Source organism: Lentzea cavernae, assembly GCF_014653695.1.
In the GTDB taxonomy this organism is placed as follows: Bacteria; Actinomycetota; Actinomycetes; order Mycobacteriales; family Pseudonocardiaceae; genus Lentzea; species Lentzea cavernae.
In genome coordinates this window covers 171,527-228,572 of the sequence record NZ_BNAR01000007.1, presented here as the reverse complement: position 1 = coordinate 228,572, position 57,046 = coordinate 171,527, and the positions used below count along the sequence as shown (strand labels likewise).

Annotated in this window: 53 protein-coding genes (2 of these 53 cut by a window edge); 30 read left to right on the top strand and 23 right to left on the bottom strand. The window is 69.1% G+C overall.

Annotated elements, in window-relative coordinates:
- The 4 genes from IE307_RS24005 to IE307_RS23990 form a co-directional block, all read left to right on the top strand.
- A protein-coding gene (locus tag IE307_RS24005; protein ID WP_191301292.1) for a sodium:solute symporter family protein crosses the window boundary here: on the top strand, window positions 1–1,386 show its 3' portion. Its footprint begins 306 nt before the window's first position; the window shows 1,386 of its 1,692 coding nt (coding positions 307–1,692); its start codon lies off the left edge, out of view; the stop codon is at window positions 1,384–1,386.
- Between the two features lie 11 nt (window positions 1,387–1,397).
- On the top strand, window positions 1,398–1,634 hold the full coding sequence (locus tag IE307_RS24000; protein ID WP_191301290.1) for a hypothetical protein: 237 nt from the start codon (window positions 1,398–1,400) through the stop codon (window positions 1,632–1,634).
- Between the two features lie 228 nt (window positions 1,635–1,862).
- Complete coding sequence (locus tag IE307_RS23995; protein ID WP_191301288.1) at window positions 1,863–2,876, top strand: DUF3558 domain-containing protein; 1,014 nt, start codon at window positions 1,863–1,865, stop codon at window positions 2,874–2,876.
- An 85-nt stretch (window positions 2,877–2,961) separates the two neighbouring features.
- Window positions 2,962–4,467, top strand: coding sequence for an aldehyde dehydrogenase family protein (locus tag IE307_RS23990; RefSeq protein WP_191301286.1), 1,506 nt, complete (start codon window positions 2,962–2,964; stop codon window positions 4,465–4,467).
- Window positions 4,468–4,489: 22 nt separating this feature from the next.
- Here IE307_RS23990 and IE307_RS23985 read toward each other — a convergent pair whose 3' ends face one another.
- On the bottom strand, window positions 4,490–5,482 hold the full coding sequence (locus IE307_RS23985) for an ABC transporter substrate-binding protein (protein ID WP_191301284.1): 993 nt from the start codon (window positions 5,480–5,482) through the stop codon (window positions 4,490–4,492).
- Between the two features lie 144 nt (window positions 5,483–5,626).
- Between IE307_RS23985 and dhaK the strand changes: the two genes are divergently transcribed.
- From dhaK to IE307_RS23960, 5 genes are all read left to right on the top strand, one after another.
- Window positions 5,627–6,619 carry a dihydroxyacetone kinase subunit DhaK gene (gene dhaK, locus IE307_RS23980; RefSeq protein WP_191301282.1) on the top strand — a complete coding sequence of 331 codons (993 nt, stop codon included), beginning with the start codon at window positions 5,627–5,629 and terminating at the stop codon, window positions 6,617–6,619.
- Window position 6,620: 1 nt separating this feature from the next.
- Entirely contained in the window at window positions 6,621–7,247 is a 627-nt protein-coding gene (dhaL, locus tag IE307_RS23975) for a dihydroxyacetone kinase subunit DhaL (RefSeq protein ID WP_191301280.1), read from the top strand.
- Complete coding sequence (gene dhaM, locus IE307_RS23970) at window positions 7,244–7,954, top strand: dihydroxyacetone kinase phosphoryl donor subunit DhaM (RefSeq protein WP_191301278.1); 711 nt, start codon at window positions 7,244–7,246, stop codon at window positions 7,952–7,954. The genes dhaL and dhaM overlap by 4 nt, the downstream gene beginning before the upstream one ends.
- A 1,099-nt stretch (window positions 7,955–9,053) precedes the next feature.
- Window positions 9,054–10,829 carry a 3-hydroxyacyl-CoA dehydrogenase family protein gene (locus IE307_RS23965; RefSeq protein ID WP_191301276.1) on the top strand — a complete coding sequence of 592 codons (1,776 nt, stop codon included), beginning with the start codon at window positions 9,054–9,056 and terminating at the stop codon, window positions 10,827–10,829.
- A gap of 43 nt (window positions 10,830–10,872) precedes the next feature.
- A complete protein-coding gene (locus IE307_RS23960) occupies window positions 10,873–11,487 on the top strand; it encodes a DUF3558 family protein (protein WP_191301274.1) in 615 nt (204 codons plus the stop codon).
- Here the strand turns inward: IE307_RS23960 and IE307_RS23955 are convergent.
- The gene (locus tag IE307_RS23955; RefSeq protein ID WP_191301272.1) at window positions 11,484–11,690 is read right to left on the bottom strand and encodes an FmdB family zinc ribbon protein; all 207 of its coding nucleotides are present in this window, start codon (window positions 11,688–11,690) and stop codon (window positions 11,484–11,486) included. The two genes, IE307_RS23960 and IE307_RS23955, sit on opposite strands and share 4 nt — an antisense overlap.
- Window positions 11,691–11,723: 33 nt before the next feature.
- On the opposite strand from IE307_RS23955, the gene IE307_RS23950 reads away from it, so the two are divergent.
- The gene (locus tag IE307_RS23950) at window positions 11,724–12,017 is read left to right on the top strand and encodes an Rv1322 family protein (RefSeq protein ID WP_191301270.1); all 294 of its coding nucleotides are present in this window, start codon (window positions 11,724–11,726) and stop codon (window positions 12,015–12,017) included.
- Here the strand turns inward: IE307_RS23950 and IE307_RS23945 are convergent.
- Complete coding sequence (locus IE307_RS23945) at window positions 12,014–12,706, bottom strand: alpha/beta fold hydrolase (RefSeq protein ID WP_191301268.1); 693 nt, start codon at window positions 12,704–12,706, stop codon at window positions 12,014–12,016. The genes IE307_RS23950 and IE307_RS23945 overlap by 4 nt on opposite strands.
- Window positions 12,706–13,248 (bottom strand): GNAT family N-acetyltransferase, encoded by a 543-nt coding sequence (locus IE307_RS23940; RefSeq protein ID WP_191301266.1) that lies wholly within the window; start codon window positions 13,246–13,248, stop codon window positions 12,706–12,708. Before IE307_RS23940 ends, IE307_RS23945 begins: the two co-directional genes overlap by 1 nt.
- A 22-nt stretch (window positions 13,249–13,270) precedes the next feature.
- On the opposite strand from IE307_RS23940, the gene IE307_RS23935 reads away from it, so the two are divergent.
- Both IE307_RS23935 and IE307_RS47670 read left to right on the top strand, forming a co-directional pair.
- Window positions 13,271–13,804, top strand: coding sequence for a histidine phosphatase family protein (locus IE307_RS23935; protein WP_191301264.1), 534 nt, complete (start codon window positions 13,271–13,273; stop codon window positions 13,802–13,804).
- 659 nt (window positions 13,805–14,463) lie between these two features.
- Window positions 14,464–15,204, top strand: coding sequence for a pentapeptide repeat-containing protein (locus IE307_RS47670; RefSeq protein WP_373306038.1), 741 nt, complete (start codon window positions 14,464–14,466; stop codon window positions 15,202–15,204).
- 492 nt (window positions 15,205–15,696) lie between these two features.
- On the opposite strand, the gene ccrA is transcribed toward IE307_RS47670, so the two are convergent.
- Window positions 15,697–17,010, bottom strand: a complete 1,314-nt coding sequence (gene ccrA, locus IE307_RS23925) for a crotonyl-CoA carboxylase/reductase (protein ID WP_191301262.1) — start codon at window positions 17,008–17,010, stop codon at window positions 15,697–15,699.
- 122 nt (window positions 17,011–17,132) lie between these two features.
- On the bottom strand, window positions 17,133–17,573 hold the full coding sequence (gene mce / locus IE307_RS23920) for a methylmalonyl-CoA epimerase (protein WP_191301260.1): 441 nt from the start codon (window positions 17,571–17,573) through the stop codon (window positions 17,133–17,135).
- Between the two features lie 125 nt (window positions 17,574–17,698).
- Here mce and IE307_RS23915 point away from each other — a divergent pair, with 125 nt between their 5' ends.
- The 5 genes from IE307_RS23915 (at window position 17,699) to IE307_RS23895 (ending at window position 22,774) form a co-directional block, all read left to right on the top strand.
- A complete protein-coding gene (locus IE307_RS23915; protein ID WP_191301258.1) occupies window positions 17,699–18,889 on the top strand; it encodes an acetyl-CoA C-acetyltransferase in 1,191 nt (396 codons plus the stop codon).
- A gap of 10 nt (window positions 18,890–18,899) precedes the next feature.
- On the top strand, window positions 18,900–19,850 hold the full coding sequence (meaB, locus tag IE307_RS23910) for a methylmalonyl Co-A mutase-associated GTPase MeaB (protein WP_191301255.1): 951 nt from the start codon (window positions 18,900–18,902) through the stop codon (window positions 19,848–19,850).
- Window positions 19,847–20,455 carry a hypothetical protein gene (locus IE307_RS23905; RefSeq protein ID WP_191301253.1) on the top strand — a complete coding sequence of 203 codons (609 nt, stop codon included), beginning with the start codon at window positions 19,847–19,849 and terminating at the stop codon, window positions 20,453–20,455. The genes meaB and IE307_RS23905 overlap by 4 nt, the downstream gene beginning before the upstream one ends.
- 163 nt (window positions 20,456–20,618) lie before the next feature.
- Complete coding sequence (locus IE307_RS23900) at window positions 20,619–22,130, top strand: sensor histidine kinase (protein WP_191301251.1); 1,512 nt, start codon at window positions 20,619–20,621, stop codon at window positions 22,128–22,130.
- Entirely contained in the window at window positions 22,121–22,774 is a 654-nt protein-coding gene (locus tag IE307_RS23895) for a response regulator (RefSeq protein ID WP_191301249.1), read from the top strand. The genes IE307_RS23900 and IE307_RS23895 overlap by 10 nt, the downstream gene beginning before the upstream one ends.
- 4 nt (window positions 22,775–22,778) lie before the next feature.
- On the opposite strand, the gene IE307_RS23890 is transcribed toward IE307_RS23895, so the two are convergent.
- The 8 genes from IE307_RS23890 to IE307_RS23855 all read right to left on the bottom strand — a co-directional run bounded on the left by IE307_RS23890 (window position 22,779) and on the right by IE307_RS23855 (window position 32,309).
- Entirely contained in the window at window positions 22,779–24,275 is a 1,497-nt protein-coding gene (locus IE307_RS23890) for an alpha/beta hydrolase (RefSeq protein WP_229905015.1), read from the bottom strand.
- Window positions 24,272–25,786: an alpha/beta hydrolase gene (locus IE307_RS23885; protein ID WP_191301247.1), complete on the bottom strand. Its 1,515-nt coding sequence runs from the start codon at window positions 25,784–25,786 to the stop codon at window positions 24,272–24,274. The genes IE307_RS23890 and IE307_RS23885 overlap by 4 nt, the downstream gene beginning before the upstream one ends.
- A gap of 13 nt (window positions 25,787–25,799) precedes the next feature.
- Window positions 25,800–27,329, bottom strand: coding sequence for an alpha/beta hydrolase (locus tag IE307_RS23880; protein WP_191301245.1), 1,530 nt, complete (start codon window positions 27,327–27,329; stop codon window positions 25,800–25,802).
- A gap of 179 nt (window positions 27,330–27,508) precedes the next feature.
- Window positions 27,509–28,483, bottom strand: a complete 975-nt coding sequence (locus IE307_RS23875) for an ABC transporter substrate-binding protein (protein ID WP_191301243.1) — start codon at window positions 28,481–28,483, stop codon at window positions 27,509–27,511.
- Window positions 28,484–28,499: 16 nt separating this feature from the next.
- Window positions 28,500–29,537: an ABC transporter permease gene (locus tag IE307_RS23870; protein ID WP_191301241.1), complete on the bottom strand. Its 1,038-nt coding sequence runs from the start codon at window positions 29,535–29,537 to the stop codon at window positions 28,500–28,502.
- Window positions 29,537–30,301: an ATP-binding cassette domain-containing protein gene (locus IE307_RS23865; RefSeq protein WP_191301238.1), complete on the bottom strand. Its 765-nt coding sequence runs from the start codon at window positions 30,299–30,301 to the stop codon at window positions 29,537–29,539. Before IE307_RS23865 ends, IE307_RS23870 begins: the two co-directional genes overlap by 1 nt.
- A 2-nt stretch (window positions 30,302–30,303) precedes the next feature.
- Complete coding sequence (locus tag IE307_RS23860) at window positions 30,304–31,296, bottom strand: class I mannose-6-phosphate isomerase (RefSeq protein ID WP_229905014.1); 993 nt, start codon at window positions 31,294–31,296, stop codon at window positions 30,304–30,306.
- A gap of 29 nt (window positions 31,297–31,325) precedes the next feature.
- Window positions 31,326–32,309 (bottom strand): LacI family DNA-binding transcriptional regulator, encoded by a 984-nt coding sequence (locus tag IE307_RS23855; protein ID WP_191301234.1) that lies wholly within the window; start codon window positions 32,307–32,309, stop codon window positions 31,326–31,328.
- A gap of 668 nt (window positions 32,310–32,977) precedes the next feature.
- On the opposite strand from IE307_RS23855, the gene IE307_RS23850 reads away from it, so the two are divergent.
- The 6 genes from IE307_RS23850 to IE307_RS23825 all read left to right on the top strand — a co-directional run bounded on the left by IE307_RS23850 (window position 32,978) and on the right by IE307_RS23825 (window position 40,765).
- Complete coding sequence (locus tag IE307_RS23850; protein WP_191301232.1) at window positions 32,978–35,185, top strand: GH92 family glycosyl hydrolase; 2,208 nt, start codon at window positions 32,978–32,980, stop codon at window positions 35,183–35,185.
- 28 nt (window positions 35,186–35,213) lie between these two features.
- Complete coding sequence (locus tag IE307_RS23845; RefSeq protein WP_191301230.1) at window positions 35,214–37,460, top strand: LuxR C-terminal-related transcriptional regulator; 2,247 nt, start codon at window positions 35,214–35,216, stop codon at window positions 37,458–37,460.
- A 37-nt stretch (window positions 37,461–37,497) separates the two neighbouring features.
- Entirely contained in the window at window positions 37,498–38,352 is an 855-nt protein-coding gene (locus IE307_RS23840) for a 3-methyl-L-tyrosine peroxygenase-related protein (RefSeq protein WP_191301227.1), read from the top strand.
- Window positions 38,353–38,429: 77 nt separating this feature from the next.
- Window positions 38,430–39,341, top strand: a complete 912-nt coding sequence (locus tag IE307_RS23835; protein WP_191301225.1) for an ABC transporter ATP-binding protein — start codon at window positions 38,430–38,432, stop codon at window positions 39,339–39,341.
- Complete coding sequence (locus tag IE307_RS23830; RefSeq protein ID WP_191301223.1) at window positions 39,338–40,381, top strand: ABC transporter permease; 1,044 nt, start codon at window positions 39,338–39,340, stop codon at window positions 40,379–40,381. Before IE307_RS23835 ends, IE307_RS23830 begins: the two co-directional genes overlap by 4 nt.
- A 60-nt stretch (window positions 40,382–40,441) precedes the next feature.
- Window positions 40,442–40,765, top strand: coding sequence for a DUF3817 domain-containing protein (locus IE307_RS23825; protein WP_191301220.1), 324 nt, complete (start codon window positions 40,442–40,444; stop codon window positions 40,763–40,765).
- Here IE307_RS23825 and IE307_RS23820 read toward each other — a convergent pair.
- From IE307_RS23820 to IE307_RS23805, 4 genes are read right to left on the bottom strand one after another with little or no spacing between them, the layout of a single operon-like run.
- Complete coding sequence (locus IE307_RS23820) at window positions 40,737–41,780, bottom strand: phosphotransferase (RefSeq protein WP_191301218.1); 1,044 nt, start codon at window positions 41,778–41,780, stop codon at window positions 40,737–40,739. The genes IE307_RS23825 and IE307_RS23820 overlap by 29 nt on opposite strands.
- Entirely contained in the window at window positions 41,777–42,823 is a 1,047-nt protein-coding gene (locus tag IE307_RS23815; protein WP_191301216.1) for a phosphotransferase family protein, read from the bottom strand. Before IE307_RS23815 ends, IE307_RS23820 begins: the two co-directional genes overlap by 4 nt.
- Entirely contained in the window at window positions 42,820–43,875 is a 1,056-nt protein-coding gene (locus IE307_RS23810) for a phosphotransferase (protein WP_191301214.1), read from the bottom strand. Before IE307_RS23810 ends, IE307_RS23815 begins: the two co-directional genes overlap by 4 nt.
- A 41-nt stretch (window positions 43,876–43,916) precedes the next feature.
- Complete coding sequence (locus IE307_RS23805; RefSeq protein WP_191301212.1) at window positions 43,917–44,414, bottom strand: MarR family winged helix-turn-helix transcriptional regulator; 498 nt, start codon at window positions 44,412–44,414, stop codon at window positions 43,917–43,919.
- A 50-nt stretch (window positions 44,415–44,464) separates the two neighbouring features.
- Here IE307_RS23805 and IE307_RS23800 point away from each other — a divergent pair, with 50 nt between their 5' ends.
- The 3 genes from IE307_RS23800 (at window position 44,465) to IE307_RS23790 (ending at window position 46,653) form a co-directional block, all read left to right on the top strand.
- Window positions 44,465–44,770: an MTH1187 family thiamine-binding protein gene (locus IE307_RS23800; protein WP_191301210.1), complete on the top strand. Its 306-nt coding sequence runs from the start codon at window positions 44,465–44,467 to the stop codon at window positions 44,768–44,770.
- An 84-nt stretch (window positions 44,771–44,854) separates the two neighbouring features.
- Window positions 44,855–45,679: an SCO6745 family protein gene (locus IE307_RS23795; RefSeq protein WP_191301208.1), complete on the top strand. Its 825-nt coding sequence runs from the start codon at window positions 44,855–44,857 to the stop codon at window positions 45,677–45,679.
- Window positions 45,676–46,653 (top strand): tetratricopeptide repeat protein, encoded by a 978-nt coding sequence (locus IE307_RS23790; protein ID WP_191301206.1) that lies wholly within the window; start codon window positions 45,676–45,678, stop codon window positions 46,651–46,653. Before IE307_RS23795 ends, IE307_RS23790 begins: the two co-directional genes overlap by 4 nt.
- Window positions 46,654–47,102: 449 nt before the next feature.
- Here the strand turns inward: IE307_RS23790 and IE307_RS23785 are convergent, their stop codons facing one another.
- Together IE307_RS23785 and IE307_RS23780 are read right to left on the bottom strand one after the other, a co-directional pair.
- Window positions 47,103–47,900, bottom strand: coding sequence for a helix-turn-helix domain-containing GNAT family N-acetyltransferase (locus IE307_RS23785; RefSeq protein WP_229905013.1), 798 nt, complete (start codon window positions 47,898–47,900; stop codon window positions 47,103–47,105).
- Between the two features lie 33 nt (window positions 47,901–47,933).
- Window positions 47,934–49,376 carry a neutral zinc metallopeptidase gene (locus IE307_RS23780; protein ID WP_191301204.1) on the bottom strand — a complete coding sequence of 481 codons (1,443 nt, stop codon included), beginning with the start codon at window positions 49,374–49,376 and terminating at the stop codon, window positions 47,934–47,936.
- A gap of 216 nt (window positions 49,377–49,592) precedes the next feature.
- On the opposite strand from IE307_RS23780, the gene IE307_RS23775 reads away from it, so the two are divergent.
- The 3 genes from IE307_RS23775 to IE307_RS23765 are packed head-to-tail and all read left to right on the top strand — an operon-like array spanning window position 49,593 to window position 51,303.
- A complete protein-coding gene (locus tag IE307_RS23775) occupies window positions 49,593–50,150 on the top strand; it encodes a DUF6230 family protein (RefSeq protein WP_191301202.1) in 558 nt (185 codons plus the stop codon).
- A complete protein-coding gene (locus IE307_RS23770; RefSeq protein WP_191301200.1) occupies window positions 50,141–50,584 on the top strand; it encodes a DUF6114 domain-containing protein in 444 nt (147 codons plus the stop codon). The genes IE307_RS23775 and IE307_RS23770 overlap by 10 nt, the downstream gene beginning before the upstream one ends.
- Window positions 50,581–51,303: a hypothetical protein gene (locus tag IE307_RS23765; RefSeq protein WP_191301198.1), complete on the top strand. Its 723-nt coding sequence runs from the start codon at window positions 50,581–50,583 to the stop codon at window positions 51,301–51,303. Before IE307_RS23770 ends, IE307_RS23765 begins: the two co-directional genes overlap by 4 nt.
- A gap of 51 nt (window positions 51,304–51,354) precedes the next feature.
- Here the strand turns inward: IE307_RS23765 and IE307_RS23760 are convergent, their stop codons facing one another.
- The 3 genes from IE307_RS23760 to IE307_RS23750 all read right to left on the bottom strand — a co-directional run bounded on the left by IE307_RS23760 (window position 51,355) and on the right by IE307_RS23750 (window position 56,337).
- Window positions 51,355–52,725 carry a neutral zinc metallopeptidase gene (locus IE307_RS23760; protein WP_191301197.1) on the bottom strand — a complete coding sequence of 457 codons (1,371 nt, stop codon included), beginning with the start codon at window positions 52,723–52,725 and terminating at the stop codon, window positions 51,355–51,357.
- A gap of 123 nt (window positions 52,726–52,848) precedes the next feature.
- Window positions 52,849–55,023 (bottom strand): 1,4-alpha-glucan branching protein GlgB, encoded by a 2,175-nt coding sequence (gene glgB / locus IE307_RS23755; RefSeq protein WP_191301195.1) that lies wholly within the window; start codon window positions 55,021–55,023, stop codon window positions 52,849–52,851.
- 3 nt (window positions 55,024–55,026) lie between these two features.
- Complete coding sequence (locus IE307_RS23750; protein ID WP_191301193.1) at window positions 55,027–56,337, bottom strand: maltokinase N-terminal cap-like domain-containing protein; 1,311 nt, start codon at window positions 56,335–56,337, stop codon at window positions 55,027–55,029.
- A 92-nt stretch (window positions 56,338–56,429) separates the two neighbouring features.
- On the opposite strand from IE307_RS23750, the gene IE307_RS23745 reads away from it, so the two are divergent.
- Window positions 56,430–57,046 carry the 5' end (the start) of an RNA-guided endonuclease InsQ/TnpB family protein gene (locus IE307_RS23745; protein ID WP_229905012.1) on the top strand. 652 nt of this gene lie beyond the right edge of the window, so the window shows 617 of its 1,269 coding nt (coding positions 1–617); the start codon lies at window positions 56,430–56,432; its stop codon lies off the right edge, out of view.

Here is a 57,046-nt window from a genome sequence, read left to right as displayed (position 1 = left end):
GTGATGATGCCGTTCTACTACGGCTCGAAAGTGCGCAGTGTTCCCGAGTTCATGCGCCGCCGGTTCGGCAAGCCGGCTCACCTGGTCAACGCCATCAGCTTCGCCGTCGCGCAGATCCTGATCGCGGGCATCAACCTGTTCGCGCTCGCGGTGATCATCGACGCGCTGCTCGGGTGGCCGCTGCCGGTGTCCATCTGCGTGGCCGCGCTCGTGGTGCTCGCGTACACGACGCTCGGTGGTCTCAGTGCCGCCATCTACAACGAGGTGCTGCAGTTCTTCGTCATCGTGGCCGCGCTGGCGCCGCTGACGATCATCGGTCTGATCAAGGTCGGCGGCTGGCAGGGCCTGGTCGAGAAGGTCACCGACAAGGAGAACCTGAGCGCCTGGCCCGCGACGGAACTCACCGGCATCGACCACCCCGTGTGGAGTGTCATCGGTCTGGTGTTCGGTCTCGGCTTCGTGCTGTCGTTCGGTTACTGGACGACGAACTTCGCCGAGGTGCAGCGCGCGATGAGCGCCAAGTCGATGTCGGCGGCCAAGCGCACGCCGATCATCGGCGCGTACCCGAAGGCGTTGATCCCGGCGATCATCATCATCCCCGGCATCATCGCCGCGGTGATCGTGCCGGAGATGGCGCAGCTCAAGGCCGGCGACACGAGCAGTGGCGTGGTCTACAACAACGTGCTGCCGTTGCTGATGCGCGACCTGCTGCCCAACGGCATCCTCGGCATCGCGATCACGGGTCTGCTGGCGAGCTTCATGGCCGGTGTGGCGGCGAACGTCAGCTCGTTCAACACCGTCTTCACGTACGACCTGTGGCAGGACTACGTCAAGAAGGACCGGCCGGACGAGTACTACCTGCGGATCGGGCGTCTCGCCACGGTCGGCGCGTGCGTCCTCGCGATCGGCACGGCGTTCATCGCGGCGGCGCTCGGCGGGTCCAACATCATGGACTACATCCAGGCGCTGTTCTCGTTCTTCAACGCGCCGCTGTTCGCGACGTTCATCCTCGGCATGTTCTGGAAGCGGATGACGCCGACCGCAGGTTGGGTCGGTCTGCTCGCCGGTACGTTCACGGCGATCTTCATCTACGTGATCTCGGAGCCGTCGTTCGGCATCGAGTTGCTGGAGCTGCCGGGTCAGGGCGCGAGCTTCCTCGGCGCGGGTCTCGCGTTCGTGGTCGACATCGTCGTGAGCTTCGGCGTCAGCCTCGTCACGCGGCCGAAGCCGGACAGCGAGCTCGGCGGGCTCGTGTACAGCCTGACGCCCAAGGAAGACAGGGCGCACTCCACCACCGGTGAGGACGCGGGCTGGTACCGCTCGCCCGCCCTGCTCGGCGGCGGAGTGCTGGCCCTGACGACCGTTCTCTACTTCATCTTCGGCTGAGGGAGGCTGTCATGAGGTTGTTCGACCTGCGACTGATCATCGCTTTCCTCTTCGGCCTGTACGGCGTTGTACTGGTCGTCATCGGGTTCGGTTTCACGACCGAGGAGGACCTGAAGAAGGCCGAAGGGGTCAACATCAACCTGTGGGCCGGTGTCGCCATGGTGGTGCTGGCGGTCGTGTTCGCCGCCTGGGCGACGCTGCGGCCCCAGTTCGCGGACACCGACAAGGAGCCGCTCAAGGAACTATGACTGGGGACGACCAGGGTAAACAGGGTTGAAGGCCTCGATCGTCCACGCGTCGAGCCAGTTGAATGCGCGGCGGATTCGGTTTCGCACGTCTCTCCTTCATCTCGGGGTCTTCACCTTGTACATCGCGTCGATCTTCTGAATCGTTCCCGTAGCTCTGGGTGACATGTGCCACGGAGGAACTCGGGGTACCGCCCACGGACGCACGGAAAGGTCGCTACCGTGCACGTCGTGCCTCGTTTTCGTGCCACCGCCGTGGTCGCCGCCGCTGCGATGCTGATGGCCGGCTGCGCCACCGGGCCGGGTCTGGCCAAGACCAACTCGCCGCGCCGCACCGTGCAGGCGGGTGCGGAGGCGACGACCTCGACCGAACCGTCGACCAAGCAGTCGGCGCAGGCGGGCAAGCCGGTCGACCCGTCGTTCGCGGCGGAGCGGCTGCGGCTGATCAACCCGTGCGCGTTGATCGACAAGGACGTGCTGCAGACGGTCGGCACGCCCTCGAAGTACACGAGCAGCTCGTACACGCGCTGCTCCAACTACATGAAGGACAAGGGCGGCAAGACGCTCAACATCACGCTCGACATCGGCTACTCGCTGACGTCCACCGAGGTGAAGAACGCGACGAAGCAGATCGCGGGCCTCAAGAGCGGTGAGCAGAAGCTGAGCAACACGTCGTGCTTCATCTCGGCCGTGACGCAGGAGAGCCCCGCACAGGCCGTGCGGGTCCAGGTGAGCACCGGTACCGGCGGAGCCGAGGCGTGCGAGCCGGGGCGCACGGTGCTGGAGGGCGCGGTGCGCAAGCTCCGGGGCAACCCGCAGAAGTACAGCCCGCCGAAGGGGTCACCGGTCGAGGTCGATCCGTGCACGATCGTCGACAAGGCCACTCTCGCGCCCGTGCTCGGCGCCTCGCCGCGCGCGCTGCCGTTCGGCCTGCACCAGTGCTCGTGGACGGGGCAGAGCGCGCAGATGCAGATCGAGTTCAAGACGGCGCGCATCCCGAAGGACGGCAAGTTCGACACCAGGTCCGTCGAGGCAGACCTCGGCGGCGGGGTGAAGGGCTACCAGGCGTTCAAGGACGGCTCGTTCCCCACCTGCGAGCTCGTGGTGGTCCGGACGAAGGACCAGGCCGACGCGGGTGAGATCGTGGAGTTCATCGTCGCGGCCTCGAAGGAGAAGGACCTGGACCGCTGCCAGGCGGCGCAAACGTTCGCCAAGGCGGTTCTGCCTGCTCTGCCCCAAGCCTGACGGGCCCTCCGGGGCCAGCCGGGGGCTGAAAGTTCTTCGAGTACGCGTTAGGGTCGAGGTTACTGGCGAGTACCGAAGGAGCACCATGACGCAGACCGCTTCGGACAGCGCGCTGTCGGCCGATGGCGAGCAGCGGCGGTTCGCATCATTGGACCCGCGCACCGGCGAGGTCGTCGCGCACCACCCGATCCACACGGCCGCCGAGGTCGAGGACGCGGTGTCGTCCGCTCGCGAGGCCGCCGCGTGGTGGGCGGGTCTCGGGTTCGAGGGCCGCAGGACCAAGCTCGACGCGTGGCGCAAGATCCTCTCGCAGCGCACGGACGAGTTCATCGCGTTGATCAGCTCGGAGACGGGCAAGCCCGCGGACGACTCCCGCGTCGAGGTCGCGCTGGTGATGGACCACCTGCACTGGGCCTCTCGCCACGCCAGCCGTGTGCTGGGCAAGCGCCGGGTGTCGTCGGGCATGCTGATGTTCAACCACGGCGCGACGCTGGAGTACCGGCCGTTGGGCGTCATCGGCGTCATCGGGCCGTGGAACTACCCCGCGCACACGCCGATGGGTTCGATCTCGTACGCGCTCTCCGCGGGCAACGCCGTGGTGTTCAAGCCGTCGGAGTTCACGCCGGGCGTCGGCACGTTCCTGTCGTCGACGTTCACCGAGGCCGTGCCGGAGTACCCGGTGTTCCAGGTGGTCACGGGCTTCGGCGAGACGGGTGCGGCGCTCGTCGCGTCCGGCGTCGACAAGATCGCGTTCACGGGCTCCACCCGGACCGGCAAGAAGGTCATGGCCGCCGCCGCGACGTCGCTGACACCGGTGCTGGTCGAGTGCGGCGGCAAGGACGCCCTGATCGTCGACTCGGACGCCGACCTGACCGCCGCCGCCGAGGCCGCGATCTGGGGCGCGGTGTCGAACGCCGGCCAGACGTGCGCGGGCGTGGAGCGGATCTACGTGGCCGAGGAAGTCGCCGACGAGTTCACCGAGATCGTCGTGAAGCGCGCCCGCAAGCTCAAGCCGGGCGGGGAGCCGAACGCGAACCTCGGGCCGATCACGATGCCCTCGCAGGTGGAGATCATCCGCGAGCATGTGCAGGACGCGCTGGACCGCGGCGGCAAGGCGCTCGTGGGCGGACCGGACTCGATCAGGCCACCGTACGTCGAGCCGGTCGTGCTGACGGACGTGCCGGAGGACTCGCTGGCGGTCACGGAGGAGACCTTCGGGCCGACCGTGGTGATCAAGAGGGTGCCGAACGCGCTGGAGGGCGTGCGGCTCGCGAACCAGTCGAAGTACGGGCTGGGCGCCGCCGTGTTCTCGAAGTCGCGCGGCGAGGAGCTCGCGGCCGAGCTGCGGGTCGGGATGGTGTCGATCAACTCCGTGCTGACCTACGCGGCGATCCCCGGGCTGCCGTTCGGCGGCGTGGGCGACTCCGGGTTCGGGCGCATCCACGGCGAGGACGGGCTGCGCGAGTTCGCCTACGCCAAGGCCGTGACGAAGCTGAAGTTCAAGTCGCTGATCGACATGGCGACGTTCGACAGGTCTTCCATGGCGGGCAAGCAGATGCTGCGCCTCGCGCGGGTGCTCTTCGGTCGCTGAGGAGCACCCGCTCCTCGAGGTCTTACGCGCCGAGCTGCGTCTTCATGTCGTCGAGGACCACGTTCGCGGCGAGCACGCCGAGGCCGAGGAAGTAGGTCTCGTCGAGGACCGGCTTGGCCTTGCCGGCCTTGACGGCGTTCAGGCCGGTCCACAACGGACCGCCCAGCACCGACGCCTGCGCGGTCTTGGCCGGGTCGCCGTAGGTGGAGTAGAGGATGAAGTCGCCGTCGGCCTTGCTGATCTGCTCCGTGCTGACCTCGGCGGCCAGGTCGTCCACCTGGGACGGGGTCGGCTGCCCGATCTTGGCGTCGATGAGGATCGTGCCGATGAACGACTTCTTGGCGTAGAGGCGGATGCGGCCCGGCATGAAGCGCAGCGCCGTCACCGTCGGGCGCACGCCGAGCTTCTTCTCGATGGCGTTGCCGGTCTCGGTGGCCTTGTTCGTGTAGTCCTCGAGCATCTTCGCGGCGTCGGCCTGGCGGTCGAGCGCGGCGGCGTTGAGCAGGAAGTTCTCCTTCCACACGTAGCCGGGGCGCACGCTGAACACCGTCGGGGCGATCGCGGCGAGCTTCGGGTAGAGGGCCTCCGCGCGCAGCTGCGAGCCCAGGATCAGGTCCGGGTTCAGCTTGGTGATCGCCTCGAGGTTGAGGTTGTTGGTCGTGCCGACGTTCTCCGGCGTGCCGCCCTTGTCGCCGATGTAGGACGGCATGGTCGGGGAGCCGTCGGTGTAGGCGATGCCGACGGGCTTGATGCCGAGGGCCACGACGTTGTCGAGCTCGCCCGTGTCGAGCACGATCACCCGTTCGGGTTTCTTCTCGAGCTTGGTCTCACCCATCGCGTGCTTGATCGTGCGGGGGAACTCGCCGGGCTTCTGCGTCGTGCCGAAACCGCCGCTCAGTTCGTACGCCTTGCCGAAGTCCTCGCCGCCCTGGGCGACGGTCGGCTTGTCCGGCGTGCTGGAACAGGCGGTCAGGGTCAGGGCGACTGCGACGAGCAGCGCTGCTCTCTTCGACACGACGTTGTTCCTCCACTACGGAACGTGATGTTGACCTGCATTTCTTAGGGCAGGCTAACGGTAGCGGGGACCTTTGCCAGTTCCGAGTGTCAGACCCCCGGAGTAAGAAGGAACACGGTCACCGCCGATCGGGAGGGCTGTTCGATGAAGAAGATCATCAATGATCCGGAAACCGTGGTGCAGGACGCGCTGCGGGGGATGCAGGCCGCCCATCCCGATCTGCTGGCCGTGCACCACGACCCAGCGGTCGTCGTGCGCGCCGGCGGGCCCGCACAGGGCAAGGTCGCGGTCATCTCGGGAGGGGGCTCGGGCCACGAACCGCTGCACGGAGGGTTCGTCGGGCGCGGCATGCTGTCCGCCGCCTGTCCGGGCCCGGTGTTCACGTCACCGACGTCGGACCAGGTGGTCGACGCGATCGCGCGCACCGACGGTGGCGCGGGGGCGTTGCTGATCGTGAAGAACTACACGGGCGACGTGCTGAACTTCGAGATGGCCGCGGAACTCGCGGAGTCGGAGGTCAGATCGGTCGTGATCGACGACGACGTGGCGGTGAAGGACTCGCTGTACACGGCCGGGCGCCGTGGCGTCGGTGGCACGGTGCTGCTGGAGAAGATCGTGGGCGCGGCCGCCGAGCGAGGTGACGACCTGGCGGCGTGCGAGGCGTTGGCGTTGCGCGTGATCGCGTCCGTGCGGTCGATGGGTCTGGCGCTGACCTCGTGCGTGGTGCCGCACGTGGGCTCGCCGTCGTTCGACCTGGCGGACGACGAGATGGAGATCGGCATCGGCATCCACGGCGAGCCCGGCCGGAAGAAGGTGAAGGCGGGGACGGCGTCCGAGATGGTGTCGGCGTTGCTGGAACCGATCCTGGAGGACCTGCCGTTCGCCTCGGGCGACCGGGTGCTGCTGTTCACGAACTCGATGGGCGGAACCCCGCTCGTCGAGCTGTACTTGGCGCACGGCATCGCGGAACAGCTGCTGGCCGATCGGGGGATCGTCGTGGAACGCAGACTGGTCGGCCCGTACATCACGAGCCTGGAGATGCAGGGCATGAGCCTCACGCTGCTCCGCCTCGACGACGAGATGGTCGAACTGTGGGACGCACCGGTTCACACGCCCGCACTGCGGTGGGGAGTCTGAGGTGGGCTGCACGGCAGCAGACGTGGTGGCGGCCCTGCGCGCCGCCGCCACCGTCGTCCAGGAACACCGCGACGAACTGGTGCGCCTCGACCAGGCCATCGGCGACGCCGACCACGGCGAGAACCTGAAGCGCGGCTTCACCGCCGTGCTGTCCCGTTTGGACGCCGACCCGCCCGACACCCCGGCCAAGGTGCTCAAGCTCGTGGCGACCACCCTCATCTCCACGGTGGGCGGCGCGGCAGGCCCCCTGTACGGCACCGCCTTCCTGCGCGCCTCGGCAGCAGTGGGCGACGCGACGGAACTGGACTGCCCAGCGGTCGCCCGCGCCCTGCAAGCAGCACTCGACGGCGTGGTCGCGAGAGGCAAGGCCGTGGTGGGCGACAAAACGATGGTCGACGCCCTGACCCCGGCCGTCACCGCGGCCGCCTGCGCAGACGGCTCAGTGGCAGCAGCACTCTCCGCAGCCGCCGACGCGGCAGCGGAGGGCGCTTCCTCAACCGTCCCCATGGTCGCCCGTAAGGGCCGAGCCTCCTACCTGGGCGAGCGCAGCGCAGGCCACATGGACCCGGGCGCCCGCTCGACAGCACTCCTGCTGCGCGCCTTCGCAGACGCGGCGGCCGAGGCATGACGGCCGCCGCCGACACGAGCCGCGTGGGCCTGGTAGTCGTCTCCCACAGCGACATGCTGGCCAACGGAGTAGCAGAACTGGCAGCCCAAATGGCCCCGGACGTCTCAGTGCAACCGGTGGGCGGCACCGAGGAAGGCGGCCTCGGCACCGACTACGGCGCAGTGGTCGAAGCCCTGGCAGACGCCGACTCAGGCGCAGGCGTAGTAGTGCTCTACGACCTCGGCAGCGCCAAGATGACAGCCGAGATGGCCGTCGAATCGGCAGACGACCCATCCCGCTACGCAGTGGTGGACGCACCTCTCGTGGAAGGCGCGGTAGCCGCAGCCGTAGCAGCCCAGGGAGGCGCCTCCCTGGCCGACGTGGCAGCCACAGCCGAAGGCGCCGCTGGCGAAACCACCCCGGCAACCACCCCCAACCGCCCATCCCTGCACCTCGTGCAGGGCGCGGTGTCAGCAGAAGTCCTCTTGACCAACGAGGTCGGCCTCCACGCCCGCCCAGCAGCCCTGCTGGCAAGAACAGTGGCCGAACTCGACGCCGACGTGGTCGTCCGCTACGGCGCCGAGGAGGCCAACGCGGCCAGCGTCCTGGCCCTCATGGGCCTGAGCGCCCCCGGCGGCAAGTCGATCACCGTCGTGGCCACGGGCAAGGACGCCGAGGAGGCGGTCCGCCGCATCGAGGAGCTGGCCGCACGGGGGTTCGACGACTAGCCGCGGCTGTTGGTTCGAGTTGTCCACAGGTGGCGGGTATCTTGACCTGCTGTTTTGGTTCGGCCCGCTAGCCTGTGGATAGTCGGGAACCTATGAGGCGTTTCACTCGTTGCGTGACAAGGAAGCGCGCGGGGGCAGCGGCGGCCCAGGCTTGGGGCCCTCCTATTTGACGGGGCCCGTGCTGGCCGCTCCGCTACTCCGAATCTGCACTCGCCCGCAGGAGTTTGTCGTTGCGGCGCGATACCGGCCACCACAGCCAAGGCTGTCCCACTGACTGTTGCTCGCGGGCCGAGCCTGCCGTTCAGGAGGCCTGCCGCCTGAGTGGTCCGCCGGCTTGGGGACTGAGCCTGCCCGTGCGGCTTGCCTGCCTGATCGCTTAGCTGTCTGCCTGTCCGCCGCGGCGTGGCTACCTGCCGCGTGCCCGCCTGGCCATTACTCCGCCGGGTGCGTATCCGCATGCCGCGTGGCCATCTGTTTTGCTCCCGACCGGCTCGCTTGCCTGGTCGCGCCCTGCCTGCCGACCCGCTTGCTTGCTGGCCGCGCCCTGCCCGCCAACCCACCCCGCCGACCCGCCGACCCACCCGCCTGCTGACCCGCCGACTCTCACCCGCCTGCCTGGACGCGCGCCCTGTCTGGCGGCATGTCCGCCGGCTGCATGCCACGTGCCGAATGACGCGCCTGCCTGACCGTTTGCCGTGTGCCCGCCTGGCCGAGCGCTCCCACACTTGCCGCCAGCTGCCTGTCCGCGTGCAGCCTGGCCCTGCCCGCCTGGCTTGCTCCTTACCCACTCGCCGCTGGCCCTGCCCGCCGCGTAGCCCGTCCAGCCTCCCCGCCAAGCCCTCCCGTCGACCTGGCAGCACACCCCGCCACCCGCCCGACCATCACGCCCACGACCAACCCGCCCCACCTCAGATGGCCGAACCCCGCATTCCCCCACACGGGTTCAACAGGCAAAAGCCCACATCACACCACCCGCTAGACCGATCACTGTTTCGATCCCGATGGCGAAGCTCACGACCCCCGCCATCCCCAGCAGTGGCATAGTCGCCCGCAAGTTACTCCTTGGTAGCCCACGCTTTACCCCGTAGGGAGGTCTGCAGTGGCGCGCGAAATCAACACGGTCGGAGTCGTCGGCTTCGGAACCATGGGCGCGGGCATCGTGGAGGTACTCGCGCGCACCGGGCTCGTGGTCAAGGTGGTGGAGGTCGACGCGGCCGGTCTCGAGCGGGGGCTCGGGCACCTCGAGCACTCGACCACACGGGCCGTGCAGCGGGAGAAGTTGACCGCGGAGGAGAGTGCGGCGCTCCGCGGCAGGGTCAGCACCAGTCTCGACCTGGGCACCCTGGCGGACTGCGATCTCGTCATCGAGGCGGTGCCGGAGAACGTCGGGCTCAAGGCCGGGATCTTCCAGCAGCTGGACGAGGTCCTGAAGCCCGAGGCGATCATCGCGTCCAACACGTCGTCGTTGTCGATCACCGAGATCGGCGTGCACACCAAGAGGCCGGGCAAGGTCGTCGGGCTGCACTTCTTCAACCCGACGCAGGTCCTGAAGCTGGTCGAGGTCGTGCGCACGGTCGTGACGGAGCCGGACGTGATCACGGACGTGGTCGCGTTCACCGAGCGGCTGGGCAAGTCGCCCGTGGTGATCGGGGACAGGGCCGGGTTCATCGCGAACGCGCTGTTGTTCCCGTATCTCAACCACGCGGTGAAGATGCTGGAGTCCAAGTACGCGACGCGTGAGGACCTCGACGCGGCCATGCGGTACGGCTGCGGTTATCCGATGGGGCCGTTGGCGCTGTTGGACCTCATCGGGCTGGACACGGCGTACGAGATCCTCGACACGATGTACCACCAGTCGCGCAACCGGTTGCACTCGCCGGCGCCGCTGCTCAAGCAGATGATCACGGCCGGGCTGCTGGGCAGGAAGAGCGGGCGCGGGTTCTACACCTACGACGGGCCCGACTCGCCTGTTGTCGTCGAGGACGTGCACACGCCGTCCGAAGTGGACACTTCGGTGCAGACCCGTGAGGTCCAGCGGGTCGGGGTCATCGGCACGGGCACGATGGCTACAGGCATCGCCGAGGTGTTCGCCAAGCGCGGGTACGACGTGGTGTTGCGGGCGCGCGGTCTCGACAAGGCCGAGAAGGCGATCGGCGCTGTGCGCAAGTCGCTGGAGCGGGCGGTCAGCAAGGGGAAGCTGTCCGAACAAGATCGGGACGCGGCCCTGGGGAGGATCTCGCCCGCGGTGGAGTTCGTGGACCTGGCGGACTGCGACCTGGTCGTCGAGGCGGTGGCCGAGGAGATCGGGATCAAGAAGGAGGTCTTCGCGGCGCTCGACGAGGTGTGCAAGCCCGGCGCCGTGCTCGCGACGACCACGTCGTCGTTGCCGGTCATCGAGGTCGCGGCGGCCACGAGCAGGCCCGAGGACGTCGTGGGCCTGCACTTCTTCAACCCCGCGCAGGTCATGAAGCTGGTCGAGGTCGTGGAGACCATCTCCACGCGAGCCGACGTCGTCGCGACGGCCCGCAAGATCTGCCTCGACCTCGGCAAGCACCCCGTGCACTGCGGTGACGTGGCCGGGTTCATCGTGAACGCGCTGCTCTTCCCGTACCTCAACGACGCGGTGAAGATGCTCGAGGCCCACTACGCCGAGGCCGACGACATCGACAACGCCATGAAGGTCGGCTGCGGCCTGCCGATGGGGCCGTTCTCGCTGCTCGACGTCGTGGGGCTGGACGTGTCGCTGGCGATCCAGCGGACGCTCTACAACGAGTTCCGCGAGCCCGGGTTCGCTCCGGCGCCGCTGCTGGAACACCTGGTCACGGCCGGTCGCCTCGGCCGCAAGACGGGCAAGGGGTTCCGCGACTACTCGTGAGCCGCTCACAGGGGCACCATGTCGTGTCTGGCATGGTGGTGCCATGCGTCGACTGGTGCTCCTGTTGGCTGTCCTCGTGCTCGCGTCCGGCTGTGCGCGGGCGACCGTTGAGGGCAGTCCTGTCGCGCAGAAGCCACTCGACGTCACCTCGCCGTTCGACCAGGAGGGCCAGGACGGCTCCACCGACCCGAGCACGGATCCCAGCACGGACCCGAGCGCGTCGGAGGACCCGGAGACCTCGCCGGTCGACGGCGAGATCACGCCCGTCTGCGCCAAGCTGAAGTGGACCGACCTGCCCTACCCCGGCGGCAAGGCCGAGACGCCGCCCACGCAGATCAACTACGACTCGACGTTCGAAGAGTCCTGCCGGTGGACGACGAAGGTCGACGACGTCGAGGTCGGTGTCTCGCTGCGGTACCGCGAGGCCAAGCAGATCACCATCGAGCGCACCACCGGCGAGTGGGACGTGAAGGAGCACAAGGTCGCGTACCTGGACCGCTCCGACGAGCCGGACGTCGAACCGTCGTGCGTGCTGACGCTGCCCTACTCCGGGGGCGGGCTCGGGATCATCATCATCGACTCGAGCGGCAAGTTCGGCAGCGTCTGCGACCAGGGTCGCAAGATCGCCGAAGTGATGATCGACCGCGAGACGGCCTAACCGCAGCAGCCGCCACCGCAGCACCCACCGCCGCCACCACCGGGCGCGGCCTGCTGCGTGCCGCCGATCCCGGCCATGGACAGCAGCTTCACCGTGTCCGGATGGCCCGCGGGACAAGAGGCGGGCGAGGACGACTCGCTCATCGGACGCTGCACGTCGAAGGTGTCTTCGCAGGTTCGGCAGCGGAACTCGTAGGTCGGCACGGACTGATTCTACGAGCGCATTACCGTGTGGCCGTGCCACGTCGTAACAGCCCCAAGCCAGAAGACCACCGACCTCTCGGCGGTGGCGTCGGCTGGGCACGCGCGGAGTCAGGCCCGGACGGAGACTGGCTGGTCCGCGCCATCTCCGGCTCGCAGGCGCAGAAGACCTACCGCTGCCCCGGCTGCGACCACGAGATCCGCCCCGGCGTCGCGCACGTCGTCGCGTGGCCCGCGGAGGAGTCGGGTTCGGTCGAGGAACGCCGGCACTGGCACCAGGCGTGCTGGGACTCGCGCGGCCGGCGAGGGCCGACCGCGCGCCGCCGCTAGAGCCCCACCTGCACGCGCCACCGTTCGAGGCGGGCGCGGAACTCGTCCGGCTGCTCGACGGGCGGCAGGTGCCCGACGTTCTCGATGCGTTCGCTGGTGGAGCGGCGGAGCGTCACCGCGAGCTTCGCGGCCACGTCGGGCGGCGTGAGCTTGTCGTGTTCGCCCACGAGCACCAGCGACGGGACGTCCAGCGACTCCAGCACGTCCGTCGAGTCCGGCCGCTTCGCCATCGCGCGCTGCCACCACGCCACGTCCTCGGCGCGCTGCTCGAGGATCATGGTGCGCACCAACGCCCGTGCCGTGTCCGAGGCGTCCGGTGCGAGCAGGTTCGGCAGCATCGCGTCCGCCAGCCACTCGCCGACGCCCTCGCGTTCGACGCGGTCGGCCATGGCGTGCCGGGTCTCGACCGCTTCCGGAGCGTCCGCGGTGTGCTTGGTGTCGACGAAGACCAGGCCCTTGACGCGTTCCGGCGCGCGCCGGAGCAGTGCCATCGCCACGTAACCGCCCATCGAGCAGCCGCCGAGCACGACGGTGCCGAGCCCGCGTTCGTCCAGCACGGCTAGGACCTGTGCCGCGGCGGTGTCGAGGTCGGGTTCGCCGTGGCCGCGCAACGACGGCGTCAGCGCGCCCGGCACGTCCCACATCCGCGCGTCGAGCGGAAAGGCGTGCAGCAGCACCAGGTCGTCCATCAGCTCTCCCACTCCGGCGCCAGCACCGACCACACCTCGAGGTCCTGGCGAACCCCGCGGTGCAGGAAGTACGAGCGCAGCACCCCGTCCCTGCTCATCCCGAGCCGCCGCGCGACCGCGATGCTGGGCGCGTTCTCCGACGACACCTGCCACTCAACCCGATGCACGCCGCGCTCGCGAATCGCCCAGTCGATCAACACCTTCGACGCCCGCGTGATCAACCCCCTGCCGGTCGCGGCGGGCTCCAGCCAGCACCCGACCTCCGCCCGCCCCTGCGGGACGTCCATCACGCGGAACAGCACCCCGCCGACGAGCTCGCCGTCGAGCCAGATGCCGAAGATCCGCCCGGTGTCGCTCGCGGCCTTGTCCGCGTAGCCCTGCAGGAGTTCGCGCGCGCTTTCCAGGTCTTTCGCCCTGTCCGCGAACCCGATGTGCTGCCCGATGAACTCACGTCCGCGCTCCATGTGCGCGAAGAACTCCTCGGCCTGCCACGGTTCCAACGGCCTGAGCTCGGCGTCGGCGCCGAGCGGTTTCACGAACATCCTGTTCCCCCAAGATGGTGTGGTGACCACACGAATCGTATTGGTGCGCCACGCGCAATCCGTTCCGCCGCGCTTCGGTGTGCTCGACGATGATGATCGCCCGCTGACTGCTGCGGGCCTGGAGGCGGCGGAGGGGTTGGTTTCTCGACTTGTGGCGTATGCGCCGGTGGCGGTGCTGTCGAGCCCGCAGCTGCGGGCGGTGCAGACGGTCAGGCCGGCCGCTGAGGCGCTGGGGCTTGCGGTGACGACGTGGCCTGAGCTGCGGGAGTGGGAGTCGGGGCTGCTGCCGAGTGCGGACTGGGAGATGTCCTATGCCCGCAGTTGGGCTCGGCCGGGGTTGGTGCACGGGGTGGGGGAGAGTCTCGACGCGGTGACGGTTCGGGCTGGGAAAGCGTTGGCGCGCATGGCTGTGGAGTATCCGGACGCGACTGTGGTGGTGGGGTCGCACGGGACGTTCCTGTCGCGTGCGTTGATTGCGGTGGGGCTGGAGGCGGATTGGGAGTCGTGCCGGGCGATGCCGATGCCGATGCCGGCGGTCTACGAGGTTTTGCGCTGACTCGCCCGGATGTGTGCGGAACCGCGGGGTCGTGCGCTGATCTGCTGGGTCGTGCGCCGATCCGCGAGACCTGCGCCGATCCGCGAGACCTGCGCCGATCCGCGAGACCTGCGCTGACCCGCGAGACCTACGAGGACCCGCGAGACCTGCGTCGAACTGCGCGCTTTGACCCGTAGACGTGTGCTGACCTGCGAGGACACGAAATTGTCGGTGTCAGCTGGGATAATTAAATTCAGGGGTCCCCCTGGGCGGGGGACCCCTGCGTCAGCCTGGCGGGCGTTGCGGTATCAGGACTTCTTGGCCGGCTGCGGGCGCGCGAGCTTGGCCGTGGGGCCGTCGATCTGCGGCGACTGGGCCTGCTTCGCGGGGGCCTGCGGTGCCGGGTTCTGACCCGATTGCGCCTGACCCGACTGGGTCTGCGGCGCCGGGGACTGGGGTGCCTGCGCGGGCTTGTTCGGTGCTGCGGCAGCCTGCGGCGACGCAGCAGCCTGTGCGGGAGCCTGCGGCTGTGCCTGAGGTGCGACGGCAGGCTGTGACTGAGGAGCCGGTGCCTGCGGCGCGGACTGGGCACCCGCGGACTGGGAGGCAGCGGGCTGAGCAGGAACGGGCTTGGCCTGGGCCGGAGCCTGCGCCGGAGCGCCGCCCTGTGACGAAGAGCCCTGCACCGGACCGCCCTGCACAGGAGCACCCTGCGCGGGAGCGGAACCACCCTGCGCGGGAGCGGAACCACCCTGCGCGGGAGCGGAACCACCCTGCGCGGGAGCGGAACCACCCTGCGCGGAACCACCCTGCGCGGAACCACCCTGCGCGGGAGCACCCTGAGCCGGACCGCCCTGCGAGGGTGCGGCCGGAGGCTTCTCCTCCTCCACCGGGTCGAGCAGCGGCACGACCTCCTGCAGCGCCGTCCGCACGTTGTGGAGCTGGTGCGAGAGGCGGTTGCGGAGGTTGCGGAGCTGTTCGACGCGCTGGGTGGCGGCGGTGGTGCGGCGGTTGGCCTCCTCGGTGGCCTCGCGCACGCGGCGGTTCGACTCGTCGGTCGCCTCCTGGATGCGGGCGGTGGCCTCGGTGACGGAGTCGTGGCGGCGGCGGTTGGCCTCTTCGGTGGCCTCGCGGACGCGGCGTTCGGCGTCGGCCTTGGAGGCGGCCTGTTCTGCCGCGATGGCGGCGCGGACCCGGGCGGCTTCCTCGGCGGCCTCGCGCATGCGGCGGTCCGCCTCGCCCTTGGAGGTGGCCTCCTGGGTGGCGAGGGTGGCCATGGCCTCGGAGCGGCGGGCGGCCATTGCGATCTCGAAGTCCTCTTCGACGGTCACGCGGCGCTGCTCGGACTCGTCGGCGATCTTGCGGGCGGCGGACTCCGCCTCGGAGACGATCTTCTCCGCCTCGTTGCGCGCGGTCTCTAGCACGCTCTTGTGCTCGGTCTCCATGGTGGCGCGGCGCTCGTCGAGCTCGGCGATGAGCTTCTCGTAGCGCTGGCGCAGCACACCCGCGTCGGCTTCTGCCTTGGCGCGGATGTGCCCGCCCTCGGCTTCGGCACGGGCCTTGATCTCGTTGGCCTCGTCCTGGGCCAGCCGCAGCATGCGCTGGAGGCGCTCGGAGAGCCCCTCCAGCGTCGTCGGCGGCAGTGACAGGCGCTCGACCTGGTTGCGCATCTCGGTGATCTCCGAGCGTGCGGCTTCCAGCTGGCGCGCCAGATCGGACGTCTGGGACACGGCGGCATCGCGGTCGGCGGCGAGCAGTCGCAGGTCCGAGTCGAGGCGTTCGAGATGATCCTCGACCTGGTTGCGGTCATACCCGCGCTTGACGATGTCGAAGCCGGATCCCAGTGGGACGAGGTCACGGTCGTCGGCGAGGCCCATGCCCCTCACGCTACCCGTTCGGGTAACCCCGGAAGGTCACACACCCCGGAATCGGTTGATGGCCGTGAGGTGTTGCGCGCGCAGTTCGTGATCAAGCACACCAAGACCTTCTTCCGGCGCAAGGCAGAGCACGCCGACCTTGCCCTGGTGCGCGTTGCGGTGGACGTCGTGCGCTGCCTGGCCCGTTTCGTCCATTGAGTACACCTTGGACACCGTCGGGTGGATCTTTCCCTTGGCGATCAAGCGGTTCGCCTCCCACGCCTCGCGGTAGTTCGCGAAGTGCGAGGAGATGATCGACTTCAGGTTCATCCAGAGGTAGCGGTTGTCGTACTGGTGCATGTACCCGGAGGTCGACGCGCACGTCACGATCTTGCCGCCCTTGCGCGCCACAAACACCGACGCGCCGAACGTCTCACGGCCGGGGTGCTCGAACACGATGTCCGGGTCCTCGCCGCCGGTCAGCTCGCGGATGCGGGCGCCGAACCGCTTCCACTCGCGCGGGTCCTGCTCGTGCTCGTCCTTCCAGAACTTGTAGCCCTCGGCGGAACGGTCGATGATCAGTTCGGCGCCCATCGAACGGACGATCTCCGCCTTCTCCGGCGAGGAGACGACGCAGATCGGCGTCGCGCCGCCGTTCAACGCGAACTGCGTGGCGTAAGAACCGAGTCCGCCGGACGCGCCCCAGATCAGCACGGTGTCGCCCTGCTTCATGTTCGCGCCGTTGGTCGACACCAGCTGGCGGTACGCCGTGGAGTTCACCAGGCCCGGCGACGCCGCCTCCTCCCAAGTGAGGTGCTTCGGCATCGGCATCAGCTGGTTCGACTTCACCAGCGCGAGGTCCGCGAGGCCGCCGAAGTTCGTCTCGAAGCCCCAGATCCGCTGCTGGGGGTCGAGCATCGTGTCGTTGTGCCCGTCCGGCGCCTCCAGCGGCACGTCCAGGCAGTGCGCCACGACGCGGTCGCCCGGCTTCCACGCGGTGACGCCGGGGCCGGTGCGCACGACGACGCCGGCCAGGTCCGATCCCACGACGTGATACGGCAGGTCGTGGCGGCCGCCCAGCTTGCGCAGGAAGCCGAACGTGGACACCGGCTCGAAGATCGAGGTCCACACGGTGTTGTAGTTGATCGCGGACGCCATGACGGCGACCAGGGCCTCGCCCGGACCGAGCTCCGGCGTCGCGACCTCGTCGACGTGCAGCGACTTGCGCGGGTCTTTGTCCCGCGTCTCGAGGCCCGAGAACATGTCGGCCTCGTCCGCGTGCACGGTCACGCCCCGATAGCTCTCCGGAACGTCCAAGGAACCGATCGCGTCCAGCTCGTCGGCCAGGATCGCGTCAAGGATCTTCTGCACGGCGGCATTCCTTCCCTAGTGAGGGATAGTCGCAGGTTGCCGGAGGTTACTCAGCAGTAACCGATTCAGAATCCCGCTTGTGAGGGATGCCACGCGCATTCACCGGACCGGGCTCGTCGCGGTCAGTGCTTCGCGGGCTCGACCAGCTCGATGAGCACGCCGCCCGCGTCCTTGGGGTGCACGAAGTTGACCCGGCTGTCCGACGTGCCGCGCTTGGCCGCGTCGTAGAGCAGGCGCAGGCCCTTCGCCCGCAGCGCGTCCGCCGCGACGTCCACATCGGACACCCGGTAGGCGAGCTGCTGCAGGCCGGGGCCGGAGCGGCCGATGAACTTGGCGATCGTCGAGTCCTCGTTCAGCGGCGCCAGCAGCTGGATCGCGGTGCCGCCGTGGTCGCCGGGCGCGTGCAGCATCGCCTCGCGCACGCCCTGCTCCTCGTTCACCTCTTCGTGGGCCACTTCGAGGCCGAAGTTGTCGCGGTAGAACGCGATGGCCACGTCGAGGTCGGGCACCGCGATGCCCACGTGGTCGATCGCGGTCACGAATCGAGCGAGTTCTGCGTTCATGGTGGGGAAGGGTATCCACGTGATCGGTGCAGGTGCTCCTGTGCGGGGTCTCACACGATTACCGCCCGGTAGCCGCCGGTATGGTGCCTAGTTAACGACCGTTCGCTCTTCCAATGGAGGCAGTTGTGTCCGGTTCCGTGATCGTCGCCGGGGCGCGTACCCCGATGGGCCGACTGCTGGGATCGCTCAAGGACTTCTCGGGCGCCCAGCTGGGTGGCGTCGCGATCAAGGCGGCACTGGAACGCGCGGGCGTCGCCCCCGAGCAGGTGCAGTACGTGATCATGGGTCAGGTCCTCACCGCCGGTGCGGGCCAGATCCCCGCCCGCCAGGCCGCCGTGGCCGCGGGCATCCCGATGAGCGTGCCCGCGCTGACCATCAACAAGGTGTGCCTGTCCGGCATCGACGCGATCGCGCTGGCCGACCAGCTGATCCGCGCCGGCGAGTTCGACGTCGTGGTGGCCGGTGGCCAGGAGTCGATGACGCAGGCGCCGCACCTGCTGCCGAAGTCGCGCGGCGGGTTCAAGTACGGCGACGTGACGCTGCAGGACCACATGGCGCACGACGGCCTGTTCTGCGCGTTCGACCAGGTCGCCATGGGCGTCTCGACGGAGAAGTACAACGAGCGCTACGGCGTCACGCGCGAGGAGCAGGACGCGTTCTCCGCGCGGTCGCACCAGCTCGCCGCGAAGGCCGCCGGCAACGGTGTCTTCGACGCGGAGATCGCGCCGGTGTCGATCCCGCAGCGCAAGGGCGACCCGGTCCTGTTCGCCACGGACGAGGGCGTGCGCGCGGACACGACCGCCGACTCGCTCGGCAAGCTGCGCCCGGCGTTCGCCGCGGACGGCACCATCACCGCGGGCTCGGCGTCGCAGATCTCCGACGGCGCGGCCGCCGTGGTCGTGATGAGCAAGGCGAAGGCCGAGGAACTGGGCCTGGAGTGGATCGCGGAGATCGGCGCCCACGGCGTCGTCGCGGGTCCGGACGCCTCGCTGCACGAGCAGCCGTCCAACGCCATCAAGGCCGCCTGCGCCAAGGAGGGCATCGAGCCCGCCGACCTCGACCTGATCGAGATCAACGAGGCGTTCGCGGCGGTCGGCATCGTCTCCTCCCGTCAGCTCGGAATCTCCGAGGACAAGGTCAACGTCAACGGCGGCGCCATCGCGCTGGGCCACCCGATCGGCATGTCCGGCGCCCGCATCGCCCTGCACCTCGCTCTCGAGCTGCAGCGGCGCGGCGGCGGCGTGGGTGCCGCGGCGCTGTGCGGTGGTGGTGGTCAGGGCGACGCTCTGATCATCCGCGTGCCCGCCAAGGCCTAGTGTTCCGGCTGTGGCCGCAGCTGTTGACGTTCCAGGACTGGTCGACCGCGCGCGAGACGGCGAACCGCGCGCGGTCGCCAGGCTGATCTCCCTGGTGGAACAGGCGAGTGCCGCGCTGCCCGAGGTGGCGGCGGCCCTCGCCCCCCACACGGGCAGGGCCCAGGTCATCGGCCTGACCGGAGCCCCCGGAGTCGGCAAGTCGACCTCCACCAACGCCCTCGTGCGCGCCTTCCGCGCCGAGGGCAAGCGCGTCGCGGTCATCGCCGTCGACCCGTCCAGCCCGTTCTCCGGCGGCGCCCTGCTGGGAGACCGCGTGCGCATGGGCGACCACGCCACCGACCCCGGCGTCTTCATCCGCTCGATGGCCACCCGCGGCCACCTGGGCGGCCTCTCGTGGGCCACCCCGCAGGCGCTGCGCGTGCTCGACGCGGCCGGTTTCGACGTGATTCTCGTCGAAACGGTCGGTGTGGGTCAGTCCGAGGTGGAGGTCGTGGCCCTCGCCGACACGACCATCGTCCTGCTGGCACCGGGCATGGGCGACGGCATCCAGGCCGCCAAGGCCGGCATCCTCGAGATCGCCGACGTCTTCGTCGTCAACAAGGCGGACCGCGACGGCGCCGACCAGACCGCGCGAGACCTCAAGTACATGCTCTCCCTGGGCCGCCGCGACCGCTCCGGGCCAGCCTGGCGCCCACCGGTCGTGAAAACCGTGGCCGCCCGCATGGAAGGCCTGGACCGCGTCGTAGAGGCCATCGCCGAACACCACACCTGGATGTCCGACCACGGCGAACTCTCCGAACGGCGCCTGCGCCGCGCGGGCGCCGAGATCGAGGCGATCGCCGTGGAACGCGTCCGCACCCGCCTCGGCCCGTCCGACGACCTGGCGAAGCGCGTGGTGTCCGGCGAGCTCGACCCCTTCGCCGCCGCGGAGCTGTTGATCAGCGGTAATCTGCGGTCATGACCGCTTGGGGAGCGCCTCCGCCAGTAGTCCTGGACCTCGGCAAGAGCGACACCCGCAAAGTCCTCGTCGGCGGCTCGGTAGCCGGTCTCCTCGGCATCCTCGCCCTGGTCGGCGCCGTCACCGCCTTCCTCGACGGCGAACCGGTGGGCGGCAGCATCGCGGCCGTCATCGGCATCGCGTTCACCGGCATCGGCGCCATGGCCGTGGTGAAGTGGAAGACGATCTCCCGCCCCCGCAAGCTGGTCATCGAACAGCAGGGCATCCGCCTGGACGACCCGCAGGGCATGCCGTGGGCAGCGGCGTGGCAGGAGCTCGGCGCCATCTCGATCTCCCGAACCAGGGAACGCGCCGTCCAGCTCGCCGACGCCCTGGTGCCCCGCACTCTGGTGCGCGTCGACCTGCACCCGCGCGACCCGCACCGCTTCCGGCCCGCGCACCCGACGATGGAGCCCCTGTGGGAGTTCCACCGGGTGCAGAACGGGTACCGGCTGCCGCTCGGGGACTCGGCGAAGTTCATCGAGCCGATCGACCACGGCCTGCGGACGTTCGCCCCGCAGATCTACCGCGGGGTCATCGACGAGGGGTTCACCGTCGGCCTGCACTGAGCAGCAGCGACGATGGCGAGCCCGAGACGAAACGAGACACGTCTCTACTCTGAGTAGTCCCGAATTTCACTGTTTGCAGTGATGGTCTCCCCCTTGACTACTCACGGGAGTTACCCTCAGTCGTTCGTGCGGTGTCACTTCCAACCCCCAAAGGGGTGAAGCCGTGGGCGGCAACGTGAGCACAGAACAGCGAGTGCTGGACGTGGTGCTGTCCTTCGCCGAAGACGACACCCTCCCCGAACTCCTCCGCCACGTCGTCGAATCCGCCTGCCAGCTGATCGAAGCCCCCTACGGCGCACTGGCCGTGATCAACGGCCACAAGGAGCTGGCGGAGTTCACCGCCCTGCACGACGGCCAGGTCCAGATCACCTCCGGCGACCCGCGCTCCATCGGCCCGGCGGACTTCCTGGGCGCCCCGATCAAGGTGCGGGACGAGACGTTCGGCAACCTCTTCCTCAGCGGCAAGGCCGAGTTCACCAGCCAGGACCGCGACATCCTCACCGCACTGGCCACGGCCGCGGGCAGCGCCGTGGACCACCTCGACCGCTACGAGCAGACGCGCAAGCGTGAGGTGTGGCTGCGTGCCGCCGCCGAGGTGACGACCAGGCTGCTGCTGGGCACGAACGGCCGTGACGCGCTGTACCTCGTGGCGAAGACCGCGCGAGAAACGGCCAACGCCAACTTCGCTGCGGTTGTCCTCCCCGACCACAACGGTGACCTGGTCATCGAGGTGACCGACGGTGGTGAGTACGACGCCGAAGGGATGCGCGTGCCGAAGGAGGGCAGCGTCACCTACCGGGTGTTCGAGTCCGGCATGGGCGAGTGCCATGACGAGGGCAAGCTGGCCTCGGTGCCGGGGCCGTGCGCGGTCGTGCCGCTGAAGGTGGGGGACCGGACGATCGGCGCGATCATCGTGGCGAGGCCGGGGAACGCGCCCAGCTTCGACGATCCCGACCTCATCGAGGCGTTCGCCGCGCAGGCCGCGCTGGTGCTGGAGTTCACGCGGGCGCGCGGCGACACCGAGCGGCTCGCGGTGCTGGAGGACCGCGACCGCATCGCGCGGGACCTGCACGACCTGGTCATCCAGCGGCTGTTCGGGCTCGGGCTCGGGTTGCAGGGGCTGACGGGGATGAGCGTCACGCCGCAGCTCACCGAACGGATCAGCGGGTTCGTCGAGGAGGTCGACCACACGATCCGCGAGATCCGCCGCACCATCTTCTCCCTGCAGGGACCGCCGTCCGGGGGCGCGAGCCTGCGCGGGCAGCTGCTCAACGCGGTGCACGAGTCCGCGCGGCTGCTCGGCTTCGAGCCGGACGTCTCGCTCGAAGGGCCGCTGGACACCGTCGTGCCGGACCAGGTCAGGCCCGACCTCCTCGCCACCCTGCGCGAAGCGCTCACGAACGTCGTGCGCCACGCGAGGGCGAAGCACGTCGCTGTCGCCGTGAGCGTCGATCGCACCGTGTCGAGTCTTGAGCTGATGGTCAAGGACGACGGCCGTGGCTTGCCGTTGTCTGACGATTCGGCCGGTGCGCCCCACCACGCGGGGGGACTGGCGAACATGGCGGCTCGGGCGCGGCGTCACCACGGCGACTGCGCGGTCGACTCGATCCCCGGTGCGGGGGTGAGCATCACCTGGTTCGTTCCGCTGGTCCTGCAGGAGGCGAGATGGCGATAGCAGTGCTGTTGGTGGACGACCACGAGATCGTGCGGCGCGGGCTCGTGCAGTTGCTGGCGCAGGCGGAGGACATCAGGGTCGTCGGCCAGGCGGACAGCGCGACGTCCGCGGTCGCGCAGGCACCTCGGCTCAAACCCGACGTGGCGATCATCGACGTCCGGTTGCCCGACGGTGACGGTGTCACGGTGTGCCGGGAGATCAGGAGCCTGGTGCAGCCGCCACCCGCGTGCCTGATGCTCACGTCCTATTCGGACGACGAGGCGCTGTTCGGCGCGATCATGGCGGGCGCGTCCGGGTACATGCTGAAGGAGGTGTCCGGCAACGACCTGGTCGCCGCCGTCCGCACCCTCGCCTCGGGCGGATCGCTCCTGCACGCCGGCGTCACGGCGACCGTCCTGCAACGGCTGCGGGGCGGTCCCGAGGAAGATCCGCGCTACGCCGCGCTGAGCCCGCAGGAACGACGCATCCTCGACCTCATCGCCGAGGGCATGACGAACAGGCAGATCGCGAACCGCCTGTTCCTCGCCGAGAAGACCGTCAAGAACTACGTGTCGAGCCTGTTGCACAAGCTCGGCTTCGACCGGCGCACCGAGGCGGGTGTCTACGCGGCTCGCCGCAGACGGACCCACCCCGGCACGTTCTGACCGATCACCGGCCGGCGAGCTCCGGTGCCCCGGCCGGCGGAGTGCTCTCTCCCGGTGCCGGTAGCGGCACACCGGGACAGCTCAGGTCCTTCGCCGGCACCACGCCGTCGACGAGGTAGCTCTCCACCACGTCGTCCACGCAGCCGTTGCCGAACCCGTAAATGGCGTGATCTCCCTCGTCCCGCACGGTGAGCAGCCGCGAGTTCGCGAACTTGGCGTGCGCCCGTTGCGCGCCTGCCAGAGGTGTCGCGGGGTCGCGCACCGACTGCACCATCAACGCGGACCCGACACCCTTGCCGTTGGGGCGCTTGAGGTTCAGGTTCGGCCTGTCCCACCACGCGCACGGGCCGGTGACCTGGTAGCCGCCGACGAGCGAGTAGCGCTGGACACTCCTGTTGCCCTCCCGTTCCAACGACTTCCGGTCCCCGCGGAACGGGGTGTCGTTGCACAGAACGGACATCTGCGTGCCCATCAACGCATCGGGGTACTGCTTCGGCTCCGCCGCCAGCACGCCGGGTCGCGCGAGGGAGGCGAACAGCCGGGCCGTGGCCTCGAACGAGTCCTTGCTGTAGAGGCCCGTGAAGATCAGGGCGTCCAGCAGGACCGGTGTGACGACGGTGCCGTCCGGCAACGTGCCGGGCTGCTCCTCCAGCCGGGTGCGGGTGGACTCGTAGGTCCGGTGCACCTCCTCCGCGGTCTTGCCGAGCTGGAACACGGTGTCGTACTTCGCGACCCACGGCAGGAAGTCGACGCGGAACCGGAGTTCCGCACCGGCCGGCAGGTTGTCGAAGACGTCCTGCCACGACTCCGTGAACTCCGTGTTGGAGTCGAGGACGATCTTGTCGAGGGTCTTCGGGAAGTACGTGGCGTAGTAGGCGCCCATCCACGTCCCGGCGGAGTACCCGAGCCAGCTGACCTTCTTCTTGCCGAGCACCTGGCGCAGCAGGTCGAGGTCGCGCACGGTCTGCTCGGTGTTGACGTACCTGCCGAGCTCACCGGACTTGGTCTGGCAGAACTTCGCCTGCAGCTCCATGCCGCCGTAGAGCAGGTCGAGACCGGCCTTGCTGCGGTCGCGCCAGTCGGTGGCGGTCCGGTGCTGGTAGTTGCCGCACGTGACGTTGTCGCTGCCACCGGTGCCGCGGACGTCGATGCCGTAGACCTCGGCGTTCTCGCTGAGCTTCGGCCTGTTCAGGTAGAGCAGCGGCAACGTGCGCCCGCCGCCGCCGGGCCCGCCGGGGTTGGTGAAGACGGTGGTCTTCGCCTTGCCGTTCAACGGGGTCGTGCGGCTGATGGCGATGGTGATGGTCTTGCCGTTGCGCGGGTCGTGCCAGTTCATCGGCGCGGTGAACCAGCCGCATTCCAGCCGTTCGAGGCCTGGTGCGTCACTGCACCTCTCCCACTTGATCTCCTGGCTCGCGAACCCCGCGCTCGCCGAGGCCTGTGGTGCCACCAGGAGCGATGTGGCCGTGGTCGCGGCTGCCAGGGCCGCCAGGTACCTCACCAGCCGAGCCGAACCGCGAGTTCGCGCGCCTGCTCCAGCGGACCCGCCTGCTGCTCACCCGGTTCGGGCAGCGGCACGCCGGGGCAGGACAGGTCACCGGACGGCGTCACGCGGTCGACGAGGTAGCGCTCGACGACGTCGTTGACGCAGGTGTTGTCGAACCCGTAGATGCCGTGGTCGCCCTCGTCCTTCACCGTCAGCATCCGCGATCCGGCGAACCCGGCGTGCGCCTTCCGCGCGCCCTCGATCGGCGTCGGCGCGTCCCGTTCGGACTGCACCATCAACGACGGTGCGACACCGACCCCGTTGGGACGCTTGAGGTTCACGTCAGGGCGGTCCCAGAACGCGCACGGGCCCATGATCTGGTAGTAGCCGAGCAGCGGCCACTTGGCGCCGTCCTGGGCGGCGTCGCGTTCCAGGAACTTGCGGTCGCCCCGGAACTTGGTGTCGTTGCAGACGATGGAGTGCAGCGTCGCGTTGGCCGCGTCCGGGTAGCTCGCCTGCGCCGTCATCGGCGTCGGCAGCGTGCCGGCCAGTTCGGCCAGTTTGCGCGCGGCGCCGTCGAACGCGTACTTGCTGTACTGGCCCTGGACGAGCACCAGGTCCAGCGTGACCGGGTAGTACGTGCCCTCGGGCAGGGTGACGGGCTGCTGGGCGAGCTTCGCGCGCGTCCGCTCGTAGGCCTGCCGCACCTCTTCACCGGTCTTGCCGAGGTGGAAGACGTCGTCGTGCCGGGCGACCCACGGCGCGAAGTCGACGCGGAACCGCCGCTCGAAGCCCATGCCGAAGTCGCCGAACACCGACTGCCACGTGCCGGTGAACTCGGTGTTGGAGTCGAGGACGATCTTGTCGAGGGTCTTCGGGAAGTAGGTGGCGTAGTAGGCGCCCATCCAGCTGCCGCCGGAGTACCCGAGCCAGTCGACCTTCTTGCGGCCCAGCACCTGGCGCAGCAGGTCCAGGTCCTTCACCGTCTGGTCGGTGGTGACGTACCTGCCGAGCTCACCGGACTTGGTCTGGCAGAACTTGGCCTGCAGCTCCATGCCGCCGTAGATGAGGTCGAGGTTCGCCTTGCTGCGGTCACGCGGATCCGTCGCGCCGAGCGTGTCGTACCCGCCGCAGGTGACGTTGCTGCTGGCACCCGTGCCGCGCACGTCGATGCCGTAGATCTCCGCGTTCTCGCTGAGCTTCGGCCGGTCGAGGTAGACCAGCGGCAGCGTGCGGCCCTCACCGCCGGGCCCGCCCGGGTTGGTGAAGACGGCGGTCTTCGCCTTGCCGTTCAACGGGACCGTGCGGCTGACGGCGATGGTGATGGTCTTGCCGTTGCGCGGGTTGTTCCAGTCCATCGGCGCGGTGAAGCCACCGCACTGCAGCCTTTCGAAGCCGGGCTCGTCAGTGCACTGCTGCCACTGGATCTCCTGCGCGGCGAAACCGCTCGCCTGTGCCTGTGGGGCGATGAGCAGCGACGTCGCCGTGACGACGGCGAGTGACGCCGCGATCTTGTTGCAGTACATGCGTTTCCCCCTTCTACCAACCGAGCTGGGCGGCGAGCTGCCGTGCCTTCGCGAGCGAGTTCCGCCCGCCCTGGGCGTCGGGAGCGGGCAGCGGGACGCCGGGGCACTTCAGGTCCTTCGCGGGAGTGACGCCGTCGACGAGGTAGCGCTCGACGACGTCGTCCACGCACGCGTTGCCGAAGCCGTAGATGCCGTGGTCGCCCTCGTCCTCGACGGTGAGCAGCACGGAACCCTTGAAGTTGCGGTGCGCGCGCTGGGCCTGTTCGAGCGGCGTCGCCGGGTCGCGCACCGACTGCACCATCAACGTGGGCGCGACACCGATCCCCGTCGGCTGCTTGAGCTTGACGTCCGGCCGGTCCCAGAACGCGCACGGGCCGGCGATCTGGGTGTAGCCGACGAGAGGCCACTTGGCGCCGTCCTGCGCACCGTCGCGTTCCAGGTACTTCCTGCCGCCGCGGAACGGCGTGTCGTTGCAGATGATCGAGTAGGCGGTGCCCAGCTGGGCGTCCGGGTAGCTGGCCAGCGCGTTCATCCGCGCGGGCACCGCTCCGGCCAGTTCGGCGAACGTCCGTGCGCTGTCGGCGAAGCTGTCCTTGGTGTAGAGCGTGCCTCGCAGCAGGTAGTCGAGCGTCACGCCGTTGTACACGCCTTCAGGCCGCGTGACGGGCTGCTCGTTCAGCTTGGCGCGGGTGCGTTCGTAGGACTGCCGGACCTCCTCGCCGGTCTTGCCCAGGTGGTAGACGTGGTCGTACTTCGCCACCCACGGCAGGTAGTCGACGCGGAACCGGCGTTCGAAGGCCATGCCCCAGTCGTCGAAGATCGGCTGCCACGGCAGCGTCCAGTCGACGTTGGAGTCGAGCACGATCTTGTCGAGCGTCTTGGGGAAGTAGGTGGCGTAGTAGGCGCCCATCCAGCTGCCGCCGGAGTAGCCGAGCCAGCTGACCTTCTTCTTGCCGAGCACCTGGCGCAGCAGGTCGAGGTCCTTCACCGTCTGGTCGGTGGAGACGTACCTGCCGAACTCGCCGGACTTGGTCTGGCAGAACTTCGCCTGCAGTTCGACGCCGCCGTAGAGCAGGTCGAGGTTGGCCTTGCTGCGGTCACGCGGGTCGACCAGCCCGTCGGGGTTGAAGCCGCCGCACGTGACGTTGCTGCTCGCGCCGGTGCCGCGCACGTCGATGCCGATGATCTCGGCGTTCTCGCTCAGCTTGGGCCGCTCGAGGTAGAGCAGCGGCATCGTGCGGCCGGGGCCACCGGGACCGCCGGGGTTGGTGAAGACGGTGGACTTCGCCGTGCCGCTCTTCGGCGTGAGCCGGCTGACGGCGATGGTGATCGTCTTGCCGTTGCGCGGGTTGTTCCAGTCCATCGGCGCGGTGAAGCTGCCGCACTCCAGCCGTTCCGCGCCCGCGGGGAAGCCGGGTGGCGGAGTGTCGAAGCACTTCTGCCACTGGATCCTCTGGACCGGTTCCGCCAGCGCCTGTGGTGCGATGAGCAGCGATGCCGCCGTGACGACGGCCAACGCGGCCGCGATTTTCCTTCGTCGCATTCGAGCCCCCTCCAATGTGCCCCCAGCTCATCGGTTCGGAGGGGGTGGCAGCATCGGCCTTAAGGAGGCGAACGGGTACGACTCTCGTCTTACGCCGTTGCGGGCATTCCCCGATGACGTACGTCATCCGACGCAACAGGGCCGCCCCGGTGGGACGGCCCTGTCGTGATCAGGCGAACTCAGCAGGACTGCTTGTAGAAGTACTTCTCGTTGGCCGACACGTCGTCCTTGGTGATGGCGACGAGGTCGGTCTCGATGTCGCGCTTGTTCTCCTTGCCGTCGATCGCGGCGAGGGCCTGCTCGACGCCCTGCTTGCCGATCGTGCCGGGGTCCTGGGCGATCAGGGCCTGCACGGTGCCCGCCTTCAGGTCCTCGACCTGCTTCGGCGAGGCGTCGAAGCCGACGAGGTTCACCGTGCCGGTCTTGCCCGCGTTCCTGAGCCCGGTCGCCGCGCCCTCACCGGTGTTGAGGTTGGTCGCGAACACGCCGACCAGGTCCGGGTTCGCCGCGAGGGTCGCGGTCACCTTCGAGGCCGCGGTGGCGGGCTCGTTGTCGGTGTACTGCTGGCCGATGTACTTGAGGTTCGGGAAGGCCTTGATGGCGTCCTCGAACCCCTTGGCGCGCGCGTCCGTCGTGGACGTGCCCGCCTTGGTGTTGAGCACCAGGACCGAACCCGACTTGCCGGCCGCGAGCTTGTTGAGCGTCTCGGCGGCGAGCTTGCCGCCCTGCTCGTTGTTGGACGAGATGGAGGAGACGCCGATCGAGGTGTCCTGGAGCTTGGTGTCGACCTCGACGACCTTGATGCCCGCGTCCTTGAGCTGCTTCATCGGACCGGCCATGGCCTTGTCGTCGGTCGGCGCGATCAGGACGGCGGCGGGCTTCGACGCGAGGACGCCCGTGACGATCGGGGTCTGCTGGGCCGCGTCGAACTTCGCGGGGGCCTGGGTGTCGAACTCGTAGCCCGCGGCCTTCGCCGCCTCCTCGAAACCGCACTGCATCGAGATGTAGAACGGTTCCGCCGTGATTCCGGGGATCAGCACCAGCTTCTTGTTCGCGGCGGAGCTGCCGGAGTTCGAGTCCCCGATCTGGCCACCCCCACCACACGCGGCTAGCAGGAAAGCGGCCGACACGGCCACTGCGGAGCGGATCTTCATTGGTCCAGCACCTTTCCTAACGTTGGTTGCGCGCCCGCCGCCGCGTCTGGTCCAGCCACACGGCGGCCACCAGCACGACCGCGACGGCGATCGGCTGCCAGAACTCCTTGACCCCGATGATCACGAGGCCCTTCTCCAGAACCGCCGGGATGAACACGCCGAACACCGTGCCCAGCACCGACCCCGTGCCGCCGAAGATGCTCGTCCCACCCAGTACGACGGCGGCGATCGCGTTCAGGTTGTCCGTCTCGTGGCCGGTGACGACCGCGACCCGGAAGAACGCGTTGCCCATGAAGCCCGCGAGACCGGCCAGCGTTCCCGCGAGCAGGTACACCTTCGTCAGGTGGCCGCGCACCGAGATGCCGACGCGCCGGGCCGCTTCCTCGTTCGACCCGACGGCGTAGGTGTAGCGGCCGAACCGCGTGGTGGACAACAGGAGTGCGCCGAGCGCGGTGACGACCGCGGCCACGATCACGATGTTCGGGATGCCGAACCACGTGCCGGAACCGAAGGTGGTGTTGAGCTTGTCCGGGATGCCGGACACGTTGGAACCGTTGTTCAGCAACAGCGCCGCGCCCTGCGCCGCGCCGAAAGACCCCAGCGTCACGATCAGCGGCGGGATCTTCGCGCGCGAGATCAGCAGACCGTTCAGCAGGCCCCAGGCCGCGCCGCTGACGACCGCGACCAGCAGGCCGAACCCGATGACGCCCCAGCCCGCGTTCGTCGCGTCGCCGCCGGACACCGAGTTCATCGCCATCGCGCTCGACACGGACGCGAACACCAGCACCGAGCCGACGGACAGGTCGATGCCGGAGGTGATGATCACGAACGTCATGCCGACCGACAGCACCAGCAGCACGGCGGTCTCCGCGAGCAGGAACTGCAGCGTGGTCACCTGGAAGATCGCGTCCGGGCGGATCGCGCCGAACGTGGCGACCAGGACCAGCAGCACCAGACCGATCCAGAGCGTGTTCGCGCCGGTCAGCCGCTTGAGCATCGGCGTGCGCTGCTCGTCCGGCAGAGTTGACAACGTTGTCTTCTCGTCGGTCGTCATCAGGCCGCGTCCTCCTGGGTGAGCGCGCCGGTCATCGCGCCGACGAGCTCCTCGACGCTGGTCTCGGAAGCCTTGAAGCGGGCCACGCGCCGGCCGAGGCGCAGCACCTCGACGCGGTCGGACACCGACAGCACCTCGGGCATGTTGTGCGAGATCAGCACCACGGCGATGCCCTCGTCGCGGACCCGCTTGATCACGTCCAGCACGCGTTCCCGTTGCACCACACCGAGTGCGGCCGTCGGTTCGTCCATGAACACGAGCTTCGACGCCCACGCCACCGACCGCGCGACCGCGACGGACTGGCGCTGACCACCGGACAGCGCGGCGATCGGGACGTCGATGCTCTGCAGCGTCGCGCCGAACCGCGTGAAGTGCTCGGCGGCCTGCTTGCGCATCGCCTTCTTGTCGAGCACCCCCAGGAACCCGAGCACCCCGGGCTTGAGGATCTCCCTGCCCAGGAACATGTTCGCGGCCGGGTCGAGGTCCGGCGCGACCGCGAGGTCCTGGAACACCGTCTCGATGCCGAGAGCGCGGGCGTCGTTGGGAGAGCCGAGGTTCAGCGGCTCGCCGTCGAACACGAGTGAGCCGCTGGTCGGCTGCTCCACCCCGGAGAGGCACTTCACCAGGGTGGACTTGCCCGCGCCGTTGTCGCCGATCAGCGACACGACCTCGCCGGGGTAGGCGGTGAACGAGGCACCGCGGAGAGCTTCCACGGTGCCGTAGTTCTTCGTGAGATCACGAGCCTCCAGCAGCGGCTGGCTCATTGCTATACATCCTCCACAGTGGACAGAACGGGCGGACGGCAGCGGATCGCCACCAGGTCTCCGGTCAGCCCCTGCTCGCCTGCCGCGTGCGGCACGACGACGGTGCTGCCCTTGTGCACTTCCAGCTCACCGAGCTTGCCGGAGCCCTCCAGCACCACCAGCACGGCGAACGACGGCTCCAGCGCGAAGGAACCCTCCACGTGCAGGCGGTCGGCCTGGAAGAACGGGTCGGCGTCGTGGCCGAGGAGATCGACCGACGGCGCCCACTTCTCCGACGTCTGGCGAACGAGCCTGTCGAGCTGACCGCCCCAGCCCTGCCGGTCGAGGCAGTCCAGCGCGACGTCGTAACCGAGGCCGAGGTGGCCGATGTCGGCGTTGTCGAGGAAGCCCTGCCACTCGATCGTCACCGAGAAGTCGGTGGGCTGCTGCAGTTCGACGATGAACACGCCCTCGCCGATCGCGTGCGGCACACCGGCGGGCACGAACACCGTGTCGCCGGGCCGGACGCAGACCGGGTTCAGCGCGTCGAGCATCGCCCTCCTGTCCTGCGTGGCGACCCAGCCGGCCACCACGTCCGCGGGCACGTCGTCGCGGAATCCGATGTAGACGGTCGGGTTCGGCCCCGTCGTGCCGACGACGATCCACGCCTCCGTCTTGCCGTGACGGCAGTTCAGGTGCGAGGCCGCGAAGGCGTTCGACGGGTGGTAGTGCACGGGCAGGCGCTGGCCCGCGTCGAGCAGCTTGACCAGCAACGCCGTGTCGCCGCCGAACTTCGCCGCGTGATCCGCGCCGAGCCAGCCCTCCGGGTCGGCCTTCACCGCGTCGCGCAGGAGAACGCCGTTTGGCAACGTTGTCAACCCGGCATCACTGCGCCCGTAGAGCGTGGTCGTCGACGCCACCCAGTCCTCGGGCCCGAAGTCACCGCTCGTCCCGCCGCGCAGCGCGGCGATCGCCTCACCGCCGCGGTAGAACTGCTTCGGCTGGTTGGCGGGCAAGTTGACAGGCTGGTGGAGAACACCAGAACTCACGCGTGGACCTCCCCGGATCCTCGTGGCACCAAGCGCACCGGCAGCACGACGCGGCGCGGTGGTGAGTTGTCGCCGTCCAAGCGGGCGAACAACAAATCGGTGGCCGCCTTGCCGAGCGCGCTCGCGTCGTGCGCGATCACGGTCACCGGCGGCGACAGCAGGTCAGCGAGTTCGAAATCGTCGAAGCCCACCAGTGCGGGCCGTTCCGCGACCCCCGCGAGAGAGCGCAGGACGTACACGGTGATGCGGTTGTTGCCGGCCACGACCGCCGTGGCGGGCTCACGCATCGTCTGCAACCGTTGCAACGTGGTCGAGACGCTGCTCTCGTCGTGCGGCCCCATCGCCACGAGCTCCTCGTGGTACCCGATCCCGGCCCGCACGCACCCCTCGCGATAACCGCGCAGGCGCTCGTTGGCGGTGAAGATGTCGGGCGCGTCTCCGAGGAACGCGATGCGGCGGTGCCCGTGCGACGCGAGGTGCGTGACCGCCTCGACCGTCCCGCCGATGTTGTCCACCAGCACGGTGTCGGCCACGACGTCCCCCGCGGGCCGGTCCAGGAACACCACCGGCGTACCGGCACGCATCTCCGGCACCAGATAGCTGTGCTGCAACCCCGCGGGCACTATGAGGAGCCCGTCGACCCTGCGGCTGCAGAACTCGAGCGCCAGCTCGCGCTCACGCCCGGGATCCTCGTCCGACGACCCCGAGATCACCTGTCTGCCGCGCAACCGCGCGATCTCCTCGACAGCACGCGTCACACCGGAGTAGAACGGGTTGCCGACGTCCTCCAGCACCAGCCCGATCGTGCCGGTGGACGACCCCCGGCGCAGGTTGCGGGCACTGAGGTTCCTCCGGAACCCGAGCTGGTCGATGGCCGCGAGCACGCGCTCGGCAGTGGACGGGTGCACACCCGGCTCGTCGTTGACCACGCGCGAGACGGTCTTGATGCTCACGCCCGCGAGCCGCGCGACGTCGTTCATCGTCGCACGACGTACCTTGCGCTGACCGGCTACGGGCCCGCTGGGGGACAACGTTGTCATAGTGGCCGTATCTCACCCCGGCTTTACGTCCTTGTCAACAGTTTCCGCACCGGTTCAGCACCGCGATTCCATTGCGGCATGTCCGAAATCGGACAGGTGATCGGCACAGTCTTGACCTTGCCCGTGTGCGCTCCGCAATCTTCTGGTGACGGACAGCGTTGCCACCCCTTCGGGCACGCAGTCCGGCGAGAAGGCCCCCGGGCCGGGGTGCGCATGCGGCGGCGGTTGCACCCCGGCCCGGTCCCTCGCTCCCGCGCCAACGCCGACAGCCCTCGCGCCGGTGGATGGCGACTGCGACGCCGACTCCGGCAGTCCTCGTGCCGGTGGATGCAACGGCGATGCCGACGCTGACGGCCTTCGCTTCGACGAGATGGCAATGGCGAAGCCGAGGCGTGCGAACTTCTCTCGACTGAGCAACCGGTGGAACGCGACCACGATCGGCTGGGTTCCTTTGACGCCCCGCTTTCAAGGCTGATCCAGGGCCTCGTGACCGGCACCGACTTGTCCCAGGCCCACGCAACCGGCCAACTCGACGGACCCCCGCAACCACCCGACCGGACCACCCGTCCCACCCCGCACCCCACAAAAATCCCAACTAGGGTGAAACCGTGGACTCACTGGATCCGATCGAGTCGGTCAACACCTTCATCGGCACCAAGGACGAGGGCAACACCTTCCCAGGCGCGTCCATGCCGTTCGGCAAGACCCACAGCAGCCCCATCGGCTCCCACTACGCCGGTTACCGCTACGACGACCAGCAGATCCGCGGCTTCGGCCACTTCTTCCTCTCCGGCGCGGGGTGCTGGGAACAAGGCGGCCTGGCCCCGATCCTCCCGGTCACGCAACTCCCCAACGCCTTCGACCACAAGCGGTACGCCGCCAGCTACACCCACGACGGTGAGATCGGCAAACCCGGCTACTACAAGGTCAAGCTGGCCAACGACATCACAGTCGAGTGCACCGCGACGACGAGGGCGGGCGTAGAGCGCTACACCTTCCCCAACGGCGTCAACGGAACCCTGCTGATCAACGTGGGCCAGGCGAACGACAAGGAACCGGTCAGCGCCAGCTCCGTCAAGGTCCTGGACGACCGCACCATCACCGGAACCGTGGAGACACAGGCGTTCTGCGGCGGCCGCCCCTACCTGACCCACTTCACCACGAGATTCGACCGCCCCTTCCACCAGTTCGGCACGTGGGGCCCGACAGGACCCAAACCGGGCCAACGCGACTCGGCGGGCGGAGCCGGTCTGAGAGGCGCCTGGGTCACGTTCACACCAGGCCCGGTCACCGCAACCACCGCACTGTCCCAAGTGGACGCACAGGGCGCTACGAACAACCTGGAGACCGAAACCGCCGGCAAGACCTTCGACGACCTCCGCAACGACGCCCGGAACGCCTGGCGCGACGAGCTGAGCTGCATCGAGATCGAGACGGACGACTGGGACGAGCGCGCGGTCTTCTACACCGCGCTCTACCACGTGCTGCTCCAGCCGCTGACCGGCAGCGACGCGGACGGCCGGTACCGCGGCTTCGACAACCAGGTCCACCAGGCGGACGGCTGGACCTACTACGAGTACTACTCGCTGTGGGACACCTACCGCGCGCACAACCAGCTCCTCGCGCTGCTTCGCACGAAGCGGTCGCAGGACATCGCGCGGAGCGTCCTGGCGATCCACGAGCAGGGCGGGTGGCTGCCGCGCTGGGCGTACGCGAACCAGGAGACGAACTGCATGACCGGCGACCCGGTCACGCCGTTCCTGGTGGACCTGTGGCGGTTCGGTCACCTCCAGGGGCTCGAGGAGCAGGCGTACCGGGCGCTCGTCCAGAACGCCGACGGGATCCCGCCCGCCGCCAGCAGGTTCCAGGGCAGGTCCGGCAACCCGAACTACCTCGCGAACGGGTTCGTGCAGTACGACAAGCGGTTCCCGAAGAAGGGGCAGGACACCGATCCGCACCACGGTGCGTCGGCGACCCTGGAGTACGCGCTGGCCGACGCCACGCTCGCGATCATGGCCGGGGAACTGGGGCACGCGGAGGACGCGGAACGGCTGCGCCTGCGGGGGCTCAACCACCGCAACCTCTGGGACGCCAGTGTCACCGACCGGGGCTTCACGGGGTTCCCGCGGCCCAAGCTGCAGAACGGTGCGTGGCTCAACCCGTACACGCCGCAGGGGCCGGAGGGGTTCCACGAGGGCACGGCCTGGCAGTACCAATGGCTGGCGCAGCACGACATCACCGGGTTGCTCACGGCGCTCGGCGGCAAAGCGGCGGCGGAGGCGCGGCTGGACGACTTCTTCGCGTACTCGGACCTGCTCGTCGACCCGAAGCGGACCGTGCGCGAGAAGTGGGTCGTGGGGCCGTACGACTACTACAACCAGTTCAGGTACAACCCGAACAACGAGCCGGATCTGCACGCGCCGTGGATGTACGCGCTCATCGGCAAGCCGGAGAAGACGTCGGTGGTCGTGCGGGCCGCGCAGACGTTGTTCGTCAACGGGCCCGCGGGTGTCACCGGCAACGACGACCTCGGCACCATGTCGGCCTGGTACGTGTTCAGCGCGCTCGGGATGTACCCGGCGGTGCCGGGGACGGGTGAGTTCGTGCCGCACGCCCCGAGGTTCACCAGGGCCGTCATCCACCTGGAGAACGGCGAGGACGTCGTGATCACGGCCGAGCACGCGGACGTGACGAAGACGCAGGTGGTGCAGCGGATCCGGAGCGGCTGGCTCTCGAAGACCAAGGACCGGATCGAGCTCGCGGAGCTGCGTTCGGGCACCACGCTCGAGGTAGACCTCCACACACTTTCCAATTGAGACGCCAGATCGGTCGTAGGCTCTTGCGATGGGCACCTGCGCGAGCTGTGGCACGGAGTACGCGCCGCTGCCGTCGCGAGCGCGGTACTGCTCGAACGCGTGCCGTCAGCGCGCCTACCGCCGGCGGTCGGCCGGTACGTCCACTGTGGTCGCGGAGTTACCCGGCTACGACGACGCGTTCGTCGGCAGGGAGAGCGAGCTCGCCGAGCTGCTTTCGTTGCTGCGCAAGCACAGGATGCTCACGCTCGTCGGACCGGCCGGGGTGGGCAAGACGCGGCTCGCGGTCGAGCTGGCCCGGCGTTCCAGACGCACCGAGGTCCGCACCGTCGAGCTGGGCAGGCTGAGCCGTCCGGAGCAGGTCGTGCAGGCCTTCGCGGAAGCCGTTGGGGTGTACCAGCGCGCGGGTGTCGCGTTGCGGACGACGGTGGTCCACGAGCTGAACAACCGGCGCGTAATGTTGCTGGTCGACAACTGCGAGCACCTCGTCGAGGAGTGCTGCGAGGTGGTGGACGCGCTGTTGTCGCGTTGCCCTCACGTGCAGATCCTCGCGACCAGCCGGGAGGCGCTGAGATCCATCGGCGAGGCCGTCTACCCGCTGCACGGCATGAAGGCCGACGCGGTGAAGCTCTTCACCGAACGCGCCGGAGCAGGCGGTGACCGCGACGCGATCGAGGTGATCTGCGCACGGCTGGACGGCCTGCCGCTGGCCGTCGAACTGGCCGCGAAGCTCTCCGCGTCCGTGTCGCCGCGGGACATCGCGGACCGCCTCGACGACCGGCTCGACCTGCTCAACGACGCCGGTGAGCAGACGCGGCACCAGAGCCTGCGCGCCGCGATCGCGTGGAGTCACGACCTGCTCACCGGGCAGGAGGAGGAGCTGTTCCGGCGGCTCGCGCTGCTGCCCGGCGGGTTCGGGCTGGAGATCGCCGGGGTCGTGCACGGCGGCCCGGTGATCGGGCCGCTCACGGCGTTGCAGGCGAAGTCGTTGGTGGTGCGGGAGAACGACGGCCGGTTCCGGATGCTCGAGTCGGTCCGCCTCTACGCCGAGGAACGGCTCGAGGAGCACGGCGAGCGCGAGGTGACGGCCGAGCGGATCATCGCGTGGCTGTGCGAGAAGGGCGAACCCGGCATTTCGTCGTCGATCCTCGCGCCCGCGCAAGTCCAAGCGCAGCACCAGGAGTACGACAACGTGGCGTACGCCTTCGCCCGTCTGGTGGCGCCGCGGGACGAACGCCGGTTGATGCTCGCCACGATGCTGCTCAGGGTCTGCTTCGACCGCGGCTACTTCACCGAGGCCGGTGCGGTGCTGATGCAGGTGCTGCACCAGTCGCCCGCCGACGCCCGCTACCGGATCCTCGCGCTGGAGTACGCCTCGCTGCTGGCGGTCCACGAGGAACGGCACGACGAGGCGGTGCGGCACGCGCTCGAAGCCGTGGCGGCCGCGGAGGCCGGCGGACAGGACCTCATCATGTGCCGTCTCCATCGGACACTGGCGCACGCCTACGACGGCGCGGGTGACGCGTCGAACGCAGCAAAGGCGTTGCGCCGATCGATCGAGTACGGCGCACGTAACGGCAACGACGTGAGTGTCGCCGTGTCGAGCCACAACCTCGGCTGGCGGTTGCTCGTGGACGGTGACACCGAGGGGGCCGCCGATCTGGTCGGCGGCGCGTTGCCTGTGCTCAGAGTCCATGCACGGCAGGACGTCGTGGCCGTGACGATCCACACGTCGGGCTGCATCGCCTTGGAGCAGGGAGATCTCGCGACGGCCGGGGCCCGCTTCGCCGAGAGCGCGCGCATGACCGCGGACACGCCGCGGGCCGCGCTGGAGTCGATCGAGGGGCGTGGCCTCGTCGCGATGGCGTCCGGACGGCACGAGCTCGGCGTGCGGCTTCTGGTGGCCTGTCAGCAGATGCGCACGACGTGGGTTGTTCCGTCGGAACCGTGGTGGCGGAGGAAAACAGCCGCCGCACTGGACCTCGCGCGGGAATCCCTTTCCCGGGCGGCCTTCCAGCGTGCTCTCGCCGCAGGCCGGTCGATGGACGCGCGCCACGCCCTGGAAACCGCGCTGGACGAGGAGATCGCGGGGGTTCCGTTGCTCAGCGACCGGCAGCGCATGGTCGTCGAGCTGGTGGCACGGGGATTGACGAACGCTCAGGTCGCCGCCAAACTCGGTATTTCGCACAGGACTGTGGAATCCCACGTGCACAACGTGAAGACCACGCTGGACCTTTCGTCTCGCGCGCAGCTCGCGGCCTGGGCCCGATCGCACTAATGCGTCCAACTGAGACGTAACGCTCCGCTTCATCCGGATGACTTCCCGTTCCCCGCCGTTCATCGTGGTCGCGACCGCGGAGAAGGGGAGGGGCGCCGTGGAACCGTTCCGCCTGCTGCACCCCGACCTCGTGCCCCAGCGGCGCGAGGCGTTGCACCACGCCGCCTCCATGCTCGTCCAGATGGGTTTGGACGACACGGTGCTCTCGGCTTCGCCCGTGCACCAACGCCTGGCCAGGGTGGTGCTCGCCAACAGCGGTGTCATCGAGTGGTCGCCCGGTCACTGGCTGCAGGACTGCGCCCTCGACGACCGCTTCGGTGTCGTGCGGGTCGGCGGCGACCGCGGCGGGATCTTCCTGTCGGGCGTCCTGATCGCCTACCTCGACGTGCTGGAGAACGCGGCCAGGATGGGCACCTCGATCACCGAGGACTCCTGGCGCACCCTGCTCTGGGCCCCGACCGCGCTCTTCGACCACGTGCTGCGCCGCCCCCAGGTCGGCATGACGGTCGTGACGCCCGGCCGCGGCGCCGAGTACCTGCCGCTCGAACGCGCCCAGGCGGGCCAGCGCCTCTACCTCGCGCTGATGCAGGCCGTCCGGTTCGCCGTCAGCGGTGTCCTGCGCGCCGAGGACGACCGCACCCTCGTCGAGGACTGCGCGACGCTCGCGACCGCGTGCCTGCGCGCCGCGGCGGTGGCGCTCGCGTTCGCCGCCGACGTCCCGTCCGGGGTGCCGGCACCGGTCGTGGAGACCGCGGAGCACCGCTACCTGTGGCAGGTGCTCAGCGAGGTCCGCGCGGCCGTGCCGCGCGCCAGGTTCGAACAGTTCGCCGCCGCGCTGCGAAGGCTGAACGACGTCTACACCGCCTGCCCGTTGCTGGTCGCGGGCGGATAGCCCCTTCGTCTCGACTTCGCGGCGACTTTGGTCGTTTCGCGACGCCGGCCGACATCCGCTGACCTACCGTCTCGCTCATGACGGAGGAACGGTCGGCGGTAGTGGTGCGGGACGTCCGCAAGAGCTACGGCGAGCTCAAAGCGGTGGACGGTGTCTCGTTCACCGTGGCAGAAGGCGAGTTCTTCGGCATCCTGGGGCCCAACGGCGCCGGGAAGACCACCACGCTGGAGATCGTCGAGGGGCTGCGCAAGCCCGACAGCGGCGAGGTGCGGCTGCTCGGCGAGAGCCCGTGGCCGCGCAACGTGAAGTTGTTGCCGCGCATCGGAGTTCAGCTGCAGGCGACGTCGTTCTTCGACAAGCTGACGGCGAAGGAGCAGCTGCAGACGTTCGGCGCTCTCTACGGGGTGAGCGCCGGCACGGCCGCGGACATGCTGGAGCTGGTCGGCCTCGCGGACAAGGCGAACGAGCAGGAGAACAAGCTCTCCGGCGGTCAGCGCCAACGGCTCTCGATCGCGTGCGCGCTCGTGCACGACCCGGACATCGTGTTCCTCGACGAACCGACCGCGGCGCTCGACCCGCAGGCCCGCCGCAACCTCTGGGACGTGCTGCGCGCGATCAAGGAGCGCGGCAAGACCATCGTCTACACCACGCACTACCTGGACGAGGCCGAGATCCTCTGCGACCGCGTCGCGATCATGGACACCGGCAGGATCCTCGCGCTCGACCGGCCGGCGGTGCTGGTGCGCGGCCTCGACGCACCGACCCACGTGACGCTGCAGAAGGGCGGTCTGTCCCTTGTGGACGCCACCGCGCTCGACGGCGTGGACGAGGCCCACGAGGACGAGGTGTCGCTGACGCTCTCCACGCGCCGCCCCGCACCCGTGCTGTCGGCACTGGCCGAACGCGGCGCACTCGACGGCCTGCAGGTCCGCACGGCCACCCTCGAAGACGTTTTCCTCAACCTCACCGGTCGGGAGTACCGCGCATGACCGCGTTCAAGACGCTCTCGGTGGCGATGCTCAAGGGTTTCGTCCGGGACAAGGCCACGCTGTTCTTCACCTTCCTGTTCCCGCTGATGTTCCTCGTGATCTTCGGGCTGCTCCTGCGCGACGCCGGCACGGACAAGACCAAGATCGCCCTGGTGGGCGACGGCCCGGTCGTGTCGGCGCTGCGCGACAGCGGCGCGCTGGAGTTCGAGTCGTTCGGGGACGAGAACTCGGCTGTGCAGAAGGTGAAGGACGGCGACCTGCCCGCCGCGCTGATCGTCCGCGGGCAGCAGCTCGACGTGCGGTTCGCGCAGAGCGACCAGGTGCAGTCCGCGACCGTCGTCGGGATCATCAACGGGTTCGTGGACAAGGCGAACCTCGCCGCGACCGGTCAGCCGCCGACCTTCACGTTCGCCGCGGAGAAGGTCGAGGACGCCTCGCTCAAGCCGATCCAGTACCTGACGCCGGGCATCCTGTCGTGGGGTGTGGCGGTGTCGGCGGTGTTCGGTTCGGCGCTGACTCTCGTGTCGTGGCGCCGCAAGCAGGTGCTGCGGCGCATCCGGCTGGCGCCGATCTCGACGACGTCCGTGCTGTCGTCGCGGATCCTGGTCAGCGCCGGCGTCGCGATCGTGCAGGGCGCCGCGTTCATCGGCATCGCGTCACTGCCCGTGTTCGGGTTGCAGCTGTCCGGATCGTGGTGGCTCGCCATTCCGTTGCTGCTGCTGGGGACCATCGCGTTCTTCGCGCTGGGCATGCTGGTCGGCGCGTTCGCCAAGACCGAGGAAGCGGCCTCGGCGGCGGCCAACATCGTGGTGCTGCCGATGGCGTTCCTGTCCGGCACGTTCTTCCCCGTCGACCAGGCGCCCGCGTGGCTGCAGGCCGTCTCGAAGGTCTTCCCGTTGCGGCACATGAACGACGGCATGCTCGACGTGCTGGTGCGGGGCAAGGGGATCGAGGCGCTGGCGGTGCCGGTGGCGGTGCTGGTCGGGTTCTCGCTCGTGATCGGGTTCATCGCCTCCCGCGTCTTCAAGTGGGAGGAATAGGACATACCTGGACAGGCCCGGTGGTCGTGTGCTCCCCGTCACGGTTCATGATGGGGAGCCATGACGTTCTCCAGCGTGGTCGGACGGTTCCGCATCCTCGCCCTGGCCGAGGCCATCTCCTGGGCGGGCCTGCTGCTCGGGATGTTCTTCAAGTACGTCGTGGTGCAGAACGAGATCGGCGTCAAGATCTTCGGTCCGATCCACGGCTTCGTCTTCGTCGCCTTCATCCTCGTCACCCTGATGACGAAGGAGCCGCTGAAGTGGGACGCCCGCACGCTGGTCCTCGGCCTGCTGTCGAGCATCCCGCCGTTCGGCACGGTGCTCTTCGAGCGCTGGGCCTCGAAGACCGGCCGCCTCACCGAACCGGCCGCAGAGCAGCTCTGAGCTCGTCCTCGGGAACCGTGCGGTGGTAGATGCGCTCGGACTCCTCGATGTTGTCCAGGAACAGTTGGCACTTCACCGCGGTGTGCAGGTGTGACGCGCGGCGACCGGCTTCGAGCGCGTCCCACGGCCGGCTGTCAGGGCGGTGCGTCAGCCACGCCTCGCACCACACCCGCGCGAGGTGGTCGCGGAACTCGGGCGCGCAGTAGGCGATCACCCGGCACGCGTCGAGTGCCGGATGTCCCCAGACGGCGTCGGACCAGTCGATGATCATGCCGGTGGTGCGCCAGTTGCCGGGGTGGAAGTCGCCGTGCGTCAGCGTGTCCGGCAGCCCGAAGTCCGGCATCGGCACTGCGGTCGGCCGCACCCGCGGCGGGCCTGCCAGCGCGTTCTGCACGGCCACCCAGCGCGGCAGGATCAGTTCGGCGTACTCGGGCTCGAACGGCCAGCACATGTGGCCGGCCGTGTCGGTGAGCAGGATCCGCTGGGGCGCGGAGGCGATGACCTGCGGCACCAGGTCCGGGTCGTGCTCGGCGACCATCCGGATCACTTCGCCCTCGTCGGCGAAGAACGACGGGATCTCCTTCAGCCACACCGGTCCGTCCGCCGTCGGCAGCCGGTGCACGGTCGAGACGTTCCACGTGCGGACCTGCGCGGCCGGCCCTGTGCGTTCGACCAGGGTGTCCGCCCAGGCGAGCAGGTCGGCGGGGCCACCCCTGCGCGCGAACGGCGCCCGGTGCGGGGCGTCCGCCTCGGGTTCGTCCGCCGGGTGGAGCTTCGTGCGGTCCGGTTCGCCGAGCGCCTCGACGTGATAGGTGACGAGCCCGCCGCACGGCATCTCTCCACCCTCGGTGGAGATCATCCTCAGGACGTGCGTGGGCACGCCCAGCAGTGCTTCGAGGGCCTCGTTGACCGGTTCGACGTGGTACCAGTCGAGCGTCGGGACCGGGAACGGGTCCGTGCGGCCCGCGAACCCGCTCGGCGCGCTGACCAGGGCGATGACCATGCGCCCCGTCATCCGGTCACCAGTCGCAGGGCGGCTCGCAGGTGCTTCTCGGGATCTCCGCGGTGGTAGATGCGCTCGGACTCCTCGATGTTGTCCAGGAACTGCTGGTACTGCGCCGCGAGCAGCAGGTGCGCGGCGCGGCGGGCGGTGTCGAGCGCCTCGAGCGGGCGGCTGTCCGGCCGGTGCCGCAGCCACGCCTCGCTCCACACGCGACGGATCAGGTCGTGCAGTTCGGGCCGGCAGAACTCGATGAGCCTGCCCGCGTCCAGCGCCGGGTGGCCCCACACGGCGTCCGACCAGTCGATGACCACACCGCTGTCGAACCAGTTGCCGGGGTGGAAGTCGCCGTGCACCAGCGTGTCCGGCAGGCCGAAGTCCGGCATCGGCACGACGCACGGCTTCAGCCGCGGCTCACCGGCCAGCGCGTGCTGGACGGCGACCCAGCGCGGCACGACCTCCTCGACGTGCTCGGGCCTGGTGGCCCAGCAGTCCTCGCCGGGAGCCTCGCCGAGCAGGATCCGCCGCGGTGCCGAGGCGATCACCGGCGGCACCAGGCCGGGGTCGTGCTCGGCGACCATCTCGATCACCGAGCCCTCGTCGGCGAAGAACGGCGGCACGGTCTTGAGCCACGCGGAGCCGTTCGCGGTCGGCAGGCGGTGCACGCTCGACAGGTTCCACGACTTCACCTGGACGGGCGGGCCGGTGCGCCCGACGTGCTCGTCGGCCCACTCGACCAGCTCGGACGGGCCGCCCTGTCGTGCCCACGGCAGCCTGTGGGGGGCGTCCGCGGCGGGTTCCTCCGCCGGGTGGAGGTGCGTCCGGTCGGGTTCGCCGTGCGCCTCGACGTGGTAGGTGACGAGGCCGCCGCCCGACCTTTCGCCGCCTTCGACGGACACCAGCCGGAGCACGCTCGTCCGTACGCCCAGCAGGTGTTCCAGCACCTCGTTGACGGGTTCGACGTCGGGCCAGTACCGCGAGCTCACCGGGAGCGCGTCCGTGCGGCCCGCGAACCCGTTCGGGGTGCTGACCAGGGCGATGATCGACCGTTCGCTCACGGGGTCACCAGCCGCAGGGCCTCGCGGAGCTCCACCTGGGGGTCGCCCTCGTGGTAGATCCGTTCGGAGGTCTCGATGTTGTCGAGGAACTCCTGGTACTTCACCGCGTTGTGCAGCCGGGACGCGCGGGGTGCGACCTCCAGCGCCTCCAGGGGCCGGCTGTCCGGGCGGTGCGCGAGCCAGGCGTCGCTCCACACGCGACGGATGAGGTCGTGCAATTCGGGTTCGGCGTACTCCATGAGCCGGCACGCGTCGAACGCCGGGTGACCCCAGACGGCGTCGGACCAGTCGATGACCACACCGCTGCTCAGCCAGTTGCCGGGGTGGAAGTCGCCGTGGGTCAGCGTGTCGGGCAGGCCGAAGTCCGGCATCGGCACGGCGGACGGCCGCAGGCGCGGTTCACCGGCCAGCGCGTGCTGCACGGCGACCCAGCGCGGCACGACCTCCTCGACGTGCGCGGCGGTGACCGGCCAGCACTTCGTGCCCTCGGCCTGGCTCATCAGCACGCGGTGGGGTGCGGAGGCCAGCACCTCGGGCACCAGCGCCGGGTCGTGGGCGGCGACCAACCTGATCACGGTGCCCTCGTCGGCGAAGAACGGCGGCACGGCCTTGAGCCACACCGGTCCGCCAGCGGTGGGAAGGCGGTGCACGCTCGACAGGTTCCACGTCCTGACCTGCGCCGCCGGGCCGGTGCGGGTGATCACCTCGTCCGCCCACCCGACCAGCTCAGCCGGTCCGCCCGGACGAGCCCAGAGCAGCCGGTTCTCGGCGTCCGGTTCGGGTGCGTCGGCGGGGTCGAGGTGGGTGCGACCGGGTTCGTCGTGCGCCTCGACGTGGTAGGTGACGACACCGCCGAACGGTGCGTCGCCGCCCTCGACCGAGATCAGGCGCAGGACGCTCGTCTCGACGCCGAGCAGGTCGCGCAGGGCGGTGTTGACCGGTTCGACGTGGTTCCAGTCGGGTGTGGCGACCGGGAACGGGCGGGTGCGGCCGGTGAACCCGCCGGGGGTGCTGACGAGGGCGACTGCCGAGCGGTCCGGTCGTTCCGACATGGGCTCATCAGGCCACAGAACGGCCAGGACGCCCAACCGAATTAATCTTCGAAGTCGCCGCTCGCCCGGCGGACCTTCGCGAGCAGGTCCGTGAGCTGCTCGGTCTGGCGGTCGGTGAGGCCCTTCAGGCCGAGGTTGACCTCGACGACGGCCGCGGTCGCGCTCTCACGGCGCTGCAGGCCCGCGTCGGTGATCTCGACCAGCGTGGTGCGGCGGTCGGTCGGGTGCGGCGTGCGGCGGACGAGGCCGTCGCTCTCCAGCCGGTCGACGATGTTCGTGACGCTCGTCGGGTGCAGCTGCAGGCGCTCGCCCATCACGCGCATCGGCAGCGCGCCCTTGCGGGAGAAGTAGAGGAGCACCAACGCCTCGTAGCGCGCGAACGTGAGCCCGTGCGGCTTGAGGGCTGCGTCCACGGCGGACTGGATGATTTGCTGGACACGCATGACGCTCGTGACGGCGGCCATCGACGTCGCGGAACCGATCCGGTCGTCCCACAGTCCGGCCGCGCGGGCGATCGGATCGAACGGCAGCGGTGTCATGGGCACCGAAGCTACCAGTCAGTACAACCCGTGATCACCAGGAGGCTCGTGTGCTTGTCGCGTTCAGCGTTGCTCCGTCCGGTTCGGACTCGTCGGGAGGCGTCGCGAAGGCCGTGGCCGAGGCGATCAGGGTCGTGCGGGAGTCCGGCCTGCCCAACGAGACGAACGCGATGTTCACCTTGATCGAGGGGGAGTGGGACGAGGTGATGGACGTCGTGAAGCGTGCGACCGAAGCCGTCCAGGCCAGTGCGCCGCGCGTCTCGCTCGTGCTCAAGGCGGACATCCGGCCCGGCTTCACCGGTCAGCTCAAGGCCAAGGTCGACCGCGTCGAGGAACACCTGTCCGACACGCCGTGAACCCATCCCCGGATGGCCGAACGCTCTACGCCGCCACGGTGAGTGGACCCGTGCGGCGGCGTCCGCTGGGTTAGCGTGTCGGGCGTGGAAGCGAGGCAGCTGTGGTTGAGGTTCGAGCCCTACCACGACGTCACGTACTTCACGCCCGAGTCCCGCGCGGCGACCGACGCGCTGGGCTGCAAGGGCGGCTGGATGGGCTACTTCGGCATGCGCGCCGCACCGCTGGGCGTCGCGTCGCCGGAACTGGTGACGGCGGTGTTCTACAACTTCGCGCCGCGCATGGTCAGCCGTGCGCTGCCGGACGCGTGGGACGTCGCTGCGCCCTCCGCCTATCTGGAGGCCCGGCTGCAGGGCGTCGACGGGGCGTTACGGCGCCTGCTGGGCTCAGTCGGCACACCGGAGATCGTCGAGGCGGCCGCCTTGGCCCGTGAGGCCGCGCTGGCGGCTCCGCTGGCCGGCCGCCCGCTGGCCGCGGCGAACCGCGCGTTGCCCTGGCCCTCGGAACCCCATCTCGCGCTGTGGCACGCCTGCACGATCCTGCGCGAGGCACGCGGCGACGGTCACGTGGCGGCTCTGGTGGCCGCCGGCGTGGGCCCGTGCCAAGCGCTTGCGCTCTACGCGCGTGAGCATTCCCTCGATCCGGCATACATGCGCACCGCGCGTGGTTGGACTGTCGAAGAATGGGAAGAGGTCGTGGACTTGCCCGGCGACCTCGACTCGGTGGAACGAGCGACCGACGCGGCCGCTCTAACGCCGTGGAAAGCGCTGGGTGAAGCAGGTACAAGGCGGTTCATCGACCTGATGACACCGCTCGCTCGACGCATCGCCTCGGCCAACGAGGCGATGCGCGTCAACCCGATGGCCCTGGACCCGGTCCGGGAACTAGCCGTGCCAGGATGGAACACGTGACAAGGCCTGATCCTCGCAAGACCGCCGCACTGTCCGCCGCGCTCTCGGGCGCCGTCGACCTGGGCGCCCTGAAGGCCCGAGCAGACGCCGCTCGCACCGCCTCCGCAGCGCCCGCCGCCGCCTCCGCCGGTTCCGCCCCGGCGCCCGACAACGGCTCCGCGCCGTGGATCGTGGACGTCACCGAGGCCTCGTTCCAGGCGGTGGTCGAGCAGTCCCTGCAGGTGCCCGTCGTGGTGCTGCTGGGCGCCTCGTACAGCCCCGAGTCGCAGCAGCTGGCCGCCTCGCTGACCCGGTTCGCCTCGGCTTCCGGTGGGGCCTGGATCCTCGCTCGCGTCGATCTGGAGACCGCGCCCCGGATCGGGCAGGCGTTCGGGGTGCAGTCCGTGCCCACGACTGTCGCCGTTGCCGCAGGTCAGCCGATTGACGCGTTCGCCGGGCCCATTGCCGACGCCGAGTTGTCGCAGTGGATCGCGCGGTTGCTGGACGCGTTGCGGGAGAGGTTGCCCGGGATTCGGGCCGGTGAGGCTCGGGCCGGGGCTCCTGTCGAGGTCGAAGAAGCTCCTGAGGATCCTCGGATCGTTGCTGCCGAGGAAGCTTTTGAGCGTGGCGATTATGTTGCCGCTCAGGGGTTCTACTCGGAGATTCTGGCTTCTGAGCCTTCGAACGAGTTGGCGAAGGAAGGGTTGGCGCAGGCTCGGTTCGCTGAGCGGGCTGAGGCTGTTGATCCCGCGGTGATCGCCAAGGCCGATGGGGCGCCTGAGGACATCGATGCCCAGTTGGCTGCTGCTGACGCGCAGGTGGCCGGGCAGATGGTGGAGGAGGCGTTCTCGCGGTTGGTGGGGACGGTTCGGCGGGTGTTCGGGGAGGATCGGGATCGGGTTCGGGCTCATCTGGTTGGGCTTTTTGAGCTGTTCCCGGCGGATGATCCTCGGGTTGCTGCGGCTCGGCGGAGTTTGGCTTCGGCGTTGTACTGATCTTGTCGGGGTTGGTGAGTAGGTTGAGTTGTAGGGGTTCCCGAAACGGGGGGACGCCTGCGTTGGCTTGCGTTCCCCTGTTTCGTTGGCGGGTTGCTGTTTGGTGGTTCCCCTGGGGCTCTGCCCCAGACCCCGGCAATCTGAGATGGGGGCCTGCGCCGCTCGTGGGTTGATGGCACGCCTGTTTGTGTTGGGCGGCTGCGCGTTGCGTTGTTTGTTGCGTTGGCGGTGGGGTCCCATCACAAGTCGTACCAAGAGCGGGCCACATGTGAGTAGGGGTGTCAAGCGGGCGAAGAGCGTGCCCGCTTGACACCCCTACTCACATGCAGCAAGTGCTGTGGTGCGACTCGTGATGGGACCCCACCGCCCAAGCCGTGTGGAAAGACGGCTCGCCTTCGGCATCGCTGGAGGACGGCTCGTCTTCGGCTTCGCGTGCCATCAGGTGTTTTCTAGGGGCGGCGTCGTTCCAAAAGGACTGTATCTCGCCATTCGCCGTGGTGTTGGGCGATTCGTTCGCGTAGGCCCACGGTGCGGAACCCCGCCTTGTGGTGCAGGGCGATGCTGGCGCGGTTCTCCGGGAAGATGACGGCCTGCAGGGTCCAGAGGTCGTCGGCGTCGGCGGCGGCGACCTGGTGGTGCAGAAGGGTTTTGCCCACGCCCTTGCCCTGGGATGCGTCGGCCACGTAGATCGACGTCTCCGCCACGCCGGCGTAGCACTCGCGGGGGGAGATCGGGGTGGCTGAGGCCCAGCCTGCGACTGTGCCGTTCACCTCGGCTATCCAGCGGTGGTCTGGTAGCCACTTGGATTCCAGGGTTCTGCGGGAGGGGACTTCGGTTTCGAAGGTGGCGTTGCCCGAGGCGATGCCCTCGCCGTAGATGCGGCGGACCTCTGGCCAGTCCTGGGCTGTCATGGCTCGTACGGTCACGCCTGGGGCCGGGCGGAGGGTGCCGGTGGTGGACAGGGCGCCCATCACCGCGTCCGCTGCGTGGGGGAGGCCTGTGCAGCAGGCCGGGTTCACGGTGACGAGGGTGGTGGTGCCTTCTCGTTGTACGTGGAGGAAGCCGACTTCGGCCAGTTTGCGGACGTGATGGGAGCAGGTGGACTGGCTCACGCCCAGCAGGGTGGTCAGTTCGCCCACGGTGACGGGGGCTGGTGCCGAGGCCACGTGGTGGAGCAGGCGGACCCTGGTCGGGTCGGACAGCGTCGCGAACCACGAGGCGTAGGTCGTGGCTTCATCGGTGAGCACGCTAGCGAGTATCGATCGGTGTCGATTGAATAATCAAACCGAATACTTCTTCACGCAGAAGGAGAGGCCTCGGAAGAAGCCGTCGCCGAAGGCTTCCACGCGGGCGAAGCCCGAGGGGACCGCTTTGCCGTTGACGTCTGCGGCGATGAGGCTGTCGTCTGCCAGGAGTTCGGCCACTGCCTCGTCCAGGTCGCCGGGGGAGAGTTTCAGGTTCGCCGCCGCGTCCGGGCGGTTGGTGAGGCCTGCCCAGGCTCCTGTGAGGCAGGCGGTGCGCTGGCCTGCTGCGTCGTCGTCGAGTTTGAAGCCCGTGGCGTTCTGGATCGAGAGGGAGAAGCGGGAGGCGATGACGGCGAACGCCGCGAAGTCGCCGATGCCGCCCTTGGAGCCGCGCTTCGGGGGCGTGCCGATCTTGACCAGTTGCGGGAGGTCCAGTTGGACCTGGTTGACGGCGGGGCAGTAGGAGGCCGGGGACGTGGTCTGGGCGTCGGTGCAGGGCTTGATGCCTCCCCGGTCGAAGGCGGGGAAGACGGCGCCGCTCGACTTGTAGGCGTCGCGCAGTGACTCCTCCAGGGCCCTGAGGTACTTCTCCTCGTCGATCTTCGCGTTGCCGCGGCCCTGGCCCTGGTCGGTGTCGGAGAGGTCGAAGGGTCGTTCGGTGATGCGCTTGGCGATCTCGGCCTCGTTGATCTCGGCGCAGCGGGCGGCGCCTCGGGTGAAGCCGAACTGGAAGGCCGAGACGCGGTCGAACGCGCTGCCGTGGGCGCCCTGCTTCTCGAAGGACGTGCCGGCGCTGTCGCGGATGAAGAACATCGTCTGCAGGACCTGGTTGAGGCCCTCGCCGGTGGAGAGCTCGAAGTGCTTCGCCTTGTTCTCGGCGACGTGGCGCATGAAGACGCCGGTGTAGCAGTCGGCCTGCTGCTCCTTGACGATCGACGGGGTGTTGGCGCCGATGCCGGAGGCCGGTCCGAGCTTGTACTGGACGGCGTGGCCCATCTCGTGGGCGAGCACCGTCACGACGGCCATCGGGCCGAAGGAGTCCTTCAGCATCGGGAGGAGTTCGCCCCGGTCCCAGGTGATGCTGTCGTCGAGGGCGCAGTAGAACGCGTTGGCGATGCCGGTGGTGTTGAGCTTGCAGACCTCGACGCCCTTGCCGTTGGAGTCGTAGGACAGCAGGCGCTTCACCGGCTCGAACGTCTTGCCGGAGAAGGAGCGGGGGATCTCGGCCTTCCAGAACTCCTGCACGTCGGCGAGGGCGTTGATGGCGAGGCGGTCCATCTCGCCGCCGTCGCCGTTCTCCACGCTCAGGTCCGCGTCCGGAACGCCCTGCTTGGGGCCGGACGGGCCGTTGGAGATCTCGAGGCCCGCGACCTTCGTGGGGTCGGGCCGCTCGCCCTTCGGGTCGCCCTCGACCACGGAAGCGCACGCGGTCAACGTTGCGGTCACGGCCAGCGCGACGGCGATTCGCCCGAATCCCATGAGGTCAGACCCTACTAAGCCGCATTCGGCCACGTGCAGCAAGTGCCAGGGGCCAAACGTGAAACCTCCTCACTCCCTGGGGTGATTTCAAGACTGCACGGACTCGTTTTCGTTGTCCCGCCAGGGTTTCCGGCCCCACAGTCCACCTCACGAAAGCCTTCAGTGTGGAAGGAGTCCGGGGGTATTGGTAGAACGCGCTGGGCACGGTTCGTCGGGGTGCTCGGCATCGGTGCCGTGGGTGCCGGTGCCCTCCTGTTCGGGATGTCCCAGGGAGCGCTGGCCGCCTCGTTCGCGGTGTCCGGCACCAACTTCAAGGTGTCCGCCGACAACTTGACGGGCCAGGGATTCGTCCAGTTCGGCGGTGTGGACGCGGGTGCGGGCAAGACCCACGTCGTCGCGGTCAGCGGCTTCAAGACGGCGAGGCTCGACAAGTTCTGCCAGTCGGTGTTCGTCGCCAACATGCCGATCGTCGGTGACATCACGATGCGCATCACCGCGGACGGCGTGGGCGGCATGTCGGCCGACAACCTGGTCGTCAACCTCACCGACCTCAACGGTGACCTGGTCCTCGGCAACCCCGAGATCGGCATCGACGCCAACAAGGTGACCAAGGGACCCGAGAACCTCCGGGGCCTGCCGGGCTCGTTCGGCCTGCAGGCCGACACGGCGAACATCACCTCGCTGCAGCAGACCGCCTGGGCCACCACGGCCCAGACCATCAGGTTCAAGGGCATGAACCTGACCATTCGCCAGGGGAAGCAAGAGTGCTTCTGAGGATCTGGCGCGGCTTCACCGCGTGGCGACGTGGCCGGCCCTTCTGGGCCGGTCTCTTCGTGGCCGCGGGTGCCTTCATCATCCTGTTCCCGCCGTTCGTCGGCGTGAAGCTCGGCGACATGGTCATCTCGATCAAGACGATCGGCGGCACGTCCGCGTTGCTGATCGGCGCGTTGCTCGCGATCTGCGCGGTGTCGCTGTGGGTGCAACCCAAGTTCCGGCTGGCGGCGGGCCTCGTCACGGTGCTGTTGTCGCTGGTCGCGCTCGTCGTGACCAACCTCGGCGGCTTCCTGGCCGGCACGGTCCTCAGCCTGCTCGGCGGTGCCCTCGCCGTGGCGTGGACGGACGAGCCCAAGGTGCTGAAGGAGGCGAAGGGGTCGAGGAGGGCGCGGGAGGAGAACGCGGAGCCCACGGAGAAGGTTCAGCCCACATGATCCGATCACAGCCGCTGGCCGCCGCGGCGATGGTCGCGGTGCTGGCGCTGCAACCGCCGTCGAGCACCGAACCGCCGCCGTCGTCGTCCGCCCCCGGCAGCAGCTCACCGGCCCCGACCAGCACGACCGGCACACCATCGGAGCCACCGCCCGCGTCGAGCACCAGTGCCACTCCACCGCCCGCGTCGTCGTCCGTGCCGGTCCCACCGTCCGGCACGGAGCCTCCGTCCTCGACGCCGGCGCCCCCGCCACCGGCCCCTGCCCCGGTGGCGGGGGGAGGGCGCGAGTGGACCCTGACGGCGTCCCGGCTCGACCTCGGCGGCCTCAACTTCGCCGGCGTCGTCGACGCGCTGCTGAACGGGCAGGTCGTCAAGGTCCTGAAGTTCACCGCGTCGGACATGAAGATCAAGGACCTGGTGCAGACCGCCGAGGTCTCACCGGGCGTCAAGCTCGTCACCGCGGCACGGCCGGGCAGCACCTCCACGGTGTCGCCGGGCCGCATCGAGCTGTACACGGTGCAGCTCAAGGGCAACATCGACCTGCTCGGCATCAAGATCCCGGTCGACTACACCGCGGCGCACCCACCGCCGCTCACCGTGCCGTTCGCGACCTTCACCGAGGTCACGGTGCGCAACACGGACCTGATCGGCGGCACGCTGAGGATCCCGGGCGCGCGGATCTCGGTGGTGGCCGACCAGGCACCGGTAGAAAGACGCTGAAGCCCGCACCAGGCCTCGAGCCGGTGCGGGCTCCCGCTCAGTTCCAGGAACTCAGATGCCGCACTTCTTCGCGCCCTCGAACACGCCCTCGCGGAACCGCGCCACGCGCTGGAACCCCGGATCCACCGGGTTGCCGCCCTTGGTGTCACGGGCCGCGTAGTCGAACTGCAGCAGCACCGTCACGGCCTCGTCGAAGTCGCCCGGCGAGAGCCCGAACCCGTCCTTGCGCTGGAACACCGCGCCCGTGTACGCGCCGGCCAGGCACAACGCCGACGCGGACGCCTTCTCGCCCTCGGTCGGCTTGCCCAGCACCGCGAGCTCGGCCATCGCGTACCGGGTCGCGATCAGCGTGCCCGTCGCGTAGTCGCCGAACTCCTTGTGCAGGGCCGGCAGCTCGTCCTTGGTGTCGATCTTGATGGTCTTGTCCGACGGGCAGTACGCGACCGGACCCTGGTCACCGGAGCAGGTCGGCTCGCTCTGGGAGGCCTCGGCGCGCGGCGACTGCCAGGTCTTGCCCGACGTGGTGGCCAGGTCCTTGAAGAAGCCGTCGAGGTCGGGCGTCACGGCCTCGAGCATGTCGTCGAACGGCAGGTTGCCGCCGTTCGCGCGGTCCTTGACGCTGGTGAACGCGCGCTGCGTGAACTGGCGGTTCTGCACGGACATCGCGGCGCAGAACTTCGTGCCCTGCTCGAAGCCGTCCTGGAACGCGGCCACGCGGTCGAACGCGCTGCCGTGCGCCTGCTCGTCCTCCGGCGAGGTGCCGACCGGGTCGCGGAACGTGATCAGCGCGCCCAGCGCCTTGTCCAGGGCGTCCGCGTTGATGTCGAGGCGCTGCGACTTGCCGTCGGTGACGTTGCGGACGAACGAGCCCGCGAAGCAGTCGGCCTGGGCCTCGGTGAGGATCGTCGGGTACCTGTCCGGCTCACGGCGCTCCGCCTCGGGCGTGATGCCCATGCGGTTCTGCACCGCGTGACCGATCTCGTGCGCGAGCACCACGACCACGGCCGCCTCGCCGAAGCGGTCCTGCAGCACCGGCAGCAGGGACGCCCTGTCCCACGCGATCGCGTCGGCCGCGGGGCAGTAGAACGCGTTGCCCTCCACGTCCGAGGCCTTCTGCGTGCACGGCGGCGGCTTCGCGGTGGCGTCGGCCGTGTCGACCGAGAAGTAACCGCCGCTCAGCGGCTTCCACGGCTTGTTGAACGTCGACTGGAAGGAGTCGGTCCAGAACTCCTCGATGTCCGTCAGCGCGGTGGCGGCCAGCTTGTCGATGGGGCCGTTGTCCGAGCCCCGCACCTGGATGGTGGGGCTGGACGCCTCTTTCTTCACCACCTTGGCGGCGCGGGGCTGCCCTGGGATCTCCGCCGTGCAGCCCACCGCGAGCAGGGCGGTGGCGACGATCAACGCGATGCTCCGGTGCCGCATGGACCCATTGTGCCTGCCGGGCGGCGTGAAGGGCGTCCTTGTCGTCCAAGTCAGGCGCATACAAGGGGCAACGTGCGGCGGGCTGATCAGGTTCACCTGACCGGATCAGCCCACCGGGGCACGTCAGTCGAGCTCGCCCAGCACGCCGGGGACCTCGGGCACGAGCCACAGCACACCGGACGGCGGGAGCTGCAGGATCGCCGAGTACGGACGCCCGTGCCACGGCCTGGCCTCGGCCTCGACACCGCCCATGTTGCCCACGCCCGAACCGCCGTAGTGCTCGGCGTCGGTGTTCACGAGCTCCTTCCACCGCCCGGCGGAAGGCAGGCCCACGCGGTAGTCGTGGTGCGGCGAGCCGGAGAAGTTCGCGACGCAGGCGAGCGTCGAGCCGTCCTCACCCACCCGCAGGAACGACAGGACGTTGCCGCCCGAGTCGTTCGCGTCGATCCACTGGAAGCCCTCGGGCGTGATGTCGTGCGAGAACAGCGCCGCCGCCGTCTTGTACACCGAGTTCAGGTCGCGCGTCAGCGACTGGATGCCCTGGTGCAGCCGGTCCTGCTCGACCAGGTGCCAGTCGAGCGACCGCGACTCCGACCACTCCTGCCGCTGCCCGAACTCGCCGCCCATGAACAGCAGCTGCTTGCCCGGATGCGCCCACATGAACGCCAGCAGCGACCGCACGCCGGCCGCCTTGTTCCAGTCGTCGCCTGGCATCCGCTCCCACAGCGAGCCCTTGCCGTGCACCACCTCGTCGTGCGAGAGCGGCAGCACGAAGTTCTCGCTCCACGCGTAGACCAGCGAGAACGTCATCTCGTTGTGGTGGAACGCCCGGTGGATCGGCTCACGCGACAGGTAGTGCAGCGTGTCGTGCATCCAGCCCATGTTCCACTTGAAGCCGAACCCGAGCCCGCCCAGGTGCGTCGGCCGCGTGACACCCGGCCACGCCGTCGACTCCTCGGCGATCATCACGACGCCGGGGTGCCGCTTGTAGACCGTCGCGTTCAGCTCCTGCAGGAACCGCACCGCGTCGAGGTTCTCCCGGCCACCGAACTCGTTCGGCAGCCACTGGTCCGCCGGCCGCGAGTAGTCGAGGTAGAGCATCGACGCCACGGCGTCCACGCGCAGGCCGTCGAGGTGGAACTCCTCGATCCAGTACAGCGCGTTCGCCACCAGGAAGTTCCGGACCTCGTTGCGCCCGAAGTCGAAGACGTACGTGCCCCAGTCGAGCTGCTCACCGCGGCGCGGGTCCGCGTGCTCGTACAGCGGCGTGCCGTCGAACTTCGCGAGCGCCCAGGCGTCCTTCGGGAAGTGCGCCGGCACCCAGTCGACCAGCACGCCGATGCCGCGCTGGTGCAGCGCGTCGACGAAGTACCGGAAGTCGTCCGGCGTGCCGAACCGCGAGGTCGGCGCGTAGTACGAGGTGACCTGGTAGCCCCACGACCCGCCGAACGGGTGCTCGGAGACGGGCAGCATCTCGACGTGCGTGAAGCCCATGTCCTCGCAGTAGTCCGCGAGCTCGGTCGCGAGCTCCCGGTAGCTCAGACCCGGCCTCCACGAGCCGAGGTGCACCTCGTAGATCGACATCGGCGCGTTCGCCCAGTTCGTGGCCTCGCGCCGGGCCTCCCACTCCGCGTCCTGCCACTGGTACTCCGACCGCGTGACGACCGACGCCGTCTGCGGCGGGACCTCCGTGGCGAACGCCATCGGGTCGGCCTTCTCGTGCCACACACCGTCCTGGCCGAGGATGCGGAACTTGTAGCGCGACCCCACCACGACGTTCGGCAGGAAGACCTCCCACACACCGCTGGAACCCATGGAGCGCAACGGGTTCGCGCGCCCGTCCCAGCCGTCGAAGTCACCGGTCACGCGCACACCGCGCGCGTTCGGCGCCCACACCGCGAACGAGACGCCGGTGATGTCACCGGAAGACGTTTCGTAGCAACGCACATGCGCGCCGAGCACGTCCCAGAGCCGCTCGTGCCGGCCCTCGCCGATCAGGTGCAGGTCGAGCTCGCCCACGGTCGGCAGCCACCGGTACGGGTCGTCGACCTCGACCGTGTGGTCGCCGTAGGACACCAGCAGCCGGTAGTCGCCGGGCGCCTCGGGCAGCTCGCCCTCGAACAGGGCGTCCGCGATGCGCGGCAGTTCGACCTGCTTGTCGCCCCACGAGATGGCGACCGACGTCGCGCCCGGCCGCAGGGCCCGCGCGACCACCTGGTCGCCGACGGTGTGCACACCCAGCACCGAGTGCGGGTCGTGGTGCGCACCTGACAGGAGCCGGTCCAGGTCGGCCTTCACGGCTTATTCTCCTCCGCTGGTCATCCGGGCGATCGACGACAGGGGAACCGTCAACCACTCCGGCCTGTTGGCGTGCTCGTAAGCGACCTCGTAGACCGCCTTGTCCAGCTCGAAAGCGCGCAGCAGCTGCACGTTGTCCCGCGGGTCGGCCGCCACCTCGGCGTAGCCGTCGCAGAACGCCGCGCGGTTGCGCTTCGTCCACTCCATCGCGCGGTAGGCGAGCTGGTCGTCGTCGGGCTGGCCGACGAGGAGCTGCCGTGCCGCGTAGTCGAACGACCTCAGCATCCCCGCCACGTCGCGCAACGGCGACCGCAGCGCGAGACGTTCCTCCACCGACGCCGCCGGCTCGCCCTCGAAGTCGATCAGCAGCCAGCCGTGCACGGTCCGCAGCACCTGGCCGAGGTGCAGGTCGCCGTGGATGTGCTGGATCGGGAGCGCGCCGATGTGGGCACGCGCCTCCTCGAACGCGGCGCGCAACGGTGCCTCGTAGCGGCCCAGTTCCGGCACCGCCTCCAGCACGACGCCCAGGCGCCGCTGCATGCCCTCGATCGCACCGGAGGTCGTGTCCTCGCCGGCGACCTGCGTGCCCAGCGCCTCCGCCAGGTCGGCGTGCACCTTCGCGACCGCGTGGCCGAGCCGGTGCGCCTCACCGGCGAAGTCACCGCCGACCTCGAACGCGTGCAGGTCGGCCTCGGCCATCAGGTCGCGCACCGAGGTGGTGGCCATGGCCCAGCCCTCGACCGCGTCCGGCAGGAACTCCTGCAGCATCGCGAGCGTGACCTGCTGCCCGTTCAGCTCCGTGGAGATCGAGCCCAGCGGCAGCGCGATGTGCTCGCAGCCGACGGACCGCAGCGCGCGGTGCATCGTGAGGTCGCGGTTCTCGCCGTTCGCGAGCTTGCGGAAGATCTTCAGGATGTACTGCTGGCCGTAGATCAGGGACGTGTTGGACTGCTCGACGCCGATCGGCCGCCCGCGCAGGCCCGACTTCAGCTCCGTGCCGGGCTCGTGGGCGAACGTGATGCCGTCGACCTCGTGCCCGGACGCGATCCGGTCGAGCAGGACGCCGTTGTGCTCGGGGTCGAGCAGGACGTCCCAGGCGCCGGTGCTCAGGCTGAGCGCACCCTGGTAGTTCTCGGTGCGGCCGGGTTGCTCCACCTCGACGACCACGTGGACCAGGTCGCCGTCGACGACCGTCGTCCTCAGTGGACGGACGGCCGTGATCGGCTTGTCCTTGCCGCCGAACCACCGTGCGTTCGGGAGCAGGTCGGGCAGTGAGGCGACGAGCTTGTCGACGAGCTCGTGGGGATCGGTCACGACGACCTCCGGTGAAAGTCCCAGTCCTCTGACAAGGGAGAGATCTGGTCTCTGCGGCGCGTGTCCGGGCGAAGCCACGTCGGTTCAGTCACATGCCTCGCCGTCCACCGGCCCATCACCTTCCACACCATTGTGCTCCCGGTACGTTGTGTCGCATGCGGACGGCGTACAAGTGCCGGGCGTACCCGGCTCCTGGTCAAGCCGCCGTCCTGAACCGTGTTTTCGGGTGTGTACGTCTGGTGTGGAACAAGACTCTGAGCGAGCGTCAATCGCGCTACCGAGCCGAGGGGGCGCGCACCTCGTACAGGGACGCGGATCGCGCTCTGACGGGATGGAAGCGCACCCGGGAACTCGCGTTCCTGTCGGAAGTGTCCTCTGTGCCCTTGCAGCAGACTCTTCGCCACCAGCACACCGCGTTCGTGAACTTCTTCGCCGGACGCACCCGTCACCCGAGGTTCAAGTCGCGCGTCGGACGCCAGAGCGCGCACTACACGCGCTCGGCCTTCCGGATGCGTGACGGAGTGCTGACACTGGCCAGGACCAACTCGCCGCTTCGTTTCGTCTGGTCCTTCGACGTGAACCTCACCTCGCTGGACCCCACGATGGTCGTGGTCTCCCGTGATCCGGACGGCCGCTGGTACGTGACGTTCACCGTGGACGCCGCCACAGTCGTGCCGGCGGATCCCACCGGCCGCGCCGTCGGCGTGGA

Bases quoted from the DNA above. Each gene is read 5' to 3' on its own strand.
- IE307_RS23810 (WP_191301214.1), bottom strand. From the start codon at position 43,875: ATGTCGGAACGACCGGACCGCTCGGCAGTCGCCCTCGTCAGCACCCCC.
- IE307_RS23990 (WP_191301286.1), top strand. From the start codon at position 2,962: ATGACGCAGACCGCTTCGGACAGCGCGCTGTCGGCCGATGGCGAGCAG.
- IE307_RS23830 (WP_191301223.1), top strand. From the start codon at position 39,338: ATGACCGCGTTCAAGACGCTCTCGGTGGCGATGCTCAAGGGTTTCGTC.
- IE307_RS23760 (WP_191301197.1), bottom strand. From the start codon at position 52,725: ATGCGGCACCGGAGCATCGCGTTGATCGTCGCCACCGCCCTGCTCGCG.
- IE307_RS23905 (WP_191301253.1), top strand. From the start codon at position 19,847: ATGACCGCTTGGGGAGCGCCTCCGCCAGTAGTCCTGGACCTCGGCAAG.
- IE307_RS23895 (WP_191301249.1), top strand. From the start codon at position 22,121: ATGGCGATAGCAGTGCTGTTGGTGGACGACCACGAGATCGTGCGGCGC.
- IE307_RS23880 (WP_191301245.1), bottom strand. From the start codon at position 27,329: ATGCGACGAAGGAAAATCGCGGCCGCGTTGGCCGTCGTCACGGCGGCA.
- IE307_RS23870 (WP_191301241.1), bottom strand. From the start codon at position 29,537: ATGACGACCGACGAGAAGACAACGTTGTCAACTCTGCCGGACGAGCAG.
- IE307_RS23855 (WP_191301234.1), bottom strand. From the start codon at position 32,309: ATGAACGACGTCGCGCGGCTCGCGGGCGTGAGCATCAAGACCGTCTCG.
- IE307_RS24000 (WP_191301290.1), top strand. From the start codon at position 1,398: ATGAGGTTGTTCGACCTGCGACTGATCATCGCTTTCCTCTTCGGCCTG.
- IE307_RS23820 (WP_191301218.1), bottom strand. From the start codon at position 41,780: ATGACGGGGCGCATGGTCATCGCCCTGGTCAGCGCGCCGAGCGGGTTC.
- IE307_RS23825 (WP_191301220.1), top strand. From the start codon at position 40,442: ATGACGTTCTCCAGCGTGGTCGGACGGTTCCGCATCCTCGCCCTGGCC.
- IE307_RS23845 (WP_191301230.1), top strand. From the start codon at position 35,214: ATGGGCACCTGCGCGAGCTGTGGCACGGAGTACGCGCCGCTGCCGTCG.
- IE307_RS23875 (WP_191301243.1), bottom strand. From the start codon at position 28,483: ATGAAGATCCGCTCCGCAGTGGCCGTGTCGGCCGCTTTCCTGCTAGCC.
- IE307_RS23865 (WP_191301238.1), bottom strand. From the start codon at position 30,301: ATGAGCCAGCCGCTGCTGGAGGCTCGTGATCTCACGAAGAACTACGGC.
- dhaM (WP_191301278.1), top strand. From the start codon at position 7,244: ATGACGGCCGCCGCCGACACGAGCCGCGTGGGCCTGGTAGTCGTCTCC.
- IE307_RS23765 (WP_191301198.1), top strand. From the start codon at position 50,581: ATGATCCGATCACAGCCGCTGGCCGCCGCGGCGATGGTCGCGGTGCTG.
- IE307_RS23945 (WP_191301268.1), bottom strand. From the start codon at position 12,706: ATGGACGACCTGGTGCTGCTGCACGCCTTTCCGCTCGACGCGCGGATG.
- dhaK (WP_191301282.1), top strand. From the start codon at position 5,627: ATGAAGAAGATCATCAATGATCCGGAAACCGTGGTGCAGGACGCGCTG.
- mce (WP_191301260.1), bottom strand. From the start codon at position 17,573: ATGAACGCAGAACTCGCTCGATTCGTGACCGCGATCGACCACGTGGGC.
- IE307_RS23885 (WP_191301247.1), bottom strand. From the start codon at position 25,786: ATGTACTGCAACAAGATCGCGGCGTCACTCGCCGTCGTCACGGCGACG.
- IE307_RS23835 (WP_191301225.1), top strand. From the start codon at position 38,430: ATGACGGAGGAACGGTCGGCGGTAGTGGTGCGGGACGTCCGCAAGAGC.
- IE307_RS23780 (WP_191301204.1), bottom strand. From the start codon at position 49,376: ATGGGATTCGGGCGAATCGCCGTCGCGCTGGCCGTGACCGCAACGTTG.
- IE307_RS23940 (WP_191301266.1), bottom strand. From the start codon at position 13,248: ATGTTCGTGAAACCGCTCGGCGCCGACGCCGAGCTCAGGCCGTTGGAA.
- IE307_RS23960 (WP_191301274.1), top strand. From the start codon at position 10,873: ATGCGTCGACTGGTGCTCCTGTTGGCTGTCCTCGTGCTCGCGTCCGGC.
- IE307_RS23840 (WP_191301227.1), top strand. From the start codon at position 37,498: ATGACTTCCCGTTCCCCGCCGTTCATCGTGGTCGCGACCGCGGAGAAG.
- IE307_RS23805 (WP_191301212.1), bottom strand. From the start codon at position 44,414: ATGACACCGCTGCCGTTCGATCCGATCGCCCGCGCGGCCGGACTGTGG.